The organism is Pseudoxanthomonas suwonensis J47, from assembly GCF_000513955.1.
In the GTDB taxonomy this organism is placed as follows: domain Bacteria; phylum Pseudomonadota; class Gammaproteobacteria; order Xanthomonadales; family Xanthomonadaceae; genus Pseudoxanthomonas; species Pseudoxanthomonas suwonensis_C.
Genome location: NZ_AZUZ01000027.1, coordinates 1 through 57671 on the forward strand (window position 1 = coordinate 1; position 57671 = coordinate 57671).

43 protein-coding genes and 1 riboswitch (1 of these 44 running past the window's edge) are annotated in these 57671 nt (G+C 71.6%); of the genes, 9 read left to right on the forward strand and 34 right to left on the reverse strand.

All coding sequences use genetic code 11. From position 1 onward, the window contains the following. Positions 1 to 475 precede the first annotated feature (475 nt). Positions 476 to 1306, reverse strand: coding sequence for a 16S rRNA (cytidine(1402)-2'-O)-methyltransferase (gene rsmI, locus M503_RS0108625; protein ID WP_028919870.1), 831 nt, complete (start codon positions 1304 to 1306; stop codon positions 476 to 478). A gap of 74 nt (positions 1307 to 1380) precedes the next feature. Here rsmI and M503_RS0108630 point away from each other — a divergent pair, with 74 nt between their 5' ends. The 4 genes from M503_RS0108630 (at position 1381) to M503_RS0108645 (ending at position 6318) form a co-directional block, all read left to right on the forward strand. Continuing rightward, the gene (locus M503_RS0108630) at positions 1381 to 3135 is read left to right on the forward strand and encodes a penicillin-binding protein activator (protein WP_081720991.1); all 1755 of its coding nucleotides are present in this window, start codon (positions 1381 to 1383) and stop codon (positions 3133 to 3135) included. Positions 3136 to 3139: 4 nt separating this feature from the next. Beyond that, positions 3140 to 3523, forward strand: coding sequence for a YraN family protein (locus M503_RS0108635; protein ID WP_028919868.1), 384 nt, complete (start codon positions 3140 to 3142; stop codon positions 3521 to 3523). A 60-nt stretch (positions 3524 to 3583) separates the two neighbouring features. Beyond that, the gene (locus M503_RS0108640) at positions 3584 to 4969 is read left to right on the forward strand and encodes an FAD-binding oxidoreductase (RefSeq protein WP_028919867.1); all 1386 of its coding nucleotides are present in this window, start codon (positions 3584 to 3586) and stop codon (positions 4967 to 4969) included. A gap of 185 nt (positions 4970 to 5154) precedes the next feature. Next, complete coding sequence (locus tag M503_RS0108645) at positions 5155 to 6318, forward strand: MalY/PatB family protein (RefSeq protein ID WP_028919866.1); 1164 nt, start codon at positions 5155 to 5157, stop codon at positions 6316 to 6318. 28 nt (positions 6319 to 6346) lie between these two features. Here the strand turns inward: M503_RS0108645 and thiL are convergent, their stop codons facing one another. The 10 genes from thiL to M503_RS0108700 all read right to left on the reverse strand — a co-directional run bounded on the left by thiL (position 6347) and on the right by M503_RS0108700 (position 15090). Beyond that, entirely contained in the window at positions 6347 to 7342 is a 996-nt protein-coding gene (gene thiL / locus M503_RS0108650; protein ID WP_028919865.1) for a thiamine-phosphate kinase, read from the reverse strand. Between the two features lie 147 nt (positions 7343 to 7489). Next, a complete protein-coding gene (gene nusB / locus M503_RS0108655) occupies positions 7490 to 7966 on the reverse strand; it encodes a transcription antitermination factor NusB (RefSeq protein WP_028919864.1) in 477 nt (158 codons plus the stop codon). Further along, positions 7963 to 8430 (reverse strand): 6,7-dimethyl-8-ribityllumazine synthase, encoded by a 468-nt coding sequence (ribH, locus tag M503_RS0108660; RefSeq protein WP_024870011.1) that lies wholly within the window; start codon positions 8428 to 8430, stop codon positions 7963 to 7965. The genes nusB and ribH overlap by 4 nt, the downstream gene beginning before the upstream one ends. 281 nt (positions 8431 to 8711) lie before the next feature. Next, positions 8712 to 9806, reverse strand: coding sequence for a 3,4-dihydroxy-2-butanone-4-phosphate synthase (gene ribB, locus M503_RS0108665; RefSeq protein ID WP_028919863.1), 1095 nt, complete (start codon positions 9804 to 9806; stop codon positions 8712 to 8714). Beyond that, complete coding sequence (locus M503_RS0108670; protein ID WP_028919862.1) at positions 9803 to 10420, reverse strand: riboflavin synthase; 618 nt, start codon at positions 10418 to 10420, stop codon at positions 9803 to 9805. Before M503_RS0108670 ends, ribB begins: the two co-directional genes overlap by 4 nt. A 147-nt stretch (positions 10421 to 10567) precedes the next feature. Further along, positions 10568 to 10750, reverse strand: a riboswitch (FMN riboswitch). A gap of 124 nt (positions 10751 to 10874) precedes the next feature. Beyond that, a complete protein-coding gene (gene ribD / locus M503_RS0108675; RefSeq protein ID WP_028919861.1) occupies positions 10875 to 11969 on the reverse strand; it encodes a bifunctional diaminohydroxyphosphoribosylaminopyrimidine deaminase/5-amino-6-(5-phosphoribosylamino)uracil reductase RibD in 1095 nt (364 codons plus the stop codon). Continuing rightward, on the reverse strand, positions 11969 to 12445 hold the full coding sequence (locus M503_RS0108680) for a GNAT family N-acetyltransferase (RefSeq protein WP_028919860.1): 477 nt from the start codon (positions 12443 to 12445) through the stop codon (positions 11969 to 11971). Before M503_RS0108680 ends, ribD begins: the two co-directional genes overlap by 1 nt. 8 nt (positions 12446 to 12453) lie before the next feature. Beyond that, positions 12454 to 12993: a transcriptional regulator NrdR gene (nrdR, locus tag M503_RS0108685; RefSeq protein ID WP_024870006.1), complete on the reverse strand. Its 540-nt coding sequence runs from the start codon at positions 12991 to 12993 to the stop codon at positions 12454 to 12456. Between the two features lie 123 nt (positions 12994 to 13116). Beyond that, positions 13117 to 14400 carry a serine hydroxymethyltransferase gene (gene glyA / locus M503_RS0108695; protein ID WP_028919859.1) on the reverse strand — a complete coding sequence of 428 codons (1284 nt, stop codon included), beginning with the start codon at positions 14398 to 14400 and terminating at the stop codon, positions 13117 to 13119. A gap of 237 nt (positions 14401 to 14637) precedes the next feature. Then, a complete protein-coding gene (locus M503_RS0108700; protein ID WP_028919858.1) occupies positions 14638 to 15090 on the reverse strand; it encodes an RcnB family protein in 453 nt (150 codons plus the stop codon). 257 nt (positions 15091 to 15347) lie between these two features. Between M503_RS0108700 and ettA the strand changes: the two genes are divergently transcribed. Next, positions 15348 to 17012, forward strand: coding sequence for an energy-dependent translational throttle protein EttA (gene ettA, locus M503_RS0108705; protein ID WP_028919857.1), 1665 nt, complete (start codon positions 15348 to 15350; stop codon positions 17010 to 17012). A gap of 58 nt (positions 17013 to 17070) precedes the next feature. Here the strand turns inward: ettA and M503_RS0108710 are convergent, their stop codons facing one another. The 19 genes from M503_RS0108710 to xerD all read right to left on the reverse strand — a co-directional run bounded on the left by M503_RS0108710 (position 17071) and on the right by xerD (position 48838). Then, positions 17071 to 17811, reverse strand: coding sequence for a DUF3667 domain-containing protein (locus M503_RS0108710; RefSeq protein ID WP_197017200.1), 741 nt, complete (start codon positions 17809 to 17811; stop codon positions 17071 to 17073). A 149-nt stretch (positions 17812 to 17960) separates the two neighbouring features. Then, complete coding sequence (locus M503_RS0108715; RefSeq protein ID WP_028919855.1) at positions 17961 to 19223, reverse strand: cation:proton antiporter; 1263 nt, start codon at positions 19221 to 19223, stop codon at positions 17961 to 17963. A 294-nt stretch (positions 19224 to 19517) separates the two neighbouring features. After that, positions 19518 to 23957, reverse strand: a complete 4440-nt coding sequence (locus M503_RS0108720; RefSeq protein WP_028919854.1) for a cellulose biosynthesis protein BcsC — start codon at positions 23955 to 23957, stop codon at positions 19518 to 19520. Further along, on the reverse strand, positions 23939 to 25096 hold the full coding sequence (gene bcsZ / locus M503_RS0108725; RefSeq protein ID WP_231472348.1) for a cellulose synthase complex periplasmic endoglucanase BcsZ: 1158 nt from the start codon (positions 25094 to 25096) through the stop codon (positions 23939 to 23941). Before bcsZ ends, M503_RS0108720 begins: the two co-directional genes overlap by 19 nt. Position 25097: 1 nt before the next feature. Then, positions 25098 to 27356 carry a cellulose biosynthesis cyclic di-GMP-binding regulatory protein BcsB gene (gene bcsB / locus M503_RS0108730; RefSeq protein WP_028919852.1) on the reverse strand — a complete coding sequence of 753 codons (2259 nt, stop codon included), beginning with the start codon at positions 27354 to 27356 and terminating at the stop codon, positions 25098 to 25100. A 44-nt stretch (positions 27357 to 27400) separates the two neighbouring features. Further along, entirely contained in the window at positions 27401 to 29551 is a 2151-nt protein-coding gene (gene bcsA, locus M503_RS0108735; protein ID WP_028919851.1) for a UDP-forming cellulose synthase catalytic subunit, read from the reverse strand. A 105-nt stretch (positions 29552 to 29656) separates the two neighbouring features. Next, positions 29657 to 30139: a hypothetical protein gene (locus M503_RS0108740; protein WP_028919850.1), complete on the reverse strand. Its 483-nt coding sequence runs from the start codon at positions 30137 to 30139 to the stop codon at positions 29657 to 29659. Positions 30140 to 30152: 13 nt separating this feature from the next. Then, positions 30153 to 30608, reverse strand: a complete 456-nt coding sequence (bcsD, locus tag M503_RS0108745) for a cellulose biosynthesis protein BcsD (RefSeq protein WP_024869995.1) — start codon at positions 30606 to 30608, stop codon at positions 30153 to 30155. 306 nt (positions 30609 to 30914) lie between these two features. Next, positions 30915 to 31616, reverse strand: a complete 702-nt coding sequence (locus M503_RS0108750; RefSeq protein WP_028919849.1) for a DUF6445 family protein — start codon at positions 31614 to 31616, stop codon at positions 30915 to 30917. 7 nt (positions 31617 to 31623) lie between these two features. Further along, positions 31624 to 33252, reverse strand: a complete 1629-nt coding sequence (locus M503_RS16075; protein WP_081720990.1) for a tryptophan halogenase family protein — start codon at positions 33250 to 33252, stop codon at positions 31624 to 31626. A 112-nt stretch (positions 33253 to 33364) separates the two neighbouring features. Continuing rightward, entirely contained in the window at positions 33365 to 34387 is a 1023-nt protein-coding gene (locus tag M503_RS0108760; RefSeq protein WP_028919848.1) for a cupin-like domain-containing protein, read from the reverse strand. 1 nt (position 34388) lies between these two features. Then, complete coding sequence (locus M503_RS0108765; RefSeq protein ID WP_028919847.1) at positions 34389 to 35138, reverse strand: SapC family protein; 750 nt, start codon at positions 35136 to 35138, stop codon at positions 34389 to 34391. Between the two features lie 203 nt (positions 35139 to 35341). Further along, positions 35342 to 38536 carry a TonB-dependent receptor gene (locus M503_RS0108770; RefSeq protein WP_028919846.1) on the reverse strand — a complete coding sequence of 1065 codons (3195 nt, stop codon included), beginning with the start codon at positions 38534 to 38536 and terminating at the stop codon, positions 35342 to 35344. Positions 38537 to 39286: 750 nt separating this feature from the next. Beyond that, positions 39287 to 40480: a nicotinate phosphoribosyltransferase gene (gene pncB / locus M503_RS0108775; protein WP_028919845.1), complete on the reverse strand. Its 1194-nt coding sequence runs from the start codon at positions 40478 to 40480 to the stop codon at positions 39287 to 39289. A 17-nt stretch (positions 40481 to 40497) separates the two neighbouring features. After that, a complete protein-coding gene (locus M503_RS0108780; RefSeq protein WP_037060976.1) occupies positions 40498 to 41358 on the reverse strand; it encodes a glycosyltransferase family 2 protein in 861 nt (286 codons plus the stop codon). Next, the gene (locus M503_RS0108785) at positions 41355 to 42206 is read right to left on the reverse strand and encodes a hypothetical protein (protein ID WP_028919843.1); all 852 of its coding nucleotides are present in this window, start codon (positions 42204 to 42206) and stop codon (positions 41355 to 41357) included. Before M503_RS0108785 ends, M503_RS0108780 begins: the two co-directional genes overlap by 4 nt. 150 nt (positions 42207 to 42356) lie before the next feature. Next, entirely contained in the window at positions 42357 to 46250 is a 3894-nt protein-coding gene (purL, locus tag M503_RS0108790) for a phosphoribosylformylglycinamidine synthase (RefSeq protein WP_028919842.1), read from the reverse strand. A 137-nt stretch (positions 46251 to 46387) separates the two neighbouring features. After that, positions 46388 to 47191 carry a DsbC family protein gene (locus M503_RS0108795; protein ID WP_028919841.1) on the reverse strand — a complete coding sequence of 268 codons (804 nt, stop codon included), beginning with the start codon at positions 47189 to 47191 and terminating at the stop codon, positions 46388 to 46390. Between the two features lie 663 nt (positions 47192 to 47854). Continuing rightward, entirely contained in the window at positions 47855 to 48838 is a 984-nt protein-coding gene (gene xerD, locus M503_RS0108800; protein ID WP_028919840.1) for a site-specific tyrosine recombinase XerD, read from the reverse strand. A gap of 41 nt (positions 48839 to 48879) precedes the next feature. On the opposite strand from xerD, the gene M503_RS0108805 reads away from it, so the two are divergent. Beyond that, positions 48880 to 49365 (forward strand): RDD family protein, encoded by a 486-nt coding sequence (locus M503_RS0108805; RefSeq protein ID WP_028919839.1) that lies wholly within the window; start codon positions 48880 to 48882, stop codon positions 49363 to 49365. A 7-nt stretch (positions 49366 to 49372) separates the two neighbouring features. On the opposite strand, the gene lptG is transcribed toward M503_RS0108805, so the two are convergent. Together lptG and lptF are read right to left on the reverse strand one after the other, a co-directional pair. Further along, positions 49373 to 50533, reverse strand: a complete 1161-nt coding sequence (gene lptG / locus M503_RS0108810; protein ID WP_197017201.1) for an LPS export ABC transporter permease LptG — start codon at positions 50531 to 50533, stop codon at positions 49373 to 49375. After that, the gene (gene lptF / locus M503_RS0108815; protein WP_028919837.1) at positions 50479 to 51564 is read right to left on the reverse strand and encodes an LPS export ABC transporter permease LptF; all 1086 of its coding nucleotides are present in this window, start codon (positions 51562 to 51564) and stop codon (positions 50479 to 50481) included. The genes lptG and lptF overlap by 55 nt, the downstream gene beginning before the upstream one ends. 121 nt (positions 51565 to 51685) lie before the next feature. Between lptF and M503_RS0108820 the strand changes: the two genes are divergently transcribed. The 3 genes from M503_RS0108820 (at position 51686) to M503_RS0108830 (ending at position 56609) form a co-directional block, all read left to right on the forward strand. Beyond that, positions 51686 to 53155, forward strand: coding sequence for a leucyl aminopeptidase (locus tag M503_RS0108820; RefSeq protein WP_028919836.1), 1470 nt, complete (start codon positions 51686 to 51688; stop codon positions 53153 to 53155). A 52-nt stretch (positions 53156 to 53207) separates the two neighbouring features. Continuing rightward, the gene (locus M503_RS0108825) at positions 53208 to 53630 is read left to right on the forward strand and encodes a DNA polymerase III subunit chi (protein WP_028919835.1); all 423 of its coding nucleotides are present in this window, start codon (positions 53208 to 53210) and stop codon (positions 53628 to 53630) included. A gap of 132 nt (positions 53631 to 53762) precedes the next feature. Further along, positions 53763 to 56609: a valine--tRNA ligase gene (locus tag M503_RS0108830; RefSeq protein WP_028919834.1), complete on the forward strand. Its 2847-nt coding sequence runs from the start codon at positions 53763 to 53765 to the stop codon at positions 56607 to 56609. Between the two features lie 425 nt (positions 56610 to 57034). Here M503_RS0108830 and rimI read toward each other — a convergent pair whose 3' ends face one another. Then, the gene (gene rimI, locus M503_RS0108835; RefSeq protein ID WP_037060978.1) at positions 57035 to 57538 is read right to left on the reverse strand and encodes a ribosomal protein S18-alanine N-acetyltransferase; all 504 of its coding nucleotides are present in this window, start codon (positions 57536 to 57538) and stop codon (positions 57035 to 57037) included. Beyond that, positions 57535 to 57671, reverse strand: partial view of a hypothetical protein gene (locus tag M503_RS0108840; RefSeq protein WP_028919832.1) — the final stretch only. Its footprint extends 334 nt past the window's final position; the window shows 137 of its 471 coding nt (coding positions 335-471); the start codon falls outside the window, past its right edge; it ends in the stop codon at positions 57535 to 57537. The genes rimI and M503_RS0108840 overlap by 4 nt, the downstream gene beginning before the upstream one ends.

Genomic DNA, 57671 nt, shown 5'->3' on the forward strand with positions numbered 1-57671 from the left:
GTTCCCGGATGCGCTGCGCTTATCCGGGCTACGAAAGATGCGGGGATGCCGGCGTCTTCAAGCCCCTCTCCCACCGGGAGAGGGGTTGGGGAGAGGGTCGGTATGCCAGCGTGGCGAGAGGTCCCGACCATCACCCCTGCCCCTCTCCCGGTGGGAGAGGGGAGAGAACGAAGCCACGACCCAACGCGCCGAAAGACGCGGTAGCGCGGGGGTATGGCGCAAGCAGGCCATGGATGGCCTGCGTTCGCGCGTTGGAGCCATGGACGGCGGAACCGCGCGATGCGCCATAACCCCGCGCTGCCCCGGCTCCGTCCGAAGCCAACTACGCCAATGCTTTCAAGCAGTGAACTGTGGATGCGGTGAGGCAGCTGGCGCATGGCGACGCGCCAGACGTCGCCAGCGCCCTCGTTCATTCCCGGCGCCTTACCACTCACTACCTCTTACTTGCTTGTACCCCGTGGCCCGGAAGGGCGACTCACTCGCCCGAACCGCCACCGTAGAGTGCCTTGCGCGGGGCCCCGGTGATCTCGGCGGCGAGCCTGGCGGCGGCGGAGGGCGGGAGCTGCTTCGCCAGGATGGCGTGGACGCGGCGGCCTTCGGCCAGCTTGGCGTCGGTGTCCTCGCCCACCCCCTGGACCACCAGCACGAACTCGCCCTTGCGCTGGTTCTCGTCGGCCAGCACCCGCTCATGGAGGCTGGCCAGGTCGCCGTCCAGCACCGTCTCGAACAGCTTGGTCAGCTCGCGCGCCAGGACCGCGGGGCGCTCATCGCCGAAGGCCGCGCGCAGGTCGGCCAGCGACTCGTCGATGCGGTGCGCCGACTCGTAGAAGACCAGCGTGCGCGGCTCCCCGGCCAGCGCCCCCAGCCGCTCGCGGCGCGCCGAAGCCTTGGCCGGCAGGAAGCCCTCGAAGGCGAACCGGTCGCTGGGCAGCCCCGCCACGCTCAGCGCCGCGATCAGCGCCGACGGCCCCGGCACCGGGCTGACCCGCACCCCCGCCTGGCGCGCCGCCCGCACCAGCCGGTAGCCCGGATCGCTGACCAGCGGCGTGCCCGCGTCGCTGACCAGGGCCAGCGACTCCCCGGCCAGCAGCCGCGCCACCAGCCGCTCGGCCATCTGCTGCTCGTTGTGCTCGTGCAGGGCCAGCAGCGGCGTGCCGATGCCGAAATGCCCCAGCAGCTGCGCGCTGCGCCGGGTGTCCTCGGCGCAAATCGCGGCCACCTCGCGCAACACCTGCTGGGCCCGCGGCGAAAGATCGCCGAGGTTGCCGATGGGCGTGGCGACGACGTGCAGGGTGGCGGCGGGCATCACAGGTCCAGGTCCGGGGGGAAAGGTAGAATCCTAAGCCCTTTCACCGACCGGCCCGGCCCCGACGGATGGACATGCACAACCACACCGCCCCCGCGACGCGCCCAATCCGCCTGCGCTGGCTGGCGCCATGCCTGGCCACCCTGCTGGCCGCCGGCTGTGCCAGCGTGGCCACCGCGCCCTCGGCGGCGCCGGAGCACGCCGCCGCGCTGGCCCAGCTGGAACAGGGCCAGGCGCGCGAAGCGGCGCAGCGCCTGGAAACGCTGGCGACCAGCGCCCGCGGCACCCAGCGCAATGCCCTGCTCGCCGACGCCGCCTTCGCCTGGCAGGAAGCCGGCGACGCGGCCCGCGCCCGCAGCCTGGCCGCCCAGGTCGACCTGCGCCGGGTCGCCGGCGCCAGCCGCGCCCGCCTGGCACTGCTGCAGGCCGAGTGGGCGATCGCCGGGAACCAGCCGGCCAATGTCCCCGCGCTGCTGGCCGGCAGCGATCCGTCCCTGCTGGCCGCCCCGCTGCAATCGCGCTGGCACCTGGCCGAGGCCCGCGGCCTGGAAGCCACCGGCGACCCGGTCGGCGCCGCCGCCGCCCGCGCCCGCGCCGATGCCGGCCTGCAGGGCGACGCCCGCACCGCCAACCGTGAAGCGATCGACCGCCTGCTGGCCGGCCTCGACGACGCCACCCTCTCCGCGCGCGCTGCCGCCCTGCCGGCCGGCGACCCGCTGTACAACTTCGCCGGCCGCGCCCTGGTCCGCCGCGGCCTGCCGCTGCCGCGCCCGTTCGACACCGCCCAGGCCTGGAACTTCGACCAGCGCGCGCCCGCTGCCGCCGACGGCTACCGCCCGCCGCGCAAGCTCGCCGTGCTGCTGCCGCTGACCGGCCAGCTGGCCACCGCCGCCGGCCCGGTCCGCGACGGCCTGCTCGCCGGCTACTACGCCGAACGCCGCCCGCGTCCGGCGATGACCTTCTACGACACCGGCGGCACCCCCGCTGGCGCCCAGGCCGCATACGCACGGGCGGTGGCCGAGGGCAACGACTTCGTGGTCGGCCCGCTCGGACGCGACGAGGTCAGCGCGGTGTTCAGCGGCGCCGACAGCGGCGTCTCCAGCCTGGCGCTCAACCGCGGTACCGTCGCGCCGCCGCCGGGCCACCTGGCCTTCTCGCTGGCGCCGGAGGACGACGGCATCGTCGCCGCCGACTACCTGCTGGCGCGCGAGCACCGCAACGTGCTGGTGATCGCCGGCAGCGACGAGAACGGCCGCCGCACCGTGGAAGCGTTTCGCGCGCGCGTGCAGGAACGCGGCGGCAACGTCGCCGCCGTGGTCAGCGTCGGCGAGGAACCGGGCGACGTCTCCGCGCAGCTCGCGCAGGCCGCCGCAGCCGGCGCGGACTCCGTGTTCCTGGCCGTGCGCGGTCCGCAGGCGCGGGCGCTGGCGCCACAGCTGGCCCTGGCCGGTTTCGCCGCGCGCACCCGCGTGGCCGGTTCGCAGCTGACCTCCGGCACCGGCCGCGCCGAGGACGACGTGGTGCTCGACGGCATCGTGTTCCCGGGCGAGGCCTGGCAGGCACGTGGCGTCGCCGGGCTGCCGTCGTACAGCCAGGTTTCGGACATGCTGCCGACTGCCCGCGGTCCGGCCGCGCGCCTGTTCGCCTTCGGCCACGACGCCTGGCTGATCACCGCCTTCCTCGAACGGCTGGTGCGCAGCACCGACGGCGAGCTGGCCGGCGCCACCGGCAGCCTGCGCTCGGACGGCTTCGGCAACATCGTGCGCCAGCCGCAGTGGTCGACCTTCCGCGGGGGCGTCGCGGTGCCGGTGTCCGGCGGCAGCTACTGAGGCCATGCTCGACCGTCGCGCGCGCGGGCAGCTCGTCGAAGCCGCAGCGCGCGGGCGCCTGGAGCGCGCCGGCCTGCGCACGCTGGCGGCCAACGTCGGCTACCGCGGTGGCGAACTCGACCTGGTGATGCTCGAACACGGCCCTTCCGGCGACACCGTGGTGTTCGTGGAAGTGCGCTACCGCGCCGCCTCCTCCTTCGGTGGCGGCTTCGCCTCGGTCGACCATGGCAAGCGGCGCAGGCTGGTCCGCGCCGCGCAGCTGTACCTGGGCTCGCATCCGCGGCTGGCCCAGTTGCCCTGCCGCTTCGACGTGGTCGAAGCTTCCGGCGATCCGGCCGCGCCGCAACTCGACTGGCTGCGCGACGCGTTCCGCCTGGATGACATCTAGCCGGCCCAGGTCCACTGCGCGGCGTTCGATGCTGCTGGCGTGCGGGCCTACAATCGGCCGATGACCGCCGCCCTGCCCCCCGCGCTCGACACCACCCTTGCCGACCTGCTCGGCCCCGAAGGCTGGCTGACGGGCGAAGTGGCGCGGCGCGCGCACGGCGAAGACGATTCGCGCATGTCCGCCCTGCCCGCCGCGGTGGCGCTGCCGCGCGACCGCGAACAGGTGGCGGCGATCGTGCGCGCCTGCCGCGAACACCGCGTGCCGATCGTGGCGCGCGGCGCCGGCACCGGCACCGCCGGCGGCGCGGTGCCGTTCGCCGGCGGCGTGGTGGTGTCGTTCGCGCGCATGGACCGGATCCTGGAGATCCGCCCCGGCGACCGCTGCGCGGTGGTCGAGCCGGGCGTGCTCAACGGCGACCTGCAGCAGGCGCTGCAGCCGCACGGGCTGTTCTGGCCGCCGGATCCGGGCAGCTACGAGCGCTGCACCATCGGCGGCAACCTCGCCTGCAATGCCGGTGGCCCGCGCGCGGTGAAGTACGGCGCCACCCGCGACAACGTGCTCGGCCTGGTCGCGGTGACCGGCAGCGGCGAGGTGATCCGCTGCGGCGGACCGTGGACCAAGGACGCCACCGGCTACGACCTCACCCACCTGGTGATCGGCAGCGAAGGCACCCTCGCCCTGGTGGTGGAAGCCACCCTGCGGCTGGTGCCGCGCCCGGCCGCGCAGGCCGGGCTGCGTGCGCTCTACCGCGACGCCTCCGCCGCGACCGCCGCGGTATCGCGGCTGATGCGCCAGCCGCAGGTGCCGGCGATGCTCGAGTTCCTGGACGCCAGCGCCATCGCCCTGCTCCGCCGCAACGGCGCCGAGGTGCCGGAGGCCGGCGCGATGCTGCTGGTCGAGGCCGACGGCGACCACGACACCCTGCCCTACGCGCTGCAGGCGCTGGCCGATGCGGCCACCGGCGACGGCATGCTGGCGCTGGACGTGGCCACCGACGGCAGCGCCCGCGACCGCCTGTGGACCGCGCGGCGCGCGCTCTCGCCGGCGCTGCGCAGCATCGCCCCGGGCAAGATCAACGAGGACGTGGTGGTGCCGGTGTCGCGCATCCCCGAGTTGGTGTCCGGGGTCGAGGCGCTGGCGGCGCAGCATGCGCTGCCGATCGTGGTGTTCGGCCATGCCGGCAACGGCAACCTGCACGTCAACATCATGTACCACCCGGACGACGCCGCCGAAACCGCGCGCGCGCAGGCCGCGCTGGAGCAGGTGTTCGCGCTGGTGCTGTCGCTGCAGGGCACGCTGTCGGGCGAACACGGCATCGGCGTGGCCAAGCGCGACTGGATGCCGCGTGCCCTCGACGCGGCCACCCTGGCGGCGATGCGCGCGGTGAAGGCGGCGCTGGATCCGGACGGGATCCTCAACCCCGGCAAGGTCCTCCCGCCCGTGTAGAGCGGGGCTCGCCCCGCTGCTCTTCCCGTAGAGCGGGGCTTGCCCCGCTGCTCTTCGCGTCCGCGGGCACATCGGGCGTGGGAGTCGGGCAAGCCCGACTCTACAGAACCGCGGGCCGGGATCGCGGCTACGCCGCACATGCATGGCGGATGCGAGAATGCCGGCGCACACGGCGGAGCGATGGCTTGGACACCTCGGCATTCGATTCGATCACCCTGGAACAGCTGCGCGCGCATGGCGGGCTGAAGTGGCGCGCGTTCCCGGACTGCATCGGCGCCTTCGTCGCCGAGATGGACTTCGGCATCGCCGCGCCGATCCGCCAGGCGCTGCACGCCGCGGTCGAAAGCAGCCAGCTCGGCTACCTCTCCGCCGCGCCGCTGCGGGCGATGGCCGAGGCCTGCGCCGACTGGCAGCGCCGCCACCACGGCTGGGAGATTTCCGCGGATGCGATCCGTGCCGTGCCCGACGTGCTCGGTGCGCTGGAAGTCGTGTGCCGCCACTACCTGCCGGCCGGCGCCATGGTCGCGGTGCCGGTGCCGTGCTACATGCCGTTCCTGCCGCTGCTGGCGCTGCTCGGCCACCCGGTGCGGCAGGTGCCGATGCGGCGCGGCGACGCGGGCTGGACGCTGGACGAGGACGCGCTGGACCGCGCCTTCGCCGACGGCGCGCGCATGCTGCTGCTGTGCAATCCGCACAATCCGATCGGCAAGGTCTACCGCGAAGACGAGCTGCGCCGGATCGCGGCGATTGCCGCGCGCCACGACGCGCGTGTGTTCGCCGACGAGATCCACGCACCGCTGGTCTATCCCGGCCACCGCCACGTGCCCTACGCCAGCCTCTCCGACGAGGCGGCGCGGCAGGCGATTACCGCGGTGTCGGCTTCGAAGGCCTGGAACCTGGCCGGACTCAAGTGCGCGCAGCTGGTGTTCACCCGCGCGGAGGACCTGCAGCGCTGGCGCGGGATCGGCCACTTCGCCGGCAACAGCACCTCCACGCCCGGGGTGATCGCGCACACCGCGGCCTGGCGCGAGGGCGATCCGTGGCTGTCGGCGGTGCTCGACTACCTGCATGGCAACCGCGAACTGCTCGGCCGGCTGCTGCGCGAAAAGCTGCCGCAGCTCGGCTACGTCGAACCGCAGGGCACCTACCTGGCCTGGCTGGACTGCCGCGCGCTGCCGCTGGACACCGCGCCGGCCGCGTTCTTCCGCCGCCACGCCCACGTCGCGCTGACCGATGGCGCCGAGTGCGGCGACGGTGGCGAAGGCCACGTGCGGCTCAACTTCGCGATGCCGCGATCGCTGCTGCAGGAGGCGGTGGAACGGATGGCGGCGGCGGTGGCGCAGCTCTGATCCGGGGCGGCGACGAGCGAAGTCCCGCTCAGCCGAAATGCACGTAGCCGCTGCGCGGCGGCTGCCACTGGCCGCCGTGGGCTTTCAGCGCGCGCACGCCGCTGCCGGCGACGATGCGGCCGATGCGGGCGGCCTCCACGCCCGCCAGTTCCAGCGCTGCGGCGACATGGTCGCGCAGCGCCGGATCGGCGGTGAAGCACAGCTCGTAGTCGTCGCCACCACTGGCCTGCAGTGCATGCCGCACCGATGGTTCGAATGCGGCGGCCAGCGCCGGCGATGCCGGCAGCTGCGCGATATCGATCTCCGCGCCGACCGCGCTGCGCGTGCAGATGTGTCCGAGGTCGGCGAGCAGGCCGTCGGAAACATCGACGCAGGCGCGGGCCAGGCCGAGCAGGCGGCGACCGGCTTCCACGCGCGGGGTCGGCCGTGCCAAGCGTGCATGCAGCGCCGCGGCCACGTCCGTGGATACCGACGAGGGCATCTGCCCTTCCGGGGCTGGCATGTGGCCGTCGAGCACCAGCGCCGCCGCCGCATCCCCCAGCGTCCCGGTCACCCAGACGTCGTCGCCGACGCGCGCGCGGTCGCGGCGCAGCGCGGCGCCGGTTTCCACCAGGCCCATGGCGGTGACCGCGATCGACAGCGGGCCACGCGTGGTGTCGCCGCCGACGAGGGCGATGCCGTGCAGGGCGGCCAGTTCCGCGAAGCCGTCGACGAAGGCGCGCAGCCAGGCCGGATCGGCTTCCGGCAGCGAGAGCGACAGCGTGCACCAGGCCGGGCGCGCGCCCATCGAAGCCAGGTCGGACAGGTTGACCGCCAGCGCCTTCCAGCCGATGTCGGCCGGCGCGGCGTCCTGCGGGAAATGCACGCCGGCGTTGAGCGTGTCGGCGGTGACCACCAGCTCGTGGCCAGGCGGCACGCGCAGCAGCGCGGCGTCGTCGCCGATGCCCAGGGCCACGTCGCCCCGCGCGGCGGCAAGGGCGCCGGTGCGCGCGCGGACCAGGTCGATGAGGTCGAATTCGGCCATGCCTGCCATCTTGCCCGCTACGGACGGCGGGCGGCTACGTCATGCGTCCGCTGGCGGACGGAACCGGTGGCAATGAAGCGCTGCGCGGCGCGGCGCAGGCCGCGCAGAAACGCCGTGTGGGGCGGGCGCCAGCGCGCCCGCACGGCCTCAGCGGCCGTTGCCGTTGCGGCCGGCCTGCACTTCCACGGGCCGCCACTCGGCGCTGGCGCGGTCGAGCACGCCGTTGACGTAGGTGTGGCCGTGTTCGGAGCCGAAGCGCTTGGCGGTCTCGATCGCCTCGTTGATCACCACGCGGTACGGCACGTCCGGGCGGTGCAGCAGTTCGTAGGCGGCCAGGCGCAGCACGGCGCGCTCGATCGCGTCGACTTCCTCGACGCCGCGGTCCAGGTGCGGGGCCAGGGCCACGTCCAGGCCGGCGCGCTCGGCGATCACGCCGCGCACCAGGTCCTCGAAGTACTCGAGGTCGGCGACTTCGTGGGCCTGTTCGTGGGCGAACTGGGCGATCACCTGCTGGGCGTTGCCGCCGGAGATCTGCCAGGCATAGATCGCCTGCAGGGCGCGGCGGCGGGCGCGGGCGCGCAGCACCGGGTCGATGCCGGGGCGGGTGCGGTGGGGACGGTTCATGGCAGGCGCTCCAGCAGGTTGATCATTTCCAGCGCGGCAAGCGCGACTTCCTCGCCCTTGTTGCCGTGGCTGCCGCCGGCGCGGGCCTCGGCATCCTCGAAGCGTTCGACGGCCAGCACGCCGTTGAGCACGGGCACGCCGGTGTCGAGGGCGACGCGCATCAGGCCTTCGGCGCAGAGGTCGGCGACGTGTTCGTAGTGGCGGGTGTCGCCGCGGACGACGCAGCCCAGCACGACGAGGGCGCGGTGGTTGCCGGCAAGCGCGAGCTGGCGGGCGGCGACCGGCAGTTCCCAGGCGCCGGGCATGCGGACGACGTCGACGGCATCCTCGGGCACGCCGTGGTCGGCCAGGCAGCGACGGGCGCCGGCGACGAGGGCGTCGGTGATGCGGGCGTTCCAGCGGCTGGCCAGGATCGCGATGCGGGCGCCGGCCGGCAGGCGGAGGTCGCCTTCGTAGAGGGTCATGGGTTACGGGTCCTCGGGGGTCGCACAGTTTACCGGACGCGGGATCGGGGGGCGTCCGGGATTGGCCCGGAAGGCGGGTTGATGGACAGGGAGCAGAAGCGCGGCGGCGGGGACGGGGCTGGGGGCGCGCCGCCGTGGCGCCCCTGCCGCTCGTGTCCCCCGGCGCCGGCCAAGGCCGGCGCCTCCTCCTTTACCTCCCGTCAGGGGCGCCAAGGCGACGCTTCGACAGGTGGCGGGACCTCCAGGAGAACCGAGCTCGCCTTGTTGCTGCGGCAAGCCGCTTACGGGGTGAGGTACTCGACGACTTCCAGGCCGTAGCCGGCCAGGCCGACCTGGCGGCGCGGGGTGCCCAGCACGCGCAACCTGCCCAGGCCGAGGTCGGCCAGGATCTGCGCGCCGGCGCCGTTGCGCCGCCACTGGCCGACGTCCTTGCGGTTGGCCTGGATCTCCGGTTGCTTGCGCAGGCGCGCCAGCAGGGCCTCGGGGTCGCGCGGCTCGGACAGCACCACCATCACGCCCTGCCCTTCGGCGGCGATCGCGCGCAGGGCGTCGGTGGCGGCCACGCCGAAGTCGTCGCGGCGCCAGTGCAGCAGGTCGCTCAGCGGGTTCTCGACCTGCACCCGGACCAGGGTCGGGGTGGCCTTGTCGGGGGTGCCGCGGACCAGGGCGAAGTGCAGTTCGTGGGCGATGCGGTCGCGGTAGGTCAGCAGGCGGAACGGGCCGAACTCGGTGTCGATGTCGCGTTCGTCGACGCGCTCGACGGTGTGCTCGTTGGCCAGGCGCCAGGCGATCAGGTCGGCGATCGAGCCCATCTTCAGGCCGTGCTCGCGGGCGAACACTTCCAGCTCGGGGCGCCGGGCCATGGTGCCGTCGGGGTTCATGATCTCGACCAGCACGCCGGCCGGCTCCAGGCCGGCGAGCATCGGCAGGTCGCTGGCGGCCTCGGTGTGGCCGGCGCGGGTCAGCACGCCGCCGGGCTGGGCGATCAGCGGGAACACGTGGCCCGGCTGGCTCAGGTCGCTCGGCTTGGCGTCCGGGCGCACCGCGGTGCGGATGGTGTGGGCGCGGTCGTAGGCGGAGATGCCGGTGGTGACGCCCTCGGCGGCCTCGATGCTGACGGTGAAGTTGGTCTGGAACTGCGCGGTGTTGCGCTGGACCATCGGCGCCAGGCCGAGCTGGCCGCAGCGCTCGCGGGTCAGCGACAGGCACACCAGGCCGCGGGCGTGGGTGACCATGAAGTTGATGTCGGCCGGGCGCACCAGCTCGGCGGCCATGATCAGGTCGCCTTCGTTCTCGCGGTCCTCGTCGTCGACGATCACCACCATGCGGCCGGCACGGATCTCCTCCAGCAGTTCGGGGACGGGCGCGAAGTTCATGCCGCCGCTCCTTCGCCGCCGGCACGCGCGCCGAGCAGGCGCTCGACGTAGCGGGCGACCAGGTCGACCTCCAGGTTCACCGCCTCGCCCACCTTCGTCCCGGCGAAGCGGGTGTTGGCGACGGTGTGCGGGATCAGCGCGACCTCGAAGCCTTCGTCGTCGACCTCGTTGACGGTGAGGCTGACGCCGTCGACGCAGATCGAACCCTTCTTCGCGATGTACTTCAGCAGCGGCGCCGGCGCGGCGAAGCGCCAGCGCTGCGCGCGCGCATCCTCGTGCACGGACAGCACCTTGCCGATGCCGTCGACGTGGCCGCTGACCAGGTGGCCGCCGAGGCGGTCGTCCGGGCGCATGGCGCGCTCCAGGTTGAGCGCGGCGCCTTCGGCCAGCGTGCCCAGGGTGGTCAGGGACAGGGTTTCGGTGGAGGCATCGGCCTGGAACGATGCCGCGTCGAACGCGATCACGGTCAGGCATACGCCGTTGACCGCGATGCTCTCGCCGAGGCGGACGTTATCGAACGGCAGGTTGCCGGTGGCGAAGGTGAAGCGGACATCGCCGCCGCGGGGCTCGCGCGCGGCCAGGCGGCCGACGCCTTCAATGATGCCGGTGAACATCAGCACACCTCCCGCGGGAGGCATCGGGGCTGCGTCGGGGCCGCGCCGCCGGCGCGGGACACTGGGTGGAACTTCATCGCGTTTTCCGCCTGTTGCTAGCGAAAAACGTCCCGGGGCACGGGCGGACGCCCGGCACGGGCCGGGCGGCTGCGTCTTCTTTCATCCGGACTCTAGGGCGTGGACTGACCACGCCTCGACCGTCGGCTCCGGCATTGGACCGGATCTGCTGCCTTCCGCCGGTTGCCGGCCGGAAGCGCTCGCGGGCTCGCGCCATGCCGAAGCACCGCGCCTACCGCCGGTGGGGAATTCCACCCCGCCCTGAAGACGTTGTTTCTGGTTGTGGGGAACGCCGGCGAACCGGCCCGCGCATTCTACCGCAGGCGGCTGCATGCCTCATGTCCGGGCCGGAACACTCCATCCACGCCCCGGCCGGGCCCGGCCGGCGAGGCCGCCCTCAGGCCTGGCGCGGCCGCAGCAGCAGGCGCCGGTCGGAGCCGAAGGTGGCCTCGTCGACCACCTCGAAGCGAAGGGCCTGGGCCATGGTGTCGAGGCCGAGCCCGGCGAACAGCGGCCGCGCCGCGTCGCCCAGCAGCAGCGGCGCCTGGTACAGCAGCAGCTCGTCGACCAGGCCGGCGCGCAGCAGTGCGCCGCACAGGGCCGGGCCGGCTTCCACCTGGAGCTCGTTGACCCCGCGCTCGCCGAGCAGGCGCAGCGCCGCCTCCAGGTCGAGGTGGCCGTCGCGCAGGGGCACGGCAGCGAACTCCGCCTCCAGGCCCGGCGGCGGCACGCCATCGGGACCATGCAGGTACAGCGTCGGCGCGCTGCCATCGCGGACCTTCGCGCGCTCCAGGCTGCGCAGGCGGCTGTCGAGGACCACGCGCAGCGGCGGCACGAGATCGGCGCCCTCGCCGACCCGCGCGGTCAGCGCCGGGTCGTCGGCCAGCACGGTGTCGGCGCCGGTGAGGATGGCGCTGCTGCGCGCGCGCCAGCGCTGCACGTCGGCGCGCGCGGCCTCGCCGGTGATCCATTTCGATTCGCCGCTGGCCATCGCCGTGCGCCCGTCCAGGCTGGCGGCAAGCTTGATCCGCAGCCACGGCCGGCCGCGCTGCACCCGCGACAGGAAGCCGCGGTTGAGCTCGCGCGCTTCGTCCTCCAGCAGCCCGGAGGCCACCTCGATCCCGGCCGCACGCAGGCGGGCGAAGCCGGCGCCGTCGACGCGCGGGAACGGATCGCGCATCGCCGCCACCACCCGGGCGACGCCGGCGGCGACCAGCGCATCGGCGCACGGCGGCGTGCGTCCGTGGTGGGCGCAGGGTTCCAGGGTCACGTAGGCGGTTGCGCCGCGCGCGCGTTCGCCGGCGTCGCGCAGGGCGAACACTTCCGCGTGCGGCTCGCCGGTGCGCGGATGCCAGCCCTCGCCGACGATTTCGCCGTCGCGGGCGATCACGCAGCCGACCATCGGGTTCGGGCGCGCGGTCCACAGGCCGCGTGCGGCCAGCTGCAGCGCGCGGGCCATCAGCTCCTGGTCGCGGGCGTCGAAACCGTCCATCAGGCTTCCCCCGTGCATTCGATCGCCATCACCTGCACGTGCAGCGGCCCCAGCGTCACCTGCGCATGCTCGCGCCAGCCCCGCGCGCGGTACCAGGCGACCAGCGCCGGCGTGCAGTACAGGTACAGCTCCCGCACGCCCAGCGCTCCGGCCTCGGCCACGCCGCGCGCGGCCAATGCCGCGCCCACGCCCTGCCCGCGCGTCTCCGGGCGCACGTACAGGCTGGCCAGCCACGGCGAGTACTGGCGGATGTCCTGGTGGTCTTCCTGCAGCAGGCTTACCGAACCGAGCCAGTCGCCGGCATCGTCCAGCGCCAGCAGGGTGGTCGGGATCGCACGCGCCTGCGAGTGCGAACGCAGTTCCTCGGCCGCCTGCGCCACGGTCCAGTCCGGCAGCAGCCGGCCGAAGGCCTCGACGTGCGCGGCGGCGAGCGCGTCGATGTGCCGCGGGTGGTCACGCAGCCACTCGATGCGCATGGCCGCGGTCAGCGTTTCCGGCTGCGGTCGGCGTGCCGGTCGATCGGTACGACCTCGCCGCCCTGCAGCAGCGGCAGCTGGCCGCTGCCCGGCGGCAGGTCGCGCTCGAGCTTCTCGATCTCCTCGCGGAAATCGGCCACGTCCTCGAAGCTGCGGTAGACCGAGGCGAAGCGCACGTAGCCGACATGGTCGAGCTTGCGCAGCTCGTCCATCACGAACTCGCCGATGCGCCGGGACGGCAGCTCGCGCTCGCCGCTCATGCGCACGCCGTGCACCACCGCGCGCACCGCGGCCTCGATCTGCTCCTCGGACACCGGGCGCTTCTGCAGCGCGCGGTCGAAGCCCTGGCGCAGCTTCTTGGCGTCGAACTGTTCGCGGCGGCCGTCGCTCTTGATGATCGCCGGCAGCTTCAGTTCCACCGTTTCCAGGGTGCTGAAGCGCTCACCGCAAGCCTCGCAGCCGCGGCGGCGGCGGATCGTCGCGCCGTCCTCGGACACGCGCGAATCGATCACCCGGGTATCGTTGTGCTGGCAGTACGGACAATGCATCGGACTTCCTCAGCGGGCCCCGCACTCGCAGGGGATGGCGGCCACGTCAGCGGCGATGGCCTCGCGGGCCACCACCGCCAACCATGCCGGAGCCCGGCCGGGCTCCATCCCGACCGGTCCCGCTCAGCCGTAGACCGGATACTTCCGGCACTGCTCGGTGACCTTGGCGCGCACCGCGGCGATCACGCCCTCGTCGTTCGGCGCGTCGAGCACGTCGGCGATCCAGTTGGCCAGGTCGACGCAGTCCTGCTCGGTGTAGCCGCGGGTGGTCACCGCCGGGGTGCCCAGGCGCAGGCCCGAGGTCACGAACGGCGAACGCGGGTCGTTGGGGACCGAGTTCTTGTTGACGGTGATGTGGGCCTTGCCCAGCGCGGCCTCCGCGTCCTTGCCGGACACTTCCTTGCCGATCATGTCGACCAGCATCAGGTGGTTCTGCGTGCCACCGGAAACGATCTTGTAGCCGCGTGCGATAAGGGTGTTCGCCATGGCTTGGGCGTTCTTCACGACCTGCTGCTGGTAGGCCTTGAACTCCGGCTCCAGCGCTTCCTTGAAGGCCACGGCCTTGGCCGCGATCACGTGCATCAGCGGACCGCCCTGGATGCCCGGGAACACGATCGACTGCAGCTTCTTGGAGATTTCCTCGAACTGTTCGCCGGCGCCCTGGCTGGCGGAGAGGATGATGCCGCCGCGCGGGCCGCGCAGGGTCTTGTGGGTGGTCGAGGTGACCACGTGCGCGTGCGGCAGCGGGTTCGGGTACACGCCGGCGGCGACCAGGCCGGCGACGTGGGCCATGTCCACGAACAGGTACGCGCCGACCTTGTCGGCGATGGCGCGGAAGCGCGCCCAGTCGATCACCTGCGAGTAGGCCGAGAAGCCGGCCACGACCATCTTCGGCTTGCGCTCCACGGCCAGGCGCTCGACCTCGTCGTAGTCGATCAGGCCTTCGTCGTTGACGCCGTACTGGATGGCGTTGAACAGCTTGCCCGAGGCATTCACCTTGGCGCCGTGGGTCAGGTGGCCGCCGTGGGCCAGCGACATGCCGAGGATGGTGTCGCCCGGCTGCAGCAGGGCGAAGTACACGGCCTGGTTGGCCTGCGAGCCGGAGTGCGGCTGCACGTTGGCGTACATCCCTTCCGTGGAGCCGGCGCCGAACAGCTGCTTGACCCGGTCGATCGCCAGCTGCTCGGCGACGTCGACGTATTCGCAGCCGCCGTAGTAGCGCTTGTGCGGATAGCCTTCGGCGTACTTGTTGGTCAGCACGCTGCCCTGCGCTTCCATGACCCGCGGGCTGGCGTAGTTCTCGCTCGCGATCAGCTCGACATGGTCCTCCTGGCGCCGGGCCTCGTCGGCGATCGCCTTGGCCAGTTCGGGATCGTAGGCTTCGATTCGGGCGTCGCGCGGGTACATCGGCTCTCCAGGGGCGTGCGGGCGGGGGTGCTCAGGCCCGAAATTGTAAGCCCGGCGGCAGGTTGCCGCCATTGAAGGGGGTCGCGGAATCCCGCGCCCGACCGCTGTGGACGGCCGGGAAGCACCCGCTGCGGCCCTCTTCCGCCCTCCTGCCGGCCTTGGCCGTGCCCCGGAAACGCAAACGCCGCCCCGCAGCGACTGCGGGACGGCGCCTGGGCGAACCCCGGAGGGAGCCGGTCAGTGGTGCAGGATGATGTCGGCGATGATGCCGGTGGCTACCGCCACCAGGAGCATGTCGCCGCGGTCGTCGCGGATCCAGTGGTGGCCGTGCGGCGGACGGCGCAGGTGGTAGCGGTCGTAGTCGTGCACCACGTAGACCGGGCCCCGGTAGTAGTCGCGGTAGCGGTGGCCGCGCACCCAGCCGTACGACGGCGCCGGGCGGTAGACCACCCGCGGCTCGCGGTAGCGGGCATCGCGGTAGCCGTCCTTGTAGCCGTTGCTGTAGTGGCGGCGGTCGTCGCGGCGGTCATGGCCGTGGCGGTGGTGGGGCTTGTCGTGGCCGCGGCCGCGGTCGTTCCAGCCGTGGTGGCCGCGGTCGTGGCCGGGGCCGCCAGCCGCCAGGGCCGGGGCCGCGACGCCCAGTGCGAGCAACGAGGTCATCGCAACGGCAATCACTCGGTTCATCTTCATGGCGGCACTCGCTGGTGTTGGGTGGGACGGGTCCAATCTTGTTCACGGCGCATGAACGGATTCCGACTGGAACCGTTTCCCGTCAATACCTTCCCCGGCCCGTTCAGCCAGCGGAAATCCCGGCGCCCGCCTTGGCTTGCGGGGCACCCTGAGCGCCGGGGCCAAGCCCGCGATCGGGCTATAATTGCGCGTTCCCCTTCCAGCCGGGATCCCGTCCGTACGCCGGCCGGGACGCGGTCGCGCGCTACGGAGACAGCATGTCCTCGCAATACATCTACACCATGAACCGGGTGTCCAAGGTGGTCCCGCCGAAGCGGCAGATCATCAAGGACATCTCGCTGAGCTTCTTCCCGGGGGCCAAGATCGGCCTGCTGGGCCTCAATGGCGCCGGCAAGTCCACCGTGCTGCGGATCATGGCCGGCGTCGACCAGGACTTCGAGGGCGAGGCCCGCCCGCAGCCGGGCATCAAGGTCGGCTACCTGCCGCAGGAGCCGGAGCTGGATCCGGAGATGACCGTCCGCGAAGCGGTCGAGGAAGGCGTCGGCGAGGTCCTGCAGGCGCAGGCCGCGCTGGAGAAGGTCTATGCCGCCTACGCCGAGGAAGGCGCCGACTTCGACGCGCTGGCCAAGGAGCAGGAGCGCCTGGAGGCGATCCTGGCCTCGGGCGACGCCCACACCCTCGAGCAGCAGCTGGACGTGGCCGCCGACGCGCTGCGCCTGCCGCCGTGGGACGCGAAGATCGGCAAGCTGTCCGGCGGCGAGAAGCGCCGCGTCGCGCTGTGCCGCCTGCTGCTGCAGAAGCCGGACATGCTGCTGCTCGACGAACCGACCAACCACCTCGACGCCGAGTCGGTCGAGTGGCTGGAGCAGTTCCTGGCCCGCTACACCGGCACCGTGGTGGCGGTGACCCACGACCGCTACTTCCTCGACAACGCCGCCGAGTGGATCCTCGAGCTCGACCGCGGCCGCGGCATCCCGTGGAAGGGCAACTACACCGAGTGGCTGCAGCAGAAGGAAGAGCGCCTCAAGCAGGAAGAGAACCAGGAGAAGGCGCGCCAGAAGGCGATCGCCAAGGAACTGGAATGGGCCCGCCAGAACGCCAAGGGCGGCCGCTCCAAGGGCAAGGCGCGCCTGGCCCGCCTCGACGAGCTGCAGTCGGTCGAGTACCAGAAGCGCAACGAGACCAACGAGATCTTCATCCCGCCGGGCGAGCGCCTGGGCAACTCGGTGATCGAGTTCAGGAACGTGTCGAAGAAGTTCGGCGAGCGCCTGCTGATCGACGACCTGAGCTTCATCGTGCCGGCCGGCGCGATCGTCGGCATCATCGGCCCGAACGGCGCCGGCAAGTCGACCCTGTTCAAGATGATCACCGGCCAGGAAAAGCCGGACACCGGCGAGATCGTGATCGGCCCGACCGTGAACCTGGCCTACGTGGACCAGAGCCGCGGCGCGCTGACCCCGACCAACACCGTGTTCCAGGAAGTCTCCGGCGGCCTGGACATCCTCAACATCAACGGCATCGAGATCCAGTCGCGCGCCTACATCGGCCGCTTCAACTTCAAGGGCCCGGACCAGCAGAAGCTGGTCGGCTCGCTGTCCGGCGGCGAGCGCGGCCGCCTGCACATGGCCAAGACCCTGCTGCAGGGCGGCAACGTGCTGCTGCTCGACGAACCGTCGAACGACCTGGACATCGAGACCCTGCGTGCGCTGGAAGACGCGCTGCTGGAGTTCCCCGGCAACGCCTTCGTGATCTCGCACGACCGCTGGTTCCTGGACCGCATCGCCACGCACATCCTCGCCTTCGAGGGCGACTCGCACGTGGAGTTCTTCCAGGGCAACTACCGCGAGTACGAGGAAGACAAGAAGCGTCGCCTCGGCGACGAGGCCGGCCCGAAGCGCCTGCGCTTCAAGGCCCTGAAGTAAGCGCTGCACCGAACGCCCGCCACCTGGCGGGCGTTCTTCTTCGTGGACGCCGCAAGGCTCAGCGCACCAGCGCGGCCACGGCGAACGCGGCCAGGGTGATGGCCGACTGCACCACCGTGTACAGGCACAGGCCCAGCGCGCCGCGCAGCACGGACTTCCACCACGGGTAGCCGGCGAACTGCGCCAGCGAGAGCAGCTGGAAGACGATCGCGCAGGACATCGCCCAGCCCGTCGCACCCGGGATCCAGCGCTGCAACAGCAGCCCGGCGATCCAGAACATGAAGGCCTGCACGGTGAGGAAGGTGCTGATCACCAGCCACTCGGGATAGTTGAGGCCACCGACGCGGTGGAACGCGACGCGGAGGGCCAGCGCTTCCACCGGCAGCAACAGCAGGGTGATGGCCGCGAAGTGGCGGTTCGCCCAGGCCTGCACCGCCCTCGCCGAATCCTGCGCCGCGAGCACCGCATCCGGATCCGGATTGCCGGACATTTCGACGCCCGCGAGCACGGCCGAGCCGATGACGTCGCCGCCGGCGGCGACGCGCCCTACGAGCACGACCGCCGCGGCCCCCAGCAGCAGCAGCGGCAACGGCCTGGCCTGGCGCGCGCGCCGGCCCTCGATGTAATCGCGCATCAGCCGCCCGGGACGCAGCAGCAGGTTGCGCAGCGAATAGCCCAGCCCGCGCTCGAGGTTCAGGACGCCATGGCGGACCTGCTCGGCCAGGCAGGTCCAGTCGATCCGGCGTGCCGTCGCCGGCTGGCCGCAGCCTGGACAGAAGTTGCGCACGGGCCCGCCCACGGCATGTCCGCACTCCACGCACTGCACTGCATCCGGCATTCGCGTCTCCCCGCGCACTGGCCCGGCATCATACCTGCCGCCGCAGGCAGGGCCACGACACGCCTGCCCTGCCCGGCTCCGGTCTGCCTGCTCGGGGAAGTCCGCGCCAGCTAGCGGTCCGGTTGCAGCCCGTGCGCGGCGGCGCCCGCCGCCAGGCGTCCGCGGCCGTAGAACAGGCTCAGCAACGGCGAGGACATCAGCGTGGTGACCAGCGTCATCGCGAACAGCAGGGTGAACAGCTCCGGCCCGATCAGGCCCGCATCGAAACCGATCCTGATCACGATCAGCTCCATGAGCCCGCGCGCGTTCATCAGCGAACCCACCGCCAGGCTGTCGCGCCAGCCGTAGCCACTGAGCCGGGCGCCGGCGGCACAGCCGATGATCTTGCCCGCCACCGCCACCAGCAGGATCAGCGCCAGCGCGCCGAGGCCGGCGCCGGCGAAGGCGTGGCTGGTGGTGTTCTGTCCGGCCAGTGCGAACACCACCGGCATCAGCAGCAGCACCGCCATCGGTTCGATCCGGCGGACCAGGTAGTGCAGCAGCCATTCCTCGCGCGGCAGGCACAGGCCGAACAGGAACGCGCCCAGCACCGCATGCAGCCCGACCCACTCCGCCGCCGCCGCGCAGGCCAGCACGCCGATCAGCAGCCACACCATCACCCACGGCGGCGGCTCCGCGGTGCCCGGGTGCGGACGCAGCAGGCGCGCATACAGCGGCTTCAGCAGCACGAACACGACCGCGACCAGCGCCACGCCGCCACCGATCGCCAGAACCACGCTGTCGCCGGAGCCGCCGCCCGACAGCGCCAGCACCAGGGCGAGGAAGATCCACACGCAGGCGTCGTCGATGACCGCGGCGCTCAGCGCCAGCCGGCCGGGCGTGCTCCGCGCCAGGCTGCGGTCCTTGAGGATCCGCGCCAGCACCGGGAACGCGGTCACCGACATCACCGCCGCGATGAACAGCGCGAACGGCCAGTAGCCCACCCCGTCGGGGGCCATCCGCCGGTACAGCCACGGCGCCAGCGCCAGGCCCAGCAGCAGCGGGAAGGCGATGCCCAGCACGCCGATCGACACCGCCGCGCGCACCTGGCGGCGGTCGCCGTCCGGCGCGCGCAGTTCGGCGCCGACGATGAGCATGAAGAACGCCACGCCGATCGTGCCCAGTCCCGAAAGCGCCGGCAGCGACGTGGGCGAGAACAGCGCCGCGTGCGCGCCGGGCAGCAGCGCGCCGAACACCATCGGTCCCAGCAGCAGGCCCGCCGCCATCTCGCCGATCACCGGCGGCTGGCCGAACCGGCGCAGCACCCAGCCGCACAGCCGCGCCAGCGCCAGGATGGTGACCAGCTGCAGCAACAGCACGGTGGTGGGATTCATGCAGCCCTCTTCGCCGGTACTGGACCTCGACAACCGCACCCGGGGGCATGGCGCGGCTCCGTCGAACGGAACTGGACCCTGCCGGCCAGCGGATATTGGCACGACGCGAAGCGGAAGTGCGGGGTCTGCAACCGCAGATGCGAGGGCACGCCGGCGACCGAAGGTTTCGCCGGAAAGTGCATGCGGAGAGGAGAAGCGGCCGGGTGCCGGGGCGGGCAGCGATGGCCCCGACGCACGGCGCGCGCGTCGGCTCCGGTCCCGGCAGCGCAAGGCTGCCGGGACCGGCTGAACGGCTCAGTCGGCGTAGGGCGAACGCACCGGCTGCGGCTGCCGGCCGAGGTTGGCGCCGAAGCGGTCGAGCAGGAAACGCAGGTACAGGTTGGTGCCGTACTGGCGGTAGTCGCGGGCGTTGTTCAGGTCTACCCGGCCGCCGAGGAACAGCTGGCGCGAGAGCTGCCACTCGGCCGCGGCGCTGAGGTTGTACGACAGGCCGGTATGGCTCTGCGCCGCATACACCGGTTCGACGTACTCCGGCACCAGGCCCAGCAGCGCGGCGATGGACGCGGCGTCGTAGGCGGCCTGCTGCAGCTGCGGATCGTCCGGGAAGTACGGCGCCGCGTCGACCTTGAAGTGCTGCACGCCGATGCTGGCGTCGACCTGCCAGGCCACCGTGCGCGCACCGTTGCGGCCGTTCCAGTGCACCGGGAAGCCGACGTCGATGTACTCCTGCGGGCTGAAGTAGCCGCCGTGGCCGAAGGTGAAGCGGCTGAGGTTGCGGTCGTAGCGCATCGCGGTCAGGTTCAGGCCCGCGGTCAGCGACTGGTTGTCGCGTTCGAGCGCATGCGCGTACACGCCCAGGCCCAGTTCCTGGCGGTCGTTGCCGGCGACGTTCTCGCCTTCCAGGCGATGCGCGGAGATGTTCGCGTAGCCGCCGACCTGGCCGTTGTCGATGGTCGCGTCCAGGCGCGCGCCGGTGGCGGTCACCCCGCCCCAGGCCAGGCCGGTGCGCGGATCCTCGACGCCGGCGAAGGACAGCAGGCTGTCGGTCACCGGACGGCGCGAAGCCTCCACCGACCAGGTCAGGCTGTCGCCGGCGCGGCCCTGGTAGCCGATGCCACCGACCACCTGCGAATCGCCGAAGCTCAGCGGGGTGCTGCCAATGTCGGCGTGGAAGCCACCCTGCTCGTAGCCCACCGACACGCCGACGCCCGCGGCATCCTGGCTGCCCACCGGCCGCGCGCCGGCGGCATTGGCCACCATCGCGCGCAGGGTGTCATGGAACTGCACCGGCGTCTGGCCGGCGGCGCTGCCGGAGGCCAGCGCCTTCAGCCGCGCCTGCTCCTCGCCGTTCAACGCGCGGGCAAGCGTGGTATTGCCGAGCAGCTGCGCGGCGATGTCGCCGATCGCCATGCCGCCCAGGTCGCGCGAGAGGATGAAGGCCGGCAACGGATCGGCGTACAGCGCCTCCATCGCCTGGGCACGCCGCTCGGCCGCACTGAGGCTGCCATCGGTCTGGTTGAACAGCTCGAAGTAGCGGCCGCTCTGCATCGCGTTCTCGTAGATCAGCTCGCGCGTGGCAGTGCTGTCGCCGCGGGTCAGCAGGACGCGGTAGATCGACGAATCCAGCAGCGCGTCGACCGGCGCGCTGTCGGCGGCCAGCGCGCCGGCAAGCGCGGCTTCCGGACCGGCGCCGAAGCGGCTGGCCTGGTTGTAGTCCGTGCCGACCTCGCCCGCATCGAGGATGGTCGGGGTGACGGCAACGCGCACCTTGCCGTCGCCGACGGCGAAGCGGCCTTCCAGCGGCACCTCGAGGTCGTCGAGGCGGCCGAGGCCGGCCTCGCCGTCGCGGCTGCGGTAGGACGCACCCACGCCGAGGCTGCTGCTGGTCTCGCCGCGCAGTTCGCGCAGCTCGTCGACCAGGCTCGGCGCCGCGCCGGCGGTGGATGGCGGCACCATTGCCGGTACCGGTGCGGCCACCACGTCGCGACGACCGCGCTGCGGCGGCGGCAGCGCGGTCGCGGCCATGGCTGGCGCACTGGCGCTGACCGGCGCCGGCAGGCCGTCCGCATCCAGCGACACGCCCGCCGCCGGAAGCGCGGCCGGCACCATCGTGGACCCGCCGTAAGGCATCGGTGCCGGGCTCGCGGCCATCGCCGGCAGCGGCAGGCCGTCGCCGCGCAGCGCGGCATCGCGCACGCCGGTGCCGTTGATGCCGGCGAAGGGATTGAACGCACGCCCGCCGCTGCCGGCGAACGCGCTGGACGCGGCCGGGTAGCCGATGTCCTGCTGCCCGGCGCCGCGCGCCTGCGCCGCCAGCGCGGCGCGGAAATAGGTTTCGGCCTTGCGGTTCTTGCCGGCGGCGCGATAGACGCGACCGGCCGCGGCCAGCACCTGCGGCGACTGCGGCGCCTGCGCCAGCGCCTGCTGCAGGTAGGTCTCCGCACTGGACAGGTCGCGCATCGCCGCCGCGGCGCCAGCCGCCGCGACCAGCGCATCGGTGTCGCCCGGCGCCAGCTGCAGCTGCTGCCGGTACAGCGCCAGCGCCTGGCCGTGGTCGCCGGCCGCCTCGTACAGGCGCGCCAGCGCGGCGATCGCGCGCGGGTCCTGCGGCTGGCTGGCCAGCACCGGCGCCAGTGCCTCGTACGCGCCCTCGAGGTTGCCGAGCTCGCGCAGTGCATCGACCTGGCGCATCACGTAACCGGTGCGCAGGTCCTGGTAGCGCTTGGCCTGCGCCGCGGACATCGGTTCGTCGCGCAGCTGCCGCAGCATCGCCGAGGCTTCCACGTCCTGGCCGGCGCGCAGCAGCACCGAGGCGTACTGCAGGCGCGCCTCCAGCCCCGCTTCCGGCCCCTGCACCAGGCGCTGGGCAAGCACGAGCGCGCGCTGCTGGCTGCCGATATCCGCGTAGGCGCCGGCCAGCGCGGCGGCCGTGGCCGGACGTTCCAGGCGTTCGCCCAGCGCCGATTCGACCCGCGCCAGCAGCAGCTGCGCTTCACCGTTGCGCCCTTGGGCCATCAGCGAACGCGCCTGCGCGCCCTGCAGCTCGATCCACGCCGCATCGTGCAGCGCGGTGATTTCGGCATCGCGCGCGGCGGCGGGGATCTTCTCGAGGTTGGCGTACACCGCCGCCCAGTCGCCCTGGTCCTGGGCGAACAGCGCGCGCGCGTGCAGCACCTGCGGCGTTTCTTCCTGCGCGAGCAGGCCGTCCATGATCCCGCGCGCCTGGTCGGGGCGGCCGGCGCGCTGGTACAGGCGCGCCAGTTCCAGGCGCAGCCACGGATCGCGCGGCTGCGCCAGCAGCGCATCCTCCAGTTCGATCCGGGCCACCTCGGTCTCGCCGGCGGCCAGCGCCTGCTGCGCACGGGCGCGCGCGGCGCTGGCACGCAGGGTGGCGGCGCCACCGGCCTTCTCCTGCTGCTCGGGCGTCAGCCGCGCGAACAGCGCCGCGGCTTCGGCGGCGCGACCCTGGCGCGCGTACAGCGCGGCCAGGCCCTGCAGCGCGCCGGCGTTGCCGGCGTCCAGTTCCAGCGCCTTGCGGTAGTTGCGCTCGGCCGCGGCCGGATCGCTGCCGTCCTGCAGGCCGGCCAGGACGATGTAGCCGGCGGCCTCGCGCGGCTTCAGCCGCACCGCTTCCTCGACCCGGGCCAGCGCATCGGCGCCGCCGCTGCCGCCGCGCACCTCCTGCAGGGTCTGCCAGTAGCGCGCGGTATCCGCCGCCGTGCGCCACTTCGAATTCGCCGCGGCGGCCTTGCGCAGCAGCTCGCCGGCCTCGGCGAAGCGCTGCTGCTGCAGGCGCACCGAACCCAGGCCGCCGAGCGCTTCGGCATCGCCGGGACGCGCGCGCAGCACCTGGGCGAAGCGCGCCTCGGCGGTTTCGACCTTGCCTGCATCCAGCGCGGCGAAACCTTCGCCGAGCAGGCGCCGGTTGGGATCCTCCTGCACGGCGGCCGCCGCGGCGCGTTCGCGCAGCTGTGCCTGCTTCGCCGCGACCTCGCGGTCGTTGGGCTGCTTCTCGAGGAAGGCCTGGAACAGCGGTTCGTCGGTGCGGCTGGCATTGAGCCACAGCAGCGCCTGGCGCCATGCGGCGCGCGCCGGGCCGCCGACCTGCGGATGCGCCGACAGCGCCTGCAGCCTGGCGATGCCTTCGCGGCGGCCGGGTTCGCGGTAGGTCAGCACCTGGGCCAGGGCCAGCGCCACCGAAGGTTCGCTGCGCCGGGCGGCGAGCTGGCGCAGGCCGTCGCACGCGCGCTCCCAGCCGTCCGGAGTACCGGCCAGCACCTGGTAGTACTCCAGCGCCACGTCGTCCGACGGGCCGGCCTTGCCGAACACCTGGTCGTAGGCGGCCACCGCCTCGGTGTAGCGGCCCGCCGCTGCAGCGCGGCGCGCGGCCTGCAGCGGGCTGGTGCCGCCGCCACCGCCGAGCGCGGCGCGCAGGCGCGCGGTCTGCGGCGCATCGGGGTGCGCCGCCTGCAGCTGCTGCAGGCGGCGCTGCGCTTCGTCGCGACGGCCCTGGTTGAGGTCGATCAGGCCCAGGCCGAGCAGCGCGTCCGGCTGCTTCGGATCGGCGGCCAGCAGTTTGCGCCAGGCATCGGCGGCGAGGTCCTCGCGGCCCTGGTCGAGCCAGTAGTTGCCCTGGTTGACCAGCTGCTGGGTGGCCGAGCCCTGGGCCAGGGCCGACGCGGTGAGGACGGACAGGCCGACCAGGCAGATCGGCTTCAGCGACTTGCGGAACATTGGGTACTCCAGGCGGGCAACAGCCGCCCGTCAGCGGAAAAGCGGAAACGGCCGTCCAGCCAGCCCTTGCCGAACAGGACCAGGCAGCGGTCGTAGTACGGCAGGGCCTCGGCGGCGGCACCGGATGCGGGAACGAGCCGGGCCTGCGCGCGCAGCTGCGCGGTGGCGCCCAGGGCGGAGAGGTAAGGCAGCAGTGCGGCGGCGAACCCCGGCGGCGGCGTGCCATGGCCGACGCCGTTGCGCGTGTCGATCTTCTCGGCGAACGCGCCCTGCGCGCGCAGCATGCCCATCGGACCGGACAGCGCCTGCAGCAGGCGCGCGCGCAGCGGATCGGCGGCGTCGGTCATGCCGGCCCACAGGTAGGTGCGGATCGCGTCGTAGCTGCCGATGGCGCCCTTCTCCGGGTCGACCACGAAGGCGCGCCCGTTCCAGGCGATCCAGTCCGGCGCGAAACCGGCCGGCGAGGCCAGCCGCTGCAGCTCGACGCCGCGCTCGGCGATGCGCGCCCACGGCCCCTTCGGCTCGAGCGCGGCGAAGCGGCGCAGCACGAACAGCGGCAGGTAGCAGGGATTGAGGATCCAGCGGTCCTTGCGCACGAAGCCCTGCGTGCCCGGCAGCAGCATCGGCCCGAAGCCGGGCAGCTCGGCGACTTCTGCCGTACGCATCAGCGCCAGGATCTGCCGCGCGGCCTCGACGAAGCCGGGACGCTTCCACAGCCGCCCCGCCTCGGCCAGCGCATAGGCGATCCACAGCTCGCCGTCGGCGGCGGAGTTGCCATCGAGCACGCGCCAGCTGCCATCGCCGGCCTGGCCCCACAGCCACGCCGGCAGGTTGAGGTCGGCGCGGCCGGCGCAGAGGTTGCGGCGGGTCCAGGCCAGGATCCGCTCGAACAGGATGGCGTCGTTGTCGACCAGGGCGAAGAACAGCCCGTAGGACTGGCCTTCGGAGGTGCTGCGCAGGTCGGGGTTGGCGAAGTCGACGACGCGGCCGTCGCGCTCGACGTGCCTGCGCACGAACGCGCGCCATTCCGGCCATTCGCCGCAGCCGGCCGCGCGTGCCGGTGCCGGCAGCGCAGCCAGCGCCGCGCCGCCCAGCAGGGCGGCCAGCAGCTCGCGGCGCTGGAACAGGTACCGCTCCACCTCAGTTCCCGACCGCCAGCCGCCGACGCGCGCGCCAGCGCAGCAGCCAGCGCGCGATCAGCGCCAGCACCAGCGCCACCGCCACCAGCAACACGCCCAGCCACACCGGGCTGTGGCCGAAGAACCACTGCGCCGCCACCAGCGGCGGCAGCCGGCCGACGTGGTAGGTCTGGTTGCCCTGCAGGCTCAGCAGTTTCTCGCCCTGCAGCAGGACCACGCTGCCCTGGAACTTCGCCAGCAAGGCCGGATCGAACCAGGCCTGGAACAGGCGGCCGACCTGGCCCGGGTCGTCGGCCAGCACCGCGACCACGCTGCGGCCTTCGCGCAGCGGCGATTCGAAGCCCATCAGCACCACGTCGCCCGGGCCCGGCCGCACCGTCACCTCGGCGGTGGTCGGCAGGTCGGTGCGGCGGCCGTCGGGCGAGAAGAACGCCGGCAGCTTCCCGTACGCCCAGTCGCTGAGGCGGAAGCGCCGGCCCTCGGCGCCCTCGCCGATCGGCAGGTGTCCGGCCCAGCGCTCGAACAGCGGCTGGGTGCGGCGCGAACCGAGCAGCAGCAGGTCGCGGTCGGCGAACTCCTCGACCTGGGTGGCGCCGATCACCTGGTTGCGCAGCGCCGGGTAGCCGCTCGCCGCGCCGAGGCGGCCGAACAGGGTCAGCGCATTGCCGATGTCGTCGGCGCCGGCGTTGTCCGGCATCACCAGCGCGGTCTCGGCCAGGTCGGCCATCCGCGTGAACGGGAAGCCGGCGTTGCCGAACGCCGCCAGGTTGGGCATGGCGATGAAGTGGTGGAAGCCGCTGAGGTCCAGGGTCGAATCGTCGTCGATCGCCGCCGACACGTCCGGGAAGGTGTTCTTGCATGCCCCGGCCTGCGGGCGGTCGAAGAAGAAATGGAAGCGCAGCTGGCTGTTGGCCGAGAATGGCCCGGTCGGCAGCACCAGCGGCTGCCGGATCGGCATCTTCCCCCTGGGCTTGAGCCGGTGCAGCGCCTGCCGCGACAGCGAACTCTCGTAGACGGTGCCGTTGAGCGGAAGCGTGGTGACGAAGGCGTCGTTGATGCTGACGTTCAGCGCCGACTTGTCCGCGCCTTCCGGCAGCGTGTAGCGGTAGTTGAGCTGCAGCGGGATGCCTTCCTTGCGCCACACGAACAGGTCCGGCGGCAGCTGCAGGCCGATCCGCACCAGGTCCGGGTGGTAGCCGGCGACATTGAGCTCGGAGGTGTCCTCGACCAGCTCGGCGAAGCGCACCGGGCGGTCGGACGGCACCCAGTTCGGCGCGTCGTACGGCTTGCGCGGTGCGGCGTCCTTGAAGCCGTCGATGGTGGCGACGCTGCCGGACAGCGGCGTGCCCAAGGCCAGCGCGCTGGCGGCCACGCGCAGTTCCTCCTCGTCGCGGCCCAGCACCAGCAGCAGCTTGCCCTGCGGATCGTTGGGGTTGGCGACCACCGCCACGGTCGGCCCGCGCAGTTCGGGGAACTGCAGCCCGGCCGGCGGATTGCGCCCGGTGGCGACGACCACCGCGCTGCCTTCCAGCGGCAGCGCGTCGAGGAACGCCGGGAAGCGCGCGCCGCGGTAGCCGGCCAGCGCGCCGAACCAGGACGAGACGATGCCCGCCGACTGCAGCACCGGATGCGCGGGCCGGCCGGCGAACACGAACGGCAGGACCAGCCGGCCGGTGTCGCGCGGATCGAAGAACGGCACCGGCAGCAACGACAGGTCGTCGGTCAGCGCCAGCGGCGCCCAGCCCAGCTCCAGGTAGCTGGAGCGGTCGATGTTCGCCCACAGGCTGGTGTGGTCCGGGTCCTCGCAGTCGCGGGTGTAGTGGCCGATCAGCTGCAGGTTGAGCCGGTTGTAGTCGGTGACCAGGCGCGGATCGATGTCGATGTCGCGCTCCAGCTCGCGGCCGGCGTCTTCCGCCGGCACCGGCACGGTGGCGACGGTGACGCCGTTGACCGTCACCTTCAGGTGCGACAGGTCTGGCAGCAGCGCCGGCGAATAGCTGTACTTCAGGTGCAGGCTGGCGCGCTGCACGACCTGGTCGCTGCGCACCGAGAACGGCACGCCGGCCGTGCCCTGGATGCCGCGCAGGGTGATCTCGTAGTCGATGCCCAGGTCCTTGAGCGTGGCGCGCGACTGCCGCATCGGCAGCGTCGTCGCCGGCGCGTCCGCCGCGAAGGCCTGCGGCGGCGCCATCGGCGCCTGCGCGTGGGCCAGGCCGGACAGGAAGGTGAGCGCGAAGACGGCCAGGGCTGGGAGGCGCATGCGTGGACCGGAATGGGGGGACGGGAGGAACGGACGGCGGAAGTTCATGCCGGGTCTTCGGCGCGGCGGCCGGAGCGGTAGCCCTGGCGGCTGCTGTTCCAGACGTGGGCGGCCAGGCGCTGGAAACCGCGGGTGCTGGCCTGCAGGACCTCCACCACGGAGCGGCGGAAGGTGTCCGGCTCGTGGCGGTCCCACAGCGTCACCCACAGGTCGGCGCGGGCGAAGGTGGTGGCCACCAGCCAGCGCTCCTGCTCGAGCGTCATCGGCCGGAACTCCAGGCTGATCCCGAGCGCCTCGCGGTCCTGGCGCACTTCCGCCGGCAGGCGCCTGCGCAGGCCGGCGAGGACCAGCTCGATCTCCACCGGCTCGCCTGGCTGGACCGGCCGCGGCTCGGCCAGGCACACGGCCATGCCACCGGTGGAGAAATCCTTGGTGGTGCAGGCCAGCGCCTGGCCGTCGGCCAGGTACAGCGTCGCCGGCACCTGCAGCGGCACGCGGTGGGCGCGGCGGATCTGGCGCTGCTCGCTGGAGGTGGCGATGGTCGCGCCGAGGATGATCATGTTGTAGACCGTCCAGCCGAGGTTGAGCCAGATGGTCTGCACCTCGCCGGCGCCGTCGGCGATCAGCAGGCGGATCGCGCCGGCGGCGACGCCGGCGAGGTTCAGCGCCAGCAGCGCCAGGTAGGGCTTGGCGATCTGCGCGTCGAAGTAGGCGCGCTCGACCAGGCCGCCCTTGGCGGTGACGTTGAACTTGCCCAGCTTCGGGTTGATCACCGCCATCAGGGTCGGGCGCAGGATGTACCAGGCCAGGGTGGTCTCGTAGACCTCGTTCCACAGCAGGTGGCGGTGCCGGCCCTGCACGCGCAGGTTGGTGACCATCGACTGGGCGATGTGCGGCAGCGCGTAGGCCATGATCATCAGCGCCGAGGCGTGGATCACGTGCGCGCCGAAGAACAGGAACGCCAGCGGCGCGGTCAGGAAGATGATCCGCGGCAGCCCGTAGAAGAAGTGCAGCATCGCGTTCGTGTAGCAGATGCGCTGCACCAGGCGCAGGCCGCGCGCGAACACCGGGTTGTCCACGCGGAAGATCTGGGCCATGCCGCGGGCCCAGCGGATGCGCTGGCCGACGTGCGCCGACAGGCTCTCGGTGGCCAGGCCGGCGGCCTGCGGGATCGGGATGTAGGCGCTGTGGTAGCCGTTGCGGTGCAGGCGCAGCGCGGTGTGCGCGTCCTCGGTCACCGTCTCCACGGCCACGCCGCCGATCTGCTCCAGCGGTTCGCGGCGTATCACCGCGCAGGAGCCGCAGAAGAAGGTGGCGTCCCAGACGTCGTTGCCGTCCTGCAGCAGGCCGTAGAACAGCTTGCCCTCGTTGGGCACCTTGCCGAACGTGCCGAGGTTGCGTTCGAACGGGTCCGGCGAGAAGAAGTAGTGCGGGGTCTGCACCACCGCCAGCTCCGGGTCGCGCAGGAACCAGCCCATCGACACCTGCAGGAACGAGCGCGCCGGGATGTGGTCGCAGTCGAAGATGGCGACGAACTCGCCGCTGGTCTTCTTCAGCGCGGCGTTGATGTTGCCGGCCTTGGCGTGGTTGTTGTTGGTGCGGGTGATGTAGTGCACGCCGACCTGTTCGCAGAACTCGCGGAACTCCTCGCGGCGGCCGTCGTCGAGCACGTGGATGTTGAGCCTGTCGGCCGGCCAGTCCAGCACGGTGGCGGCCAGCACGGTGGTGCGCACCACCGACAGCGGCTCGTTGTAGGTGGGGATGAACACGTCCACCGTCGGCCACTGCGACTGGTCCGCCGGCAGCGGCAGCGGCTTGCGGTTCAGCGGCCAGGACACCTGGAAGTAGCCCAGCACCAGGATCAGGTAGGCGTAGACCTCGGCCAGGACCAGGCCCAGGCCGAGGGTGAGGTCGACGAAGCTGCTCCAGCCCATGGTCTCGGTCAGGCGCCACCACATGTAGCGGGTGGACATGGCCAGGGACAGGCCCATCATCGCCAGCACCGCCAGGCGGCTGCCGTTGCGGCGAAGGAACAGCGCGGCGATGAATACCACCGCCGAGAACACCAGCTGCGGGCCGGCCGCCAGCGGCACGGTGGCCACGAACGCCAGCACCGGCAGGGCGATCGCCCACAGCACGACGCGGGCGATCCAGGCGCCTCGCGCCTGGCCCTGCGGGCCCCGTTGCGGTTCCATCGATACTCCTTCACCGGCCGCGCGGGCGACCGGTCGCGTTCTCATCGGGAATGGGGGGCTGCCGCCGGCCCGATGCTCCGGCGTCGCGCAACCCCGGGATTGCGATCAGCGGAACAGGCGGCGCAGCGGGCTTTCCTCGCCGCTGGACTCGCTCCGTCCGCCTTCGGCCAGGCGCTGGAACAGCTGCTCCAGCGGGGTCCTGGTGGGCTTGGCCGCCGCGCCCCGCGCCGGATCGATCCGGACCACGGTGCCGCGCAGCGGCGCCGGGCCGGCGACGGTCGCGCGGGTGGCGGCCGGCTCGGCCAGCATCGCCAGGAGGGTGCCGGTAGACGGCGCCTGCATGGCGGCGATGGCCGGGGCCTGCACGGCCTCGGCGGCCGGCACCTCGGGCGCGGATTCGACCGGTTCGGCGGCCGCCGCGGCCTCGGGCGCGGCGGTGGTCGGCGCAACCGGGGCGGCCGGGGCCTTCAGCGCGGCCAGGGAGAACGCCTGGTAGCCGACGGGCGCGTCACCCTGCACGCCCACCCGGGCGAACAGGCCGGCTACATCGTCGAGTGGAACGCCGACCTGGGACTTGCTGTTGCTCATCAATGGGACCTGCTCACGACACACGACAGAGAAGGAAGGTGGCCACATCCGGGGATTCCGTCGCGCCGGTGCTGACGTCCAGGCGCGCGGACATGCCGGCGGCCCGGAACCATTCGCGGTAGACCCCTTCCAGGAAGCCCGTGGCCAGCGACGTCTGTCCCAGCACCGCGGCCAGCGGCGAGGCGACGTGGCGGATCACCACCTGGTCCGGCTGCTCCTCGAACACGGCGAAGCCCCAGTCCAGCGAGGACCAGAGGGCATCGACATGGGCCTGGAGTTCCTGGAGGGTGGCGGCCTTCGGCAGCGGGTGGGCCTGGGCGAAGCGGCGACCGATGCGGGCCATCAGCCGCGCCTGGTCGTCCTCGTCCAGCCCTTGCGCCACCTCTTCCGCCAGTGCACGGAGGAATCCGCGCCACTGGGGCGAACAGGACTGCGAGCGGTAGTAGTCCAGCGTGTTGTTCAGATTCATGAACCCAAGTACAGCCCGAGCGCCTCCCGCCGGCGACCGAAATGCGGTCCCGGGCCCGTCCTTGGGTGGCGAAGCCTTAAGAATATGAGAAATCCGTCTCAAAATTCCAGTAACGGCTGCTCACGGACCCCCGTGCTGCCGGTCGACGCCCCTGGCCGGAGGACGGATGCCGCCTCCCCTGCCACGGATTGCCTCGCATGCAGGCTAGCAACCGCCTATCGGGGAATCCTTGATCCTGCTCAATGGGCCCTGCCCGGCTGGAGCGGCCCGGGCGTCGAGGGATCGCCGCCCGGGCAGGCAGCGGCGTCAGGGAAACACGTCGATGAACGTGTTGATCGACAGCCGCCCGTTGCGCGGGTCCGGCGGCGGGACGCGGGTGTTGTCGATGGTCGCCGAGTGCAGGGAGTTGCGCCGGTACACCAGCATCCGGTTGTAGACGCCGTCGACCTTGTCGATGCGCTCGAACAGCGGCGTGTCCTCGCCGATGTAGCCCGGGCCCGGGGCGTCCGGGCCCAGGCTCTCCATCTGCAGCCGGGTGAAGTAGGGCAGCTCCCGCTCCTCGTCCACGTACTCGTAGCCGGTGCTGCGGTGGCGGTAGAAGGCGGTGCCGCCCCAGCCCTCCTGGAACAGGTAGTGCACCGTGGCCAGGCCGCGCCCGGTGGCCGAGTCGATGTGCGGGATCCGCTGCAGGAACACCAGCTTCTCCGGCGGCCGGGTCACCAGCGAGTAGTGGCACATCGGGAAGGCCAGCCGCGCCTGCGGCGGCAACCCGAACACCTCCCCCATCAGCGGTCGCAGCAGCTTCTCGAGGAAGGCCTCGTAGGACAGCGGCGCGCGCATGCGGATCCCGGGGAACATCGCCCCCTGCGGGGTGAAGTGCCCGCGCTCGGCCTTGCGCACGAGCCTGTCGGGATCGGCCACCAGCTGGTCGATGACCAGCAGCGGCGCGCCCTCGGCGCCGATCCGCCGTACCTGGAGGTGCAGTCCGGGATGCGCCTCGATCAGCATCGGCGCATCACCGGACCAGGCCGCCGCCGAGCCCGGCGATCCTGCCGGTCACCTGCTCGTGCCGCCGGGCGCGTGCGTACATCTCCTCCCAGGCCGAGGGCGGCGCCTTGCAGTAGCTCGCGATGAACTGCTCCTGGCTGGGCATGGCCGCCACGGCGGCTTCGATCGGCCTGCGCACGCCCTCGAGCAGGCGCTTGAGGTCGGCGTCCGACAGCGCGCGGGTCAGCGGATGGTGGCTGCGCGGCATCACGCCCTGGCCGAGCATGCAGTGGGTCCAGGAATCGAGGCGGAACAGTTCGTCTTCCCCCTGCCACGCGTAGCCGGTCTCGCGGAACACCCGGATGCGCTCGCCCAGGCCGGGTGGCAGTTCCATTTCGCGGCACTGCTTCCACAGCGGCTCGTCGCGCTGGTTGAGGTGGTAATGCATTACGACGAAATCGCGGACGTGCTCCAGCTCCTGGCGGCTGACCTCGTTGAAGCGGTCCACCGCCGCCTGGCTGATGTCCTCGGAGGGGAAGAACTGCACCAGGCGGGTGACCGCGCTCAGGGTCAGGTGGATGCTGGTGGACTCCAGCGGCTCGATGAAGCCGCTCGCCAGCCCGAGCGCGATCACGTTCTTGTTCCAGGCCTTGCGCCGGCGACCGGTGCGGAACGGGATGATCCACGGGTCGCGCAGCGGCTTGGCCGGGTTCTCGGCGAGCAGCCTGGCGGTCGCCTCATCGTCGGACATGTGCGCATCGGAAAACACGATGCCGCACCCGATCCGGTGCTGGAGCGAGATCTTCCAGTGCCAGCCGGCCTCGTGCGCGATCGCGCGCGTGTACGGCACCGGCGGCCCGTCGGCTTCGGTCTGCAGCGCCACCGCGCGGTTGCTTGGCAGCCAGTGGTTCCAGTCCTCGTAGCCGGTGTGCAGCGCCTGCTCGCTCAGCACCGCGCGCGCGCCGGTGCAGTCGATGAACAGGTCGCCCTCGATGACCTGCCCATCCTCCAGCACCAGCGCCTGCACGTAGCCGCTCTCCGGATCCTGGCGCACCTGCGCGATCTTGCCCTCGACGCGCCTGAGCCCGCGGCCCTCGCACTTGACCCGCATGAACGCCGCATACAGCCCGGCGTCGAAGTGGTAGGCGTAGCTCACCTCGCGACGCTCCGCCGTGGCCGCCTTGGTCCAGCGCATCGACCACTGCTGGGCGTTCTGGCCGGCATCGAACAGGCCGAACCGGTCCTGGCGCGCGGCGACGGTCTCCAGGCAGTAGTCGCCCAGTTCGCTCTGCATGCCGCGGCGGCGGCTTTCCAGCCAGAACTGGTGGAAGTCGCACGACCAGGTGTTCACGCCGGTGGTGCCGAACGGATGGATGTAGCGCGAACCCGGGCGGAGCCAGTTCTCGAACGAGATCGCCAGCTTGAAGCTGCCGGCGACCGAGCTGAGGAATTCGCGCTCGTCGATCTGCAGCAGGCGGTGGAACGTGCGGATGGTCGGGATCGTGGACTCGCCCACGCCAACGGTGCCGACCTGCTCGGACTCCACCAGGGTGACGTCCAGCAGGTCGCGGAACTGGTGGGTCAGCGCGCAAGCGGCCACCCACCCGGCGGTACCGCCGCCGGCGATGACGACCTTGCGGATCCTGTTGTTCTCCAAGACTCCCTCCCCTCTGCATTGCGTTGCCGCGTCGCGCGGCCCGTTCGTCCCGCCGGCGTCGCTTGCGCCGCCGGCCCCTGTCCCGCTCCGCGACCGCGCGTTGCCGCGCGGATCAGCGGTTGAGCTTGCCCATCAGCAGCGCGCGCATGCGGCGCGCGGCCGTCTCGTCGAACGGCCCGAGGAAACCGCGCGCGGCCTCGGGCAGGTGCTCCCCGGCCCGCTCCGCCGGGCCGAACACGTAGTACTCGAACACTTCGCGCCAGGCCTGCTTCTCGTGCTCCGGCCGGTCGCGCAACGCCCAGATCGCGTGGTAAAGGGCGTGCATCGGCGTCGGAATCCACGCCGGCATGCTTCCCCACCAGTAGTTCACCAGCACGGTGAACGGGTCCAGCCCCTGCACGTGGTGCCACCACACGCTCGGGATGAAGATCGCGTCGCCTGGCTCCAGCACCACGGTCTGGCCGACCGCCATCGCCTCGCCGAAGCGCGGGAAGCGCTCCAGGTCGGGCGCGTTGAAATCGACCACGCTCACCGACTGCCCGCCCGGCGTGGGTTCCAGCGGCCCCGGATACAGGTTGCCGATCTGGTCCGGCGGGAACAGGGTGAAGCGGCGCCGGCCGACGGCGCAGCAGGCGATGTTGTTCGGCGCGTCGTAATGGCAGGAGGCGGTGACCCGGTTGCCGATCCAGATCGCCGGCGGCGCCTGCACCCCCTGCGCGGCGAAATCCAGGTCGTTGCCGGCGCGCAGGCCCGGCAGGCAGTAGTCGACCAGCAGCGAGGCGACGTAGTACGTCGGCGGCCGTGGATCGTCCTGGTAGCCGGCCAGCTCGTCCAGCACCTGGTCGAGGGTGCCGCGGCGGACCTCGCAGTTGAGCTCGGTGAAACCGGGCTTGTAGAACGGCCGCCCCGCGGTCTCCGGCGCGCCCCAGTTGTACTGCACCGGACGGCCGTTGTAGTGCGCGCGCAGCTCGTCCATCGCCGCCTGCGGCGAACGCAGGCCCGCCTGGACCAGGGTCCAGTCGCGGGCCAGCCCCTTGAGCACGGTGGGCAGGTTGTCGCGCAGCAGCGTTTCCAGGGGCAGCGCATCCGGGCGGCAGCCCTCGATCACACGCACGCTTGCCAGCCGGTCGAACATCTCAGGCTGCCTGTTCCTGCCCGCCTTCCTGTTCGCGGATGCGACGCTGCTTCTCGGCGATCAGCCGGCGCATGTTGTACAGCGAACTCAGCACCAGGTAGGCGCCTTCCAGCCAGCCGGAGCGGTGCAGCCCGTGCAGCGCCTCCGCGTCCAGCGCCGCCAGGCGCTCGCGGTCGATGCCGTACAGGCCGGTCAGCTTGACCTGGTGGCTGTCGTCGAAGCGGATATCCAGGGTCACCGGCTGGATCAGCTGCAGCGCGTCGAGCGCAGCGTACATCTCGCGCCCGGCCTGCACGCCGTCGTTGATGCCGCGCAGCACGGCGATGACCCGGTCCAGGTACGGGGTGTTGCCGCCGCTGGCGGTGAACACCAGTTCGCCGTCCCCGCTCACGCGCGGGTTGTCGAGGTCGACGTGGACCACCGGCTCGGCGCGCAGCTGGCCGTCGACCTGGCGTTCCTGGAAGCCGATCAGGAAGGGTCCGCGCGCCACCGCGCCGGGCAGGTACGAGGCGCTCCAGCGGTCGCCTTCCAGGTACAGGTTCTCGCGCTGCTCGAAGCCCAGCAGGGCGACGGCGTGGAACCGGCCCTCGGGGTCCTTGCGGAAGAAGATCGGGTATTCGCGCTGCAGCTCCGCGAATTCGGTCGGGAAAGCCTCGACCATGCCCACGTCGTCGCCGAACCCGGCACCGAAGCGGATGGCCACGCGCAGGTCCTTGTGCGCGATGTTGTCGAGCAGTTCGTATCGGGCCATTTCGGCTCCATTGGATTCGTCGGCCCCGGAGGTGCCGGCCTGCCCGGGCCGCATGCAGGCCACGGCGCGACCATATCGGCAATCCCGCGCGGGCCGCAAGCTGCGCCGCGACGGCGGTGGCGCCGTCCCCGGGGTGAAAAAAGGGACCGCTGCAGGGCAGCGGTCCCTCTGCTTCATTGCAACAAACGTACTTCTGGCATCGATCAGAACGTGTAGCGCACGCCCACCATGTAACGCGGGGACTGGTCGACCAGTCGCACCATCTGGTTGTGCGAACGCGCGCTCCAGCGGACGTCCTCGCCGGTCAGGTTGATCGCCTCCAGCGACACGGTGAAGTTGTCGTTGAAGCTGTACGCCAGCGAGAAGTCGATCTGCTCGTATTCCTCGACGAAGTACGGGTTGCGGTTGTTGCCGTTCTGGTTGGCCGCCAGCAGGTACTCGTCGCGCCAGTTCCAGGCCAGACGGGCCGACCAGCCGTACTTCTCGAACATCAGCACGGCGTTGGCGGTGTCGCTGAGGCCGGTCAACGCGAACACGTTGGCGCCCGGGTCGGCCGCGCGATCGATGCCGACGTCCCCCTTCACGATGGTGTAGTTGGCCAGCAGGCCGAAACCACTGTCACCGAAGAAGTACTGGCCGCCGATTTCCCAGCCGTGCAGGCGGGCCGAACGCTGGTTGATCGGGCGGTTGACGTCGAACTCGTAGAGCGGGTCGGCGGACGTACCGAGGATGTCGAAGCGGTTCTCCATGTCCAGGACCTGGGCATTGCCGCCGTTGTAGGCAGCCAGGCCCCCGGTCGCCGACGCGTTGCGCAGCATGGCCAGGGCGGTGAACAGCGTGGTGTAGTTGCCCACGCAGCCCTCCGCCGGGTCGTTGCCCGCGGCGGTGACCTGGCTCTGGCACGCGGCGCTGTTCAGGAACGCCAGCGCCGCCTGCGCGTCCGGACCGGAGGTCGGGTCGGTGATGCCGTACAGGTTTTCGCGGACCACGGTGTTGCCGATGAAGTTCTTGACGTCCTTGTTCCAGTACGTCACGCCGATGAAGCTCGACGGCGCGAAGTACCACTCCAGCCCCAGGTCCACGTTGCGCGACTCCAGCGGCAGCAGGGACGGGTTCTCGGCGTTGCCGGTACCGCGGAACTGTTCGCCGAACAGGATCGAACCGCTGGGCGCGCCGGGGTTGGGACCGGCGTACAGGTTGCCGTACGGCGCACGGGCGATGGTCTTGCTGGCCGAGAAGCGGCCCTTCAGGTCGGCGGTGAAGTCGATGCTGAAGTCCAGGTTCGGCAGCAGGTAGTCGTAGTCGTTCTCTTCGGAGAACGGCTGCGCCTCGTCCGAGCGGTTGATCACGAAGTCGTTGTTCGACATCCAGCGGATCGCGTTCGGCACCTGGATCACCGAGGTGGACGTCAGCTCGGTCTTCTCGTAGCGCAGGCCGATGACGGTGTAGGTCGGCATGCTGCCGAGGTGGCCGTCCTGCTCCCACTGTACGTAGATCGACTGGGTCTTCTCCTCGACCATGTTGTCGTTGTCGTACACCGTGCGCACGCGCGAGCTGAGCGTGTCGCACTCCGGCCACGAGGCCGGCGCGCTGCCGTTGGCGCAGGCCTGCTCGGCCCACTGGGCCAGCTGGCTGGCCTGGCCCCACCAGGCGCCGCGGGCGGCATCGGTGGTGTCGTAGTCCTTGAACAGGTCGACGATGCTGAAGGAGTTGAGCAGCGCGACCATGCCCGGCACCTGGCCGGTGTCGTTCGCGCTCCAGTTGCCCAGGGTCATCAGGTGGGCGTGGCCATCGACGTTCAGGCGCCGCATCGACACCTCTGACGAATCGACGCCGAACTGGAAGCGCCCGTTGTCGAACTCCAGGGTGCCGTCGATCCGGCCCTGCTTGACCTCGCTGTCCTGGCGGGTGGACCAGATGCGCATGATCTGCGTGCCCAGCTGGTCGCCGGCGAAGTCCGGATTGACGTTGCCGTTGGTGTTGGCGATCGCGTCGGCGGTGGTCGGGAACAGCGTGCGCCGCATGATCGGCAGGCCGCTGTTGAACCAGTACTCCTGGGTCCAGTTGTTGTTGATGCGGTCCGGGGCCAGGCCGGCGAAGCTGAAGGCCGTGGAGCTGCCGCCGGTGATCGGGTCGTTCGGGCGACTCTCGTTCTTGGTGTTGTGCGCGTCGAAGTTCAGCGAGAAGCGGTCGGTCACGTCCCACTGCACGTTAAGGCCCAGCGAGCCGAGCTTGTACTTCTGCTCGTCGCGCTGCTGCTCGAAGCCGAAATCCTTGCCGGCGCCGGCGATGTCGCGGATGTAGACCGGGGTGGCCACGTCCGGGTCGTCGTCGAAAGTCACGTGGCTGAGGCTGTTCTGCAGCCACATGGTCTGCTCGCCGCGGTCCTGCGCGATTTCGTTGGTCGAGTAGGTGTAGTCCAGGGTGAAGGTGAACGCGTCGTTCGGGGCGAACTGCAGGATCGCCTGGCCGTTGATGCGCTCGCGTTCGAAATCCTGGAAGGCGTAGCGCAGGTCGTTGGGCATGCTGTACAGCTGGCCGATCGCCGGCGCGTTCTCCACCACCGCGCCCGGGCGCAGGCGCGAGTCGGTGCCGGTCCAGCGGGCGACGTTCCAGCCGTTCTCGGTGGCCTGCACCGAACCGCCGTGGCGCTTCTGGTAGCTGGCGTTGACGCCGATGCCCCAGGTCTTGTCGGGGCTGGCGTAGCTGAAGATGCCGGAGACTTCCGGGGTCGGGTCGCTGCCGAACACCTGCGACTGGTCGGACACCGCCTTGATGCCCGCGCTGGCCACGATGTCGCCGCCGGCATGGTTGAACGGGCGGTCGGTCAGGATGTCGATGGTCGCGCCGATGCCGCCGCTGGGGACGTGCGCGCGGCCGGTCTTGTACACGGTCACGCCGCTGATCGCCTCGGACGCCAGCTGCGCGAAGTTGAAGCCGCGGGTACCCGAACCGACGCCGCCGATTTCCAGGCCGCCGCTGCCGAAGCCGTCGGCACCGGGGATCTGGCGGCCGTTGAGGGTGACCATGTTGTAGTTCGGCCCGAAGCCGCGCGCGGTGATCGTCGCGCCTTCGCCGTCGCGGCGCTCGATCGAGATGCCGGTGACGCGCTGCAGCGACTCGGCCAGGTTGGTATCCGGGAACTTGCCGATGTCCTCGGCGCTGATCGCGTCGACGATGCCGGCGCTGTCGCGCTTGATGTTCATTGCCTGGTCAAGGCTGCTGCGCATGCCCGTGACCGTGACGGTGTCCAGCGTGGTGGGATCGTCCCGGGTCTGCGACTGGGTGGACGGCGCCGGCTGCTGCGGGTCCTGGGCGAACGCGGGGTTGATGATGATGACGCCGCCGACGATGGTGAACATCGCCTTCGACTTGAAGCGCTTCATCTTGGAAGTCATGGGTGCTGTCCTCAGCTGCTCGGGTGTTGGACGGCCAAGGGCACGTCGTCCTTGATCCACGACACGGCATGCGCCGGCGCGGTCGTTGACAGCGCGGGACACCGCAACCTGCAACTACTCATTTGCCTACCCTCCCCTTCTGCTGCTTCGATTCTTGTGGATGGCGCCCCGGCGGGGGCGTGGCAGGCCGCGCTGGGCCTGTACAACCTGGACCGGAAGTCCCTTGCTGTGGCCGGCGGGTCGGGGTTCCGCCGGTGAAACCGATGGAAACGGTGGAACACGACGAGGCCTTTCCGGCCTGTACGTCGGGGGCGGTGCTGCCACCCTTGATAGCGCTAACATCCTGAAGCGGGCAAAGGGATAGCACGCACGGTTCGGGGCTGTCACAGTGCAGCGCAACACGAAATCCGTTGCGTAAGTAACGGATTTTTCGGCAGGTAATGGGTGGCCGCATACACATTCCCTGGGGGTATGCCATACGCCAGCGTTTACGACTAAAGGCGTATTAACTACCTACTCGGTCAGCCTATTAGGCTCATGGATGCGTGCAAAAAAAGATTTGGCCAGCGCTGTCGTGCGTAAAAGTTTCGTTCGGTCTGCTACCGGTTACCTTGGGTCGTGGCATGTGTCGCAGTGCACGAATTGCGCCGGCGTTCAGCGGGATCGCAACATTTCGCACGGCGCAGGCACGCCTCGCACCGCCGCGCGCGCCTGCGCGCACCGCCTGCGACAGCGTTTTCCCGCGGGTTTTCAGCCCTTCTGCACCGGCTCCGGCGTCTCGAACACCTGCCGCAGGTAGGCCAGGTAACCCTCGTCGTCGACCATGGTCTTGCCGGGCGTGTCGCTGAGCTTGGCTACCGGCTGGCCGTTGCAGCGGACCATCTTCAGCACGATCTGCAGCGGCTTCGGGCCGAGGTCGTTGGTCAGGTTGGTGCCGACGCCGAAGGACATGCGGCAGCGGCCCTTGAAGTGGTGGTACAGCGCCATCACCCGCTCGATGTCCAGGCCGTCGCTGAACACCAGGGTCTTGCTCCGCGGATCGACGCGGTTGGCCTGCAGGTGGGCGATCATCCGCTCGCCCCATTCGAACGGGTCGCCCGAGTCGTGGCGCATGCCGTCGAACAGCTTGCAGAAGTACAGGTCGAAGTCGCGCAAGAACGCTTCCAGGCCGATGGTGTCGGTCAGGGCGATGCCGAGGTCGCCGCGGTACTCGCGCGCCCAGGTCTCGAACGCCACCACCTGCGAATCGCGCAGGCGCGGGCCCAGGGCCTGGTGCGCCTGCAGCCATTCGTGGGCCATCGTGCCCTGCGGCACCAGCCCGTGCATGCGCGCGAAGTGCACGTTGGAGGTGCCGACGAACTGCTCCCCCAGCTCGGCGCGCAGGTGCGGCAGCAGCTCGCCCTGCCAGGCGTGCGAGTAGCGGCGGCGCGTGCCGAAGTCGGTGATCACGCAGTCCTCGTAGCCCACCGCCTCGCGCAGCAGCGCGGTCTTGGCGCGCATCCGGCGCAGCCCTTCCTCGCGGTCCGGCGGGCCGAAGGTGCCGTGCATGTAGACCTCGCTGACGATCGCCAGCAGCGGCACCTCGAACAGGATCGTGTGCAGCCACGGCCCCTTCAGGCGCAGCTCGATGCCGCCGTTCTCGTCCGGGTTGGCGCGCAGCTGCACGTACTTGCGGTCGAAGTGGAACAGGCCGAGGAAGTCGACGAAGTCCGGTTTCATGAAGCGCAGGCCGCGCAGGTAGTCCAGCTCATCTGGCTGCATGCGCAGCGTGCACAGGTCGTCGATCGCGTCGGAGATGCGATCCAGGTACGGCACCAGGTCCACGCCGGTGCTGCGGCAGCGGAACAGGTATTCCACCTGCGCACCAGGGTGCTGGTGCAGCACCGCCTGCATCATCGTGAACTTGTACAGGTCGGTGTCGAGCAGCGAGGGAATGATCGGCATGGGACGCTCCGGGGGAGTCAGCGCAGCAGCACGCGCGGCACGGTGGCGGCGAAGTGCGCCCAGATCGCGGCGAACACCGCCGCGCGTACGAACAGGCCGCGGCGCGGCGCCTCGAACCGGGAAAAGTAACGCCACAGGCCGCGGTGCTTGTGCCATTCGACGAACACCGGCCGCGAGCGGCTGGATACGCCGCGCACGTGGACCACGGACACGTCGTTGGCCACGGCCACGGCGGCGCCGGCCTGGCGCGCGCGCCGGCACAGGTCCAGGTCCTCGGCGTGCAGGCGGTAGCCCTCGTCGAAGCCGCCGATGCGCTGGAACAGCGCGCGCGGCATCAGCATCAGCGCGCCGGAGACCGCGTCGACCGGCTGCACCGCCTGGTCCGGGTCGATCGCCACGTCCAGCTTCGCCCCGGCCGTCGGCGCGCGCAGCATCGCGGCGAAGTCCGGATCGCGACGGCGGGCGGCGCCGTCGCGCCCGCCGTCCTCGCCGAGCAGGTCGGCGCCCAGCAGCATCTCGCTGGCGTGCGCCTGGGCGTGCAGGCGCAGGCGCTGCAGCGAATCCGGCGCCACCCGCAGGTCCGGGTTGACGAAGGCCAGCCACGGCGCATCGCTGTCCGCCGCGCCCTGGTTGCAGGCCACGCCGAAACCGGGGTTGTCCGGGTTGGCGATGAAACGCAGGCGCGGGTCGGCCAGCGCGTGGCGCTGCAGGATCTCCAGGCTGGCGTCGTCCGAACCGTTGTCGACCACGCGGATCTGGACCACGTCGCGGGCGCTGCGCAGCCGCACCAGGCAGTCGTCCAGGGTCGGCGCGCTGCGGTAGCTGACCACCACCACGGCGATGCCTTCCGATGGCGCGGTTGCGTCCGCCGCGCTCATGCGGCGGGCTCCGCGCTGGCATGGAACAGGTCGTGCTGCGGCGTGCCGCGCAGGCGCTCGTGCAGCGCCGACAGCTGTTCGCGGGTGGCGCGCAGCGGATCGTGCATCAGGAACCCGGCCAGGCGCGGATGCCAGGCCGGCCAGCGCGCGGCCAGCGCGTCCATGTCGCCATCGGCCGGACCGCCCTCGCCGCCGCGCACGACGAACGCGTTCTCGCACAGCACGTTGCGCCAGCCCAGCCCGGACAGGCGCAGCGACAGGTCGATCAGCGCGGCATAGCGCGAGGCGAAGCTGGCCGTGTCCAGCCCGCCGGCGCGCTGGCGGGCGCTGCCGCGCAGGGCCACGGCGTGGTCGACCGCGCCCGGCAGTTCCGGATGGTGCGGCGGCATCGCCGCGCAGGCCTGGGCCATCAGCGCCGCATCGGCCGGCGGCGGTGCGATCTCGCCCAGCGTCGGCCAGCCGGCGGTCTCGCCGGCGTTGCACCAGGGCGTGGCGGTGGCGATGGCGGCGTCGCGGGCCAGGCACGCGGCCAGCTGGGTCAGCCAGCCGGGCAGCGGCTGCGCGTCCGGGGCCAGCACGACCACGTCCTGGTCGCCGCAGGCCTGCAGCATCTCCTGCAGGTGCGCGACCTCGCCGATCGAATGGTGGCGACGGGTGTATTCGGCACGCAGGCGGGTGCGGCCAAGCCAGCGTTCGACCAGGGCGATGCCGCGCGGCCCGGCCTGGGCGTCGTCGGCCAGCCACACCGCGGTGCCGGCGGGCGTGGCCGCGTCCAGCGCGGCCAGGCAGGCATCCAGCGCATCCTCGTCGGCGGCGAGCGGCAGCAGCACGATGGGCAGGTCGCTCACGGTTCGGCGCGGACTCCTCTGGACTCGGCGCAGACTTTAGCAGGCCGCCTCGACCGCGGCCCATGCATGCAGGTGGGACACGTCGTCGCTGCGATGCCCTCCTCGAGGGCAGGCGCCGCCACCCAGCGGTGGCGACGCCGGGGCCGGCACTCAGCCGACCCAGACCCGCGCGTTGCGGAACATCCGCATCCACGGCGAATCGTTGCCCCATCCGGCCGGATGCCAGGACAGGTTCACCGTGCGGGCGACGCGTTCCGGATGCGGCATCAGGATGGTGGCGCGGCCGTCCTCGCTGGACAGGCCGGTGATGCCGTCCGGCGAACCGTTCGGGTTCAGCGGATAGGCGGTCGCCACCTGGCCGTTGCCGTCGACGTAGCGCAGGGCGACGCGCGCGGCGGCCTGGTCCAGCGGCGAATCGAACTCCGCCCGGCCTTCGCCGTGCGCCACCGCCACCGGGATGCGCGAACCGGCCATCCCGCGCAGCAGGACCGAAGGCGATTCCACCACCTCCAGCAGCGCGGTGCGGCCTTCGAACTGCTCGCTGCGGTTGCGCAGGAACTTCGGCCAGTGCTGCGCGCCGGGGATGATGTCCTTGAGCTGGCTCATCATCTGGCAGCCGTTGCACACGCCCAGCGAGAAGGTGTCCTCGCGGCCGAAGAACGCGGCGAACGCGGCGCGCAGTTCGGCGCGCTCCAGGATCGAGGTCGCCCAGCCGCGGCCGGCACCCAGCACGTCGCCGTAGCTGAAGCCGCCGCACGCCGCGAGGCCCTTGAAGCCGTCCAGGCCGATGCGGCCGGCGACCAGGTCGCTCATGTGCACGTCGACCGGGACGAAGCCGGCGCGGTCGAACGCGCGCGCCATCTCGATGTGGCTGTTGACGCCCTGCTCGCGCAGGATCGCCACGCGCGGGCGCGCGCCGGTGGCGATGAACGGCGCGGCCACGTCCTCGGCCGGGTCGAACGACAGCTTCGCCTGCAGCCCCGGCGCGGCGAAGTCGCGCGCGACCGCGCGCTCCTCGTCGGCGCCCTCGGGGTTGTCGCGCAGCTTCTGCATGGCGTGGGTGACCGACCACCAGGCGTCGAACAGCTCCTGCCAGCTCCACTCCACCAGCAGTTCGCCGTCATGGCGCACGCGCACCTTCGGCATGCTGGTCGGGCGGGCGATGCGCTGCGCGCATTCGGTCAGGGCGTGGCGCTCGACCAGGTCGGCGAACGCGGCGCGGTCCTCGTCGGCGACCTGCACCACCGCACCCAGTTCCTCGTTGAACAGCGTGCGGAACGGATCCTCGCCCCAGCCGTCGAGCACGATGTCCAGGCCGCGCCGCGAGGCGAAGGCCATCTCGCACATCGCGGCGAAGGCGCCACCGTCGCTGCGGTCGTGGTAGGCCAGCAGCAGGCCCGCCTCGCGCGCGTCGCGGACGAGCGCGAAGAAGTTGCGCAGGCGCTCCGGGTCGTCCAGGTCGGGCACTTCGCCGCCGAACGCCGGCAGTTCGCCTTGCGCATGCACCTGCGCGAGCACCGAACCGCCCAGGCGCTGGCGACCGCCACCCAGGCCGATCAGCCACAGGTCGCTTTCTGGCTCGTCGGCCAGCAGCGGGGTCAGCTGGCCGCGCACGTCGGCCACCGGCGCGAACGCCGAGACCACCAGCGACACCGGCGACACCGACTTGTGGGCCTGGCCGTCGGCCTGCCACTGCGCCTGCATCGACAGCGAGTCCTTGCCCACCGGGATGCTGACGTCCAGCTCCGGACACAGTTCCATGCCCACGGCGCGGACCGCGTCGTACAGCAGCGCGTCCTCGCCCGGGTGGCCGGCGGCGGCCATCCAGTTCGCCGACAGCTTCACCTGCTCCAGCGCATCGACCGGCGCCGCGCACAGGTTGGTGATCGCCTCGCCCACGGCCATGCGCGCGGCCGCGGCCGAATCCAGCAGGGCCAGCGGGGTGCGCTCGCCGATGGCCATCGCCTCGCCGGCGAAGCCTTCGTAGTCGGCCAGGGTGATCGCGCAGTCGGCCACCGGCAGCTGCCACGGGCCGACCATCTGCTCGCGCGCGGTCAGGCCGCCGACGCTGCGGTCGCCGATCGTGACCAGGAAGCTCTTCGCGGCCACGGTCGGGTGCGCGAGCACGCGCAGGCCGGCCTGGCGCAGGTCCAGCGCGCTGGTGGCCAGCGCCGGCCACGGCGCCGCCGGCGGATGCGCAGTGTCGCGGTGCATCTTCGGCGGCTTGCCGAACAGCACGTCCATCGGCAGGTCGATCGGGGCGTCGGCCGGGATGTTGCCCGGGGTCGCCCCATAGGCCACGACCAGCCGCTCCTCGGCGGTGGCCACGCCGACGGCGGCGAACGGGCAGCGCTCGCGCGCGCAGATCTCCGCGAACTCCTGCAGGCGCTCGGCCGGCACGCCCAGCACGTAGCGTTCCTGCGACTCGTTGCACCACAGTTCCAGCGGCGACAGCGAGGGATCGTCGGTCGGCACCCTGGCCAGGTCGATCACGCCGCCCACGCCCGAGTCGTGCAGCAGCTCGGGGATGGCGTTGGACAGGCCGCCGGCGCCGACGTCGTGGAAGAAGTGGATCGGGTTGCGCTCGCCCAGCGCCACGCAGCGGTCGATGACCTCCTGGCAGCGGCGCTCCATCTCCGGGTTGTCGCGCTGCACGCTGGCGAAGTCCAGGTCCTCGGCGCTCTCGCCGGAGGCCACCGAACTGGCAGCGCCGCCGCCCAGGCCGATCAGCATCGCCGGGCCGCCGAGCACGATCACCGCGTCGCCGGGCTTGAGCGGGATCTTCTCCACCTGGATGCGGTCGATCGCGCCGAGGCCGCCGGCCAGCATGATCGGCTTGTCGTAGGCACGGACGAGCTTGCTGCCGTCCGGCCCCTCGCCTTCCGGCAGCTCGAAGCTGCGGAAGTAGCCGAGCAGGTTCGGACGGCCGAACTCGTTGTTGAACGCGGCACCGCCGAGCGGACCGTCGGTCATGATCTCCAGCGCCGGGGCCATGCGTGGGTTGAGCGCGCGATCGCCTTCCCACGGCTGCGGCAGGGTCGGGATGCGCAGGTGCGAGACGGTGAAGCCGGTCAGGCCGGCCTTGGGCTTGCCGCCGCGGCCGGTCGCGCCCTCGTCGCGGATCTCGCCGCCGGCGCCGGTGGAGGCGCCCGGGAACGGCGAGATCGCGGTCGGGTGGTTGTGGGTTTCGACCTTGATCTGGAACGCCGACGGCACCGCCGGCTCGACGCGGTATTCGCCGGTGGCCGGATCGGGGCGGTAGCGCGAGGCCAGGTGGCCCTCGATCACCGCGGCGTTGTCGCTGTACGCGCTGAGCGTGTGGTGCGGGGTCTTCTGGTGGGTGTTCTTGATCATCCGGAACAGGGAGCGGTCCTGTTCCTCGCCGTCGATGGTCCAGCTGGCGTTGAAGATCTTGTGCCGGCAGTGCTCGGAATTGGCCTGCGCGAACATCATCAGCTCGACGTCGGAGGGCTCGCGGCCCAGCTCGGTGTAGCGGGCGCGCAGGTACTCGATCTCGTCGTCGGCCAGGGCCAGGCCCAGGCGGCGGTTGGCGCTTTCCAGCTCCGCCAGCGGGATGCGCTCCAGCGGCTTGCGCGCCGGCGCGGCGAACAGCGCGCCGGCGCCGTCGCGCGAGTCCAGCAGCGACTGGGTCATCGGGTCGTGCAGGAGGCGCGCGGCCGCGGCGGCGGTGGCCGGGTCGGTCGGCCAGCCCACCAGGTCCAGGCGCATGCCGCGCTCGACGCGGGCGACCGGCAGGCCGGCGCCCTGCAGCAGTTCGGTGGCCTTGCTCGACCACGGCGAGCGGGTGCCCAGGCGCGGCACCACGAAGCGCGACTGCGCGCCCGGGGCGAGCGGGGTCTCGGCGTCGCCGGCCTGGAGGATGCGGTGCAGGGCCTCGCGGTCGGGCGCGGTTGCGCCCGGCTGGACGAAATAGACGTGCCAGGCGCCTTCGATGCGAAGGCCGGGGACCAGGGACTGCAGGCGGGTTTCGAGCCGCTGCCGGCGGAACGGCGAAAGGGCGGGCGCGCCCTCGAGGACGATCATGTCCGGGGAAGTCGCAGGGAAAGGCCCGCCATTGTACCGGAGCGCGCGGGCCGGTTCCGGCGTGGGCGCCCGGGCCCGTCAGGACAGGTTGTGCAGCCTGCGGGGCAGAGGGCGGCCGGAGCCGCCCGTGACATGGCTCAGCGCGAGCCGCCGGCTGCCGGGCGGGCGCCTTCCAGGGCCTGCAGCAGCTGCTGCGGCGGGACGTAGCCGCCCAGCTGGGTGCCGTCGGCGGCGAACACCGCCGGGGTGCCGCCGACGCCGACGCGCTCGCCGATGGCGTACTGCATCGCCACCGGGTTGGTGCAGCGCTTCTTCTGCACCGGGTTGCCGGTCTTGGCGCTGGACAGGGCCTGCTTGCGGTCTGAGGCGCACCAGACCGATTCCATGTCGATGAAGTCCTGGCTGGCCGGGCCCATCCGCGGGAAGGCGACGTATTCGACGGCGATGCCGAGCTTGTTGTACTCGGCGATCTGCTGGTGCATGCGCCGGCAGTAGCCGCATTCGATGTCGGTGAACACGGTGATCGTGTGCTTCGCATTCGGCGGGGCGAACACGATGCGGTCCTGTTGCGGGATGCTGGCGATCAGCTTTGCGCGGTGGGCCATCAGGCCGGCGCTGGTGGCCTGCTTGCGCTCCTGCAGGTCGAACGGCTGGGTCTGCATCAGGTAGCGGCCGTCGTCGGAGACGTAGACGACCTGGCCGCCCAGCAGGACTTCGCGGAAGCCGGCGAAGGGGGCGTCGCCGATGTATTCGGGGGTGATGTCCGGGGCCACGCCCTGCAGGGCGGCGCGCACGCGTTCCTCGGCGCTGCCGGCGGCGGGGCCGGCAGCCGGCCTGGCGGCCGCGGGGGCCTTGGCCTGGCCGGCGGCGGGCGTGGCGGGCTGGGCGCAGGCGCCGAGGCTGATCGCGCAGAGCAGCGCGGTGGCGAGGGATCGGAACATGCGGCGCACCATCGGGGAAAGATCGGCGGATTCTGGCATATCGGGCCGTGGAGGCCTGCGTGGCGCGGGGCTGCGGTTCACGCTCCAGCTGGGCGCCGGCCGGGTGGCGGAGGCCGCGGAGGCCGCAACAGCAACGGCGACGGCATCAGCGTGTGCGGGCTTCGGAGGGAGCCGCGGCAGCGCGGGGGTATGGCGCATCGCGCGGTTCCGCGTCCTGCTCCAACGCGCGAGCGCGGCACATCCATGTGCCGCTCGCGCCATACCCCCACGCTACCGCGTCTTTCGGCGCGTCCGCGTCGTGGCTTCGTTTTTCTCCCCTCTCCCGGTGGCAGACGGGTCCATGGCGTAGAGCGCGTAGCCCGGGTAAGCGAAGCGCACCTGGGGACCAGGTGCACCACAGGGGTGGATCAGGAGTGGCAGGTACGCCATTCCCCGGATGCGGCCTGCGGCCTTATCCGGGCTGCAGGTCGCTTCGTCGCTCCGTCGATCGAAGCCACGATCCCGACGCGCCCGGGGACGCCGTACCCCGGTATCCGCGGCCGTGGCACATGGATGTGCCACGGCCGCGGAAGGACATGGATCCGAGCGGTGACCCGGATACCCGGGGTGCGGCGGCCCGGTCCGGAGCCCACGCTTTCCATGCCTTGGAAGAACGAACGCGGCTCAGCCCCGCGGATGGTGCCGGGCGTGGAGGGTCTGCAGGTGTTCGCGGGCGACCAGGGTGTAGATCTGGGTGGTGGAGAGGCTGGCGTGGCCTAGCAGCAATTGCAGCGCGCGCAGGTCGGCGCCGTGGTTGAGCAGGTGGGTTGCGAAGCTGTGGCGGATGCCGTGCGGGGTGACCGTGGACGGGTCGATGCCGGCCGCGGCGGCGTGGCGCTTGAGTGCCTGCCACCAGGCCTGGCGGGTCGGGGCGCGGCGCTCCGCGGTCAGGAACAGCGGCACGCTGCCGTAGGCGTCGGGCGGGACCGGCTTGCCGCCGGCCAGCTGGGGGCGGGCCTCGGCGAGGTAGCGCTCCAGCCAGTGCCGGGATTCCTCGCCCAGCGGCACCAGCCGCTCCTTGCTGCCCTTGCCGATCACCCGGACCACGCCCTGGCGCAGGTTCACCGCGTTGGCCGGCAGGTCGACCAGCTCGCTCACGCGCAGGCCGGCGGCGTACATCAGCTCGAGCATGGCGCGGTCGCGCAGGCCTTCGGGGGTGGACAGGTCGGGCGCGGCCAGCAGCGCCTCCACCTGCGATTCGGTCAGCGCCTTGGGCAGCGGCCGTGGCAGGCGCGGCGGCTCGATCAGCGCGGCCGGGTCGTCGGCGCGCGTGCCGGCGCGGACCAGGTGGGCGAAGAACGCGCGCAGGCTGGCGCGCAGGCGGGCGTTGCTGCGCGGCTTGTAGCCGTGCTCCGCGCGCCAGCGCAGGTAGTCGAACAGGCCGGCGCGATCGATCCGTACCAGGCCGCCGCCGGCGCCGTCGCGCCAGCGCGCCAGCTGCTCGAGGTCGCGACGGTAGGCGGCCTGGGTCTGCCGGGCCAGGCCGTGCTCGGCCCAGGCGGCCTCGATGAACCGTTCGATCTCCCGCGCATCCTCCTCGCGCAACGGCGGCAGGCTGCGGGCGAGGCGGCGGCGGTCGGCGGTGCTGTGGCTGTCGCGTTGGACCATGCTGCAAGGATAGCCGGCGCCAGCGGCTATCCTGTGCGCCGATGGAAGACACTGCCCCCGAATCCGCCGACACCTCCACCCGCCCGCGCACCCTGATCCTCTGGCGCCTGCTGTCGCTGTTCTACGACTTTTGGCCGTGCGCGGCGATGTGGATGCTGGTGTCGCTGCTGTTCAACCTCGGCTACACGGTCCTCGGCCACCACCCGGAGCGCGAGAACATCCCGCCGGGCAGCCTGCTGAGCTGGCTGCTGTTCCTGGCCTGCGTGGGCGTGACCGGCCTGTACGCGACCGGCAGCTGGCGCCGCGGCGGGCAGACCCTGGGCATGCGCCCGTGGCGGCTGAAGGTGGTCGCCGCCGATGGCGGCGTGCCGGGCTGGGGCGCGCTGTGGCTGCGCTACCTGGTCGGGGTGCTGTCGCTGCTGGCCGGCGGGCTGGGCTTCTGGTGGGCCTGGTTCGACCGGGGGCGCCTGGCCTGGCACGACCGCGCCAGCGGCACCCGCCTGGTCAGGCTGCCGAAGCGGCGCTGAGCCGTGCTCAGCCGGACTTGCGCCGGAACAGCCACCACGAGGTGGCCATCATCAGGATCGGCGGCAGCGCGTAGGCGATGCGGTAGTCGAAGCGGAACGCGCCGGCGAGCCGGCCGAACTGCATCTGCAGCAGCATGAAGCCCAGCGAGAACAGGATGCCGAGGAACAGGCGCTTGCCCATCCCGCCGCTGCGCAGGCTGCCGAAGGCGAACGGCACCGCGGCCAGGCACAGCGCCAGCACGTTCAGCGGGTAGAACCAGCGGCTCCAGTAGATGTCCTCGTACTCGCGCGCGTCGAGGTTGTTGCGCGTGCGGTAGTCGATGCTGGCGCGCAGGTCGGCGGCGGAGAGGTTGCGCGGCCGGGTCACGCCGGCGGCCAGCGCGGCCGGGTCCAGCTGCGAATCCCAGCGCTCTTCGGCCACCCGCTCCTCGCGGGCGCTGCCCGGGCTGAAGGCGAACTGGATCCGGCGCACGTCGCGCAGGCGCCAGCCCTCGCTGTCGTGCTCGGCCACGGCGGCGCGGGTCAGGGTCTGCAGGCCGCCCTCCGGGGCCAGCTGGTACAGGCGCACGTCGCGCAGCTCCAGGATGCGGTGGCCGTCGACCACCCGCTCGCGGCCGTCGATGGCGTTGAGGAAGGTGTCGCCCTCGCGCGCCCACAGGCCCGAGTAGCGGGCCATGGCCACGTTGTTGCTCTTGGCCGCCAGCTTGAGCTGGTCGGACTGGCGCTGGCCCCACGGCGCCAGGGTCTCGCCGTTGAGCACCATCAGCGCGGTCAGGATCACCAGCGCCGCGGCCACCGAGGCGCTGAGCCGGCGCCGCGACAGGCCCAGCGCGCGCAGCGCGGTCAGTTCCGAGGTCGCCGCCAGCTGGCCCAGGCCCATCAGCGAGCCGATCACCGCCGCGTAAGGGAAGATGACGTAGGCGCGGCGCGGCACGCTGTAGGCCACCACCGCCAGCGCGGTCGGGAAATCGTAGCTGCCCTTGCCGAGGTCGCCGACCTGGCCGGAGATGGCCATGACCACGTCGAAGCCCAGCAGTACCGCCCAGGTCAGCAGCACCGTGGCCAGCACCACCCGGCCGATATAGATGTCGTGGATGCGCGGGCGCAGGGCGATCATGCCGCGCTCCTCCGCGGCCGCGACACGCGGCCGTCGCGCAGGTACAGCCAGGCCGCCAGTGCCAGCAGCGGCAGGGTCAGCCACCACAGGCCGACCAGGCCCGGCAGCTCGCCTTCGGCCAGCATGCGGGTGCCGATGAACATCAGGTTCACGCACACCAGGTAGGCGAGGAAGCCCAGCATCAGCCGGCCGTAGCGCTGCTGCCGCGGCGAGCTGCGCCCCAGCGGCAGGGTCAGCAGGGCGAAGCCCAGGGCCAGCAGCGGCGGGGTCAGGCGGGCGTGGAGCTCGGCGATGGCCTCGGGCCGGCCGTCGCCGATCAGGTCCGGCGTCGGGGCCAGGGCCGGGTCGTCGCGGTCGCGGGTCTCGGCGCGGTCAGGCAGGGCCACCTCGTTGATGGCGTAGCGCATCAGGCGGAAGTCCAGGGCCCCGTCCAGCGGGCCTTCCAGGCGCTGGCCCTCGCGCAGCTGCAGGTAGCGGCTGCGCTCGCCCTCGAACTGCAGGTCGCCCTCGCGGGCGGTCATCACGTCGATCCGGCCTTCACGCTCGCGCTGCAGGAACACGCCGCGCAGGGTGGCCCCGTCCTCGGCCATGGCGTCGACGTAGACGATGCCGCCGTCGCTGGGCAGCGAGGTGAAGCGGCCCGGCTCCAGCCCGGCCACGATCAGGCTGCGGTTGGCCTGCTCGACCATCTGCGCCCCGGTGCGCTGGGCCCAGGGCCCCAGCCACAGCGAGCACACGCCCACCGCCAGGGCCACCGGCAGGGCGACCAGCAGCAGCGGGCGCAGCAGCCGGCGCGGCCCCACGCCCACGGCGTTCAGGACCGCCATCTCCGAATCCCGGTACAGCCGGGCCACCGAAAGCATCAGCCCCAGCATCAGCGCCAGCGGCAGGACCAGGGGCAGGTACACCAGCAGCTGCAGGCCCAGCTGGGACAGCAGCAGGCGCGCTGGCAGGCCGCCGTCGGCGATTTCGCCCAGCACGTCGACCAGGACGCCGCCGAGGCTCACCACCAGCAGGACGATCAGGGTCGCCAGGAAGCTCTGGAGGAAGTCGCCCAGCAGGTATCGGTCGAGCTTCGGCATCTGGCTGGGCAGTCCTATAAAATCCCGGATTCGCTTGTGGACACCCGGGCGGGCCCCGAGACGGGGCCGGGCCGAGGCGATCCGCGATTGTACCTGTCGCTTCGTTCCAGGAATCTGCTCAATGGCCCTGCAATTCACCCTGAACCGGGAAGCCGCCGCCGCGGCCGCCTTCGACTGCGTCGTGGTCGGCGCCTTTGCCGACAAGACGCTCACGCCCGCGGGCCAGGCGATCGACGCGGCCAGCGGTGGCCGCCTGCGCGCCCTGCTGGAGCGCGGCGACCTCAGCGGCCGCACCGGCCGCACCCTGGTCCTGCACGACCTGCCGGGCGTGGCCGCGCCGCGCGTGCTGGTGGTGGGCCTGGGCGAAGCCGGCAAGTTCGGCGTGCCGCAGTACCTCAAGGCCGTCGCCGACACGGTGCGCACGCTGAAGACCGGCCCGGTCGGCAAGGCGCTGCTGACCCTGAGCGAAGTCCCGGTCGCCGGCCGCGACGCCGCCTGGAACATCCGCCAGGCCGCGGTCGCCGCCGACCATGCCGCCTACCGCTACACCGCCACCCTGGGCAAGAAGAAGGACGAGCCGGGCCTGCGCGAGCTGGCCATCGCCGGCGAGGACGCCACCGCGCTGGCCCAGGGCGAGGCCATCGCCGCCGGCGTGGCCTTCACCCGCGAGCTGGGCAACCTGCCGCCGAACATCTGCAACCCCGCCTACCTGGCCGAACAGGCGCAGGCTTTCGCCGCCGCCCACGACGGCGCCGAGTGCGAGGTGCTGGACGAGCAGCAGATGGAAGCGCTAGGCATGGGCTCGCTGCTGGCCGTGGCCCGCGGCTCGGCCAACCGGCCGAAGCTGGTGGTACTGAAGTGGAACGGTGGCGGCAGCGCGAAACCCTACGTGCTGGTCGGCAAGGGCATCACCTTCGACACCGGCGGCGTCAACCTGAAGACCCAGGGCGGCATCGAGGAGATGAAGTACGACATGCTCGGCGCCGGCAGCGTCATGGGCACCTTCGTCGCCGCGGTGAAGATGAAGCTGCCGCTGAACCTGGTGGTGATCGCCCCGGCGGTGGAGAACGCGATCGACGGCAACAGCTACCGTCCGTCCGACGTGATCACCTCCATGTCCGGCAAGACCATCGAGGTCGGCAACACCGACGCCGAAGGCCGCCTGATCCTGTGCGACGCGCTGACCTACGCGCAGCGCTTCGAGCCGCAGGCGCTCATCGACGTCGCCACCCTGACCGGCGCCTGCATGGTCGCGCTGGGCAAGTTCGCCTCCGGCCTGATGAGCAAGCACGACGACCTGGCCCAGGAGCTGCTGGACGCCGGCGAACAGGTATTCGACCGCGCCTGGCGCCTGCCGCTGTGGGACGAGTACCAGACCCTGCTGGAATCCAGCTTCGCCGACGTCTACAACATCGGCGGCCGCTGGGGCGGCGCGATCACCGCCGGCTGCTTCCTCTCGCGCTTCACCGAGGGCCAGCGCTGGGCGCACCTGGACATCGCCGGTTCGGCCAGCGACGAAGGCAAGCGCGGCATGGCCACCGGCCGTCCGGTCGGCCTGCTGAGCCAGTGGCTGCTGGACCGGGCCGGCTGAGCGGCCGGGCCGGCCGCACTGCGCGCCGGCCCGCCCCGATCCCGGATAGCCCATGCCCCGCGCCGACTTCTACCTGATCGCCAAGCCGCGCTTCGCAGACCAGCCGCTGCTGCTGGTCTGCGAACTCGCCAAGCGCGCCTGCGCCGCCAACCAGTTCACCCTGATCCTGGCGCGCGACGCGGCCCAGGCCGAGGAGACCGACGACCTGCTGTGGTCGTTCGAGCCCGACGCCTTCATCCCGCACCAGATCGCCGGCGACGAGGAGGACGAGCTGACCCCGGTGCTGATCGTGCCGCCGGAGATCGAGGCGCCGCCGCGGCCGCTGGTGATCAACCTGCGCGACGAAGCCTGGCAGCAGCCCTGCGAGCGCGTGCTGGAAGTGGTGCCGGCCGACCCGGCCGCGCGCGGCCCGCTGCGCGCGCGCTGGAAGCAGTACCAGGCGATGGGCTTTGAACTGAACAAGCACGATATGTGAGAGGAGCCGTGATTCGGGATTGGTGATTGGTGATTCGAACAAGGCGACGGCAACACCGCCTGCACCTCATCCCGGACCGACGAAGCACTGCTCTTTCCAATCCCGAATCACGAATCACGAATCACGGCTCTTATGACTCTGCCCCCCGGCTACGAACCCAAGACCTTCGAATCGCGCCTGTACGCCGAATGGGAGGATAGCGGCTGCTTCAAGCCGTCCGGCCAGGGCGAGCCCTACTCGATCCTGCTGCCGCCGCCGAACGTCACCGGCACCCTGCACATGGGCCACGCCTTCCAGCACACGCTGATGGACGCGCTGGTCCGCTACCACCGCATGCGCGGCTACGACGTGCTGTGGCAGATGGGCACCGACCACGCCGGCATCGCCACCGAGATGGTGGTCAGCCGCAACCTGGCGCTGGAAGGCAACGGCGAGACCCGCGACTCGCTGGGCCGCGAAGGCTTCATCGCCAAGGTCTGGGAGTGGAAGGGCAAGTCCGGCGACACCATCGAGCGGCAGATGCGCCGCCTCGGCGCCTCCGGCGACTGGTCGCGCAGCACCTTCACCATGGATCCGCAGCCCTCGGCGGCGGTGATCGAGGCCTTCGTGCGCTGGTACGAGCAGGGCCTGATCTACCGCGGCCAGCGCCTGGTCAACTGGGACCCGGTGCTGAAGACCGCGATTTCCGACCTTGAAGTGGAGAACGTCGAGGAGGACGGCTTCCTCTGGTCGATCCGCTACCCGCTGGCCGACGGCGCGACCTACGAGCACGTCGAGCGCGACGCCGACGGCAACGAGGTCCTGCGCGAGGTCCGCGACTACCTGGTGGTCGCCACCACCCGCCCGGAAACCATGCTCGGCGATACCGCGGTGATGATCCATCCGGAAGATGCGCGCTACCCGGGCCTGATCGGCAAGGAAGTGGTGCTGCCGCTGACCGGCCGCCGCATCCCGGTGATCGGCGACGACTACGTCGACCGCGAGTTCGGCACCGGCGTGGTCAAGGTGACCCCGGCGCACGACTTCAACGACTACCAGGTCGGCGTGCGCCACGGCCTGCCGATGATCAACCTGTTCACTCCCGAAGCCGCGCTCAACGACAACGCGCCGGAGAAGTACCGCGGTTTGGACCGCTACGACGCACGCAAGGCGGTGCTGGCCGACCTCGAGGACCTGGGCCTGCTGGTCGAGACGAAGCCGCACAAGCTGCAGGTGCCGCGCGGCGACCGCACCGGCCAGGTGGTCGAGCCGTACCTGACCGACCAGTGGTTCGTGAAGATGGACGCGCTGGCCAGGCGTGGCCTCGAGCTGGTCGAGTCCGGCGAGGTGAAGTTCGTCCCGCCGAACTGGATCAACACCTACCGCCACTGGATGGAGAACATCCAGGACTGGTGCATCAGCCGCCAGCTGTGGTGGGGCCACCGAATCCCGGCGTGGTTCGACGAGGCCGGCAACTGTTACGTGGCGCGCTCGGAGGAAGAGGCGCAGGCCCAGGCCAATGCGCGCTGGATCGCCAACGGGGGCAGCGGGGCAGGCCCCGCCCTACGCCAGGACAGCGACGTGCTGGAAACCTGGTTCTCCTCGCAGCTGTGGCCGTTCTCGACCATGGGCTGGCCCGACGCGCAGGCGATGGCCGAACGCGGTTTCGACCGCTACCTGCCGTCGTCGGTTCTGGTCACCGGTTTCGACATCATCTTCTTCTGGGTGGCGCGCATGATCATGGCCACCGACAGCTTCACCGGGAAGGTGCCGTTCCGCGACGTCTACATCACCGGCCTGATCCGCGACGCGCAGGGCCAGAAGATGTCCAAGTCCAAGGGCAACGTGCTCGACCCGCTGGACATCATCGATGGCATCTCGCTGGAGGACCTGGTCGCCAAGCGCACCACCGGCCTGATGCAGCCGAAGCTGGCCGAGAAGATCGAGAAGGCGACGCGCAAGGAATTCCCCGAGGGCATCATCGCCCACGGCGCCGACGCGCTGCGCTTCACCATCGCCGCGCTGGCCGGCCACGGACGCGACATCAAGTTCGACCTCGGCCGCGCCGAGGGCTACAAGAACTTCTGCAACAAGCTGTGGAACGCCACCCGCTTCGTGCTGATGAACACCGACGGCGCCAGCTTCAGCGGCGCCCCGCAGCCGGTGACCGACGCCGAGAAGTGGATCCTGGCGCGCCTGGCCGCGGTCACCGCCGAAGCGCAGGAGCAGTTCGCCGCCTACCGCTTCGACCTGCTCGCGCAGGCGCTGTACGAGTTCGCCTGGAACGAGTTCTGCGACTGGTTCGTCGAACTGGCCAAGCCGGCGCTCAGCGGCGACGACGCCGCGGCCGCCGCCAGCACCCGCCACACCCTGCTGCACGTGCTGGAAGCGCTGCTGCGCCTGCTGCACCCGCTGGTGCCGTTCGTGACCGAGGAACTGTGGCGCCAGGTCGCCCCGCGCCTGGGCATCGACGGCAGGTCGATCTCGCTGCAGGCCTACCCGACCCCGGCCGATTTCGCCGCCCAGGACTACGCCGCCGCCGAAGCCGACATCGAATGGCTGAAGGCGATGGTCTCGGCCCTGCGCCGCGTGCGCAGCGAACTGGGCGTGTCGCCGGGCAAACCGGTGCGCCTGCTGCTGGTCGACGGCATCGACGCCGACCGCGCCCGCATCTCCCGCTTCGACTCGCAGCTGCGCTTCCTGCTGCGCCTGGAATCGATCGAGTGGCTGGACGGCGCGACCGCGCCTGCTTCGGCCGCCGCCGTGGTCGGCGAGCTGAAGCTGCTCGTCCCGCTGGAAGGCCTGGTCGACCTCGACGCCGAGCTCGCGCGCCTGGACAAGGAAATCGCCCGTATTGCCGCCGAGAAGGAAAAGAGCGAGGCCAAGCTGGGCAAGTTCAGCGACAAGGTCCCGCCGGCGGTGGTCGAACAGGAACGCCAGCGCCTCGCCGACTGGACCACCAAGCTCGCCGCCCTGACCGAGCAGCGCGCGCGGTTCTGAGCGCGTTCCTCAGGCCCCTCTCCCCCCGGGAGAGGGGTTGGGGAGAGGGCCGGTTCCCCGACGTGGTCCAGGCTCCCTACTCTCCCTGCCCCCGGATCCACGCCCCGGCCCGCATCCACGGGACGCGTGCGTTCGCCGGCATGCGCGCCAGTGGCGTGCAGACATGCCGTCTCACCCCGGAGGGAGAGGGGGGACACAGAACGAAGCCACGACCCGGAAGCACCGAAAGACGCGGTAGCGCGGGGGTATGCCGCAAGCAGCACATGGATGTGCTGCGTTCGCGCGTTGGAGCAGGACGCGGAACCGCGCGATGCGGCATACCCCTGCGCTGCCGCGGCTCCGTCCGGAGTCGACGCACCCAAACGCTGTTGCTGTTGCTGTTGCTGTTGCTGTTGCTGTTGCCGTTGCTGTTTTGCCCGCGGCCCTTAAAGCGGCGGCATCCGGTCCACGACGTCCGGCAGCAGCTCCTTGGCCATCACCAGCGCGTCCTCGCGGCCGTCCACCGCCGGGTAGTAGCGCGGACGGCGGCCGATCTCGTTGAAGCCCTCGCTGTGGTACAGCGCGATCGCCGCCGGATTGGACGGGCGCACTTCCAGGAAGATCCGCTGCGCCCCGCGGTCGCGGGCCGTGCGCAGCAACGCGCGCAGGATGTGCCGGCCCAGCCCGCGCGACTGCCGCTCCGGCGCCGTGCACAGGTTCAGCAGGTGCGCCTCGTCGGCGGCAATGCTCATCACCCCGTAGCCGGCCGGCGAATCGTCGTCCAGCGCCAGCAGCGCCGGATAGCCCGCCAGCAGGCAGTCGCGGAAGATGCCCCGCGTCCACGGGAACGGATAGGCCCGCTTCTCGATCGACATCACCGCGTCCAGGTCGCCCTCGCGCATCGCGCGCAGGCGCCAGGCACGCTCCGGCTCGCGCAGCGCCGCGCTCATGGCGACCGCCTGCGCAGCGCGCGCAGCTTCGGCCAGAACGCCCGCTTGGCCGCCGGATTGCCGCGCAGCTCGTCGACCGGCCATTCGGCCATGAGCGCTTGCGCGGCAGGATCCGCGGGATCCAGGCCCGATG

What these genes read in the sequence shown, in the direction of transcription:
- rsmI (WP_028919870.1), bottom strand. Translation starts at nt 1,306, where the DNA reads ATGCCCGCCGCCACCCTGCACGTCGTCGCCACGCCCATCGGCAACCTC.
- M503_RS0108630 (WP_081720991.1), top strand. Translation starts at nt 1,381, where the DNA reads ATGCACAACCACACCGCCCCCGCGACGCGCCCAATCCGCCTGCGCTGG.
- M503_RS0108635 (WP_028919868.1), top strand. Translation starts at nt 3,140, where the DNA reads ATGCTCGACCGTCGCGCGCGCGGGCAGCTCGTCGAAGCCGCAGCGCGC.
- M503_RS0108640 (WP_028919867.1), top strand. Translation starts at nt 3,584, where the DNA reads ATGACCGCCGCCCTGCCCCCCGCGCTCGACACCACCCTTGCCGACCTG.
- thiL (WP_028919865.1), bottom strand. Translation starts at nt 7,342, where the DNA reads ATGGCCGAATTCGACCTCATCGACCTGGTCCGCGCGCGCACCGGCGCC.
- nusB (WP_028919864.1), bottom strand. Translation starts at nt 7,966, where the DNA reads ATGAACCGTCCCCACCGCACCCGCCCCGGCATCGACCCGGTGCTGCGC.
- ribH (WP_024870011.1), bottom strand. Translation starts at nt 8,430, where the DNA reads ATGACCCTCTACGAAGGCGACCTCCGCCTGCCGGCCGGCGCCCGCATC.
- ribB (WP_028919863.1), bottom strand. Translation starts at nt 9,806, where the DNA reads ATGAACTTCGCGCCCGTCCCCGAACTGCTGGAGGAGATCCGTGCCGGC.
- M503_RS0108670 (WP_028919862.1), bottom strand. Translation starts at nt 10,420, where the DNA reads ATGTTCACCGGCATCATTGAAGGCGTCGGCCGCCTGGCCGCGCGCGAG.
- ribD (WP_028919861.1), bottom strand. Translation starts at nt 11,969, where the DNA reads ATGGACGGTTTCGACGCCCGCGACCAGGAGCTGATGGCCCGCGCGCTG.
- M503_RS0108680 (WP_028919860.1), bottom strand. Translation starts at nt 12,445, where the DNA reads ATGCGCATCGAGTGGCTGCGTGACCACCCGCGGCACATCGACGCGCTC.
- nrdR (WP_024870006.1), bottom strand. Translation starts at nt 12,993, where the DNA reads ATGCATTGTCCGTACTGCCAGCACAACGATACCCGGGTGATCGATTCG.
- glyA (WP_028919859.1), bottom strand. Translation starts at nt 14,400, where the DNA reads ATGTACCCGCGCGACGCCCGAATCGAAGCCTACGATCCCGAACTGGCC.
- M503_RS0108700 (WP_028919858.1), bottom strand. Translation starts at nt 15,090, where the DNA reads ATGAAGATGAACCGAGTGATTGCCGTTGCGATGACCTCGTTGCTCGCA.
- ettA (WP_028919857.1), top strand. Translation starts at nt 15,348, where the DNA reads ATGTCCTCGCAATACATCTACACCATGAACCGGGTGTCCAAGGTGGTC.
- M503_RS0108715 (WP_028919855.1), bottom strand. Translation starts at nt 19,223, where the DNA reads ATGAATCCCACCACCGTGCTGTTGCTGCAGCTGGTCACCATCCTGGCG.
- M503_RS0108720 (WP_028919854.1), bottom strand. Translation starts at nt 23,957, where the DNA reads ATGTTCCGCAAGTCGCTGAAGCCGATCTGCCTGGTCGGCCTGTCCGTC.
- bcsB (WP_028919852.1), bottom strand. Translation starts at nt 27,356, where the DNA reads ATGCGCCTCCCAGCCCTGGCCGTCTTCGCGCTCACCTTCCTGTCCGGC.
- bcsA (WP_028919851.1), bottom strand. Translation starts at nt 29,551, where the DNA reads ATGGAACCGCAACGGGGCCCGCAGGGCCAGGCGCGAGGCGCCTGGATC.
- M503_RS0108740 (WP_028919850.1), bottom strand. Translation starts at nt 30,139, where the DNA reads ATGAGCAACAGCAAGTCCCAGGTCGGCGTTCCACTCGACGATGTAGCC.
- bcsD (WP_024869995.1), bottom strand. Translation starts at nt 30,608, where the DNA reads ATGAATCTGAACAACACGCTGGACTACTACCGCTCGCAGTCCTGTTCG.
- M503_RS0108750 (WP_028919849.1), bottom strand. Translation starts at nt 31,616, where the DNA reads ATGCTGATCGAGGCGCATCCCGGACTGCACCTCCAGGTACGGCGGATC.
- M503_RS0108760 (WP_028919848.1), bottom strand. Translation starts at nt 34,387, where the DNA reads ATGTTCGACCGGCTGGCAAGCGTGCGTGTGATCGAGGGCTGCCGCCCG.
- M503_RS0108765 (WP_028919847.1), bottom strand. Translation starts at nt 35,138, where the DNA reads ATGGCCCGATACGAACTGCTCGACAACATCGCGCACAAGGACCTGCGC.
- M503_RS0108770 (WP_028919846.1), bottom strand. Translation starts at nt 38,536, where the DNA reads ATGACTTCCAAGATGAAGCGCTTCAAGTCGAAGGCGATGTTCACCATC.
- pncB (WP_028919845.1), bottom strand. Translation starts at nt 40,480, where the DNA reads ATGCCGATCATTCCCTCGCTGCTCGACACCGACCTGTACAAGTTCACG.
- M503_RS0108780 (WP_037060976.1), bottom strand. Translation starts at nt 41,358, where the DNA reads ATGAGCGCGGCGGACGCAACCGCGCCATCGGAAGGCATCGCCGTGGTG.
- purL (WP_028919842.1), bottom strand. Translation starts at nt 46,250, where the DNA reads ATGATCGTCCTCGAGGGCGCGCCCGCCCTTTCGCCGTTCCGCCGGCAG.
- M503_RS0108795 (WP_028919841.1), bottom strand. Translation starts at nt 47,191, where the DNA reads ATGTTCCGATCCCTCGCCACCGCGCTGCTCTGCGCGATCAGCCTCGGC.
- xerD (WP_028919840.1), bottom strand. Translation starts at nt 48,838, where the DNA reads ATGGTCCAACGCGACAGCCACAGCACCGCCGACCGCCGCCGCCTCGCC.
- M503_RS0108805 (WP_028919839.1), top strand. Translation starts at nt 48,880, where the DNA reads ATGGAAGACACTGCCCCCGAATCCGCCGACACCTCCACCCGCCCGCGC.
- lptF (WP_028919837.1), bottom strand. Translation starts at nt 51,564, where the DNA reads ATGCCGAAGCTCGACCGATACCTGCTGGGCGACTTCCTCCAGAGCTTC.
- M503_RS0108820 (WP_028919836.1), top strand. Translation starts at nt 51,686, where the DNA reads ATGGCCCTGCAATTCACCCTGAACCGGGAAGCCGCCGCCGCGGCCGCC.
- M503_RS0108825 (WP_028919835.1), top strand. Translation starts at nt 53,208, where the DNA reads ATGCCCCGCGCCGACTTCTACCTGATCGCCAAGCCGCGCTTCGCAGAC.
- M503_RS0108830 (WP_028919834.1), top strand. Translation starts at nt 53,763, where the DNA reads ATGACTCTGCCCCCCGGCTACGAACCCAAGACCTTCGAATCGCGCCTG.
- rimI (WP_037060978.1), bottom strand. Translation starts at nt 57,538, where the DNA reads ATGAGCGCGGCGCTGCGCGAGCCGGAGCGTGCCTGGCGCCTGCGCGCG.